The sequence below is a fragment of the Caldimonas taiwanensis NBRC 104434 genome, from assembly GCF_001592165.1.
Taxonomy (GTDB): domain Bacteria; phylum Pseudomonadota; class Gammaproteobacteria; order Burkholderiales; family Burkholderiaceae_C; genus Caldimonas; species Caldimonas manganoxidans.
This window is the reverse complement of record NZ_BCWK01000020.1, coordinates 1-54,840: the sequence shown is the minus strand read 5'-3', so window position 1 is coordinate 54,840 and position 54,840 is coordinate 1. Positions and strand designations below refer to the sequence as shown.

45 protein-coding genes and 1 tRNA gene are annotated in these 54,840 nt (G+C 66.7%); 25 read left to right on the top strand and 21 right to left on the bottom strand.

The annotated features are described in order from the left end of the window. Window positions 1–12 precede the first annotated feature (12 nt). Window positions 13–2,754, bottom strand: coding sequence for a DNA polymerase I (gene polA / locus CTA01S_RS13855; protein WP_062196374.1), 2,742 nt, complete (start codon window positions 2,752–2,754; stop codon window positions 13–15). A 58-nt stretch (window positions 2,755–2,812) separates the two neighbouring features. Between polA and CTA01S_RS13850 the strand changes: the two genes are divergently transcribed. Genes CTA01S_RS13850 through CTA01S_RS13840 form a run of 3 tightly spaced genes read left to right on the top strand, consistent with a single transcriptional unit; the run spans window position 2,813 to window position 4,914 of the window. Then, on the top strand, window positions 2,813–3,112 hold the full coding sequence (locus tag CTA01S_RS13850; RefSeq protein WP_232301072.1) for a DUF2782 domain-containing protein: 300 nt from the start codon (window positions 2,813–2,815) through the stop codon (window positions 3,110–3,112). Between the two features lie 27 nt (window positions 3,113–3,139). Further along, the gene (locus CTA01S_RS13845; RefSeq protein ID WP_019562193.1) at window positions 3,140–4,108 is read left to right on the top strand and encodes a homoserine kinase; all 969 of its coding nucleotides are present in this window, start codon (window positions 3,140–3,142) and stop codon (window positions 4,106–4,108) included. Beyond that, on the top strand, window positions 4,105–4,914 hold the full coding sequence (locus tag CTA01S_RS13840; protein ID WP_157451371.1) for a BPSS1780 family membrane protein: 810 nt from the start codon (window positions 4,105–4,107) through the stop codon (window positions 4,912–4,914). The genes CTA01S_RS13845 and CTA01S_RS13840 overlap by 4 nt, the downstream gene beginning before the upstream one ends. A 54-nt stretch (window positions 4,915–4,968) precedes the next feature. Here CTA01S_RS13840 and CTA01S_RS13835 read toward each other — a convergent pair whose 3' ends face one another. Further along, window positions 4,969–7,179, bottom strand: a complete 2,211-nt coding sequence (locus tag CTA01S_RS13835; protein ID WP_062196369.1) for a PhoX family protein — start codon at window positions 7,177–7,179, stop codon at window positions 4,969–4,971. A 124-nt stretch (window positions 7,180–7,303) separates the two neighbouring features. On the opposite strand from CTA01S_RS13835, the gene CTA01S_RS13830 reads away from it, so the two are divergent. Further along, a complete protein-coding gene (locus CTA01S_RS13830; RefSeq protein WP_062196367.1) occupies window positions 7,304–7,522 on the top strand; it encodes a hypothetical protein in 219 nt (72 codons plus the stop codon). 21 nt (window positions 7,523–7,543) lie between these two features. On the opposite strand, the gene CTA01S_RS13825 is transcribed toward CTA01S_RS13830, so the two are convergent. Continuing rightward, the gene (locus CTA01S_RS13825) at window positions 7,544–8,344 is read right to left on the bottom strand and encodes an IclR family transcriptional regulator (protein WP_019562189.1); all 801 of its coding nucleotides are present in this window, start codon (window positions 8,342–8,344) and stop codon (window positions 7,544–7,546) included. A 176-nt stretch (window positions 8,345–8,520) separates the two neighbouring features. Continuing rightward, the gene (locus CTA01S_RS13820; protein ID WP_062196364.1) at window positions 8,521–10,893 is read right to left on the bottom strand and encodes a UvrD-helicase domain-containing protein; all 2,373 of its coding nucleotides are present in this window, start codon (window positions 10,891–10,893) and stop codon (window positions 8,521–8,523) included. A 235-nt stretch (window positions 10,894–11,128) separates the two neighbouring features. Between CTA01S_RS13820 and CTA01S_RS13815 the strand changes: the two genes are divergently transcribed. From CTA01S_RS13815 to galU, 3 genes are all read left to right on the top strand, one after another. Continuing rightward, entirely contained in the window at window positions 11,129–12,106 is a 978-nt protein-coding gene (locus CTA01S_RS13815) for a GMP reductase (RefSeq protein ID WP_062196362.1), read from the top strand. 102 nt (window positions 12,107–12,208) lie between these two features. Next, window positions 12,209–15,037 carry a valine--tRNA ligase gene (locus CTA01S_RS13810; protein ID WP_062196360.1) on the top strand — a complete coding sequence of 943 codons (2,829 nt, stop codon included), beginning with the start codon at window positions 12,209–12,211 and terminating at the stop codon, window positions 15,035–15,037. A 78-nt stretch (window positions 15,038–15,115) separates the two neighbouring features. Continuing rightward, entirely contained in the window at window positions 15,116–15,985 is an 870-nt protein-coding gene (galU, locus tag CTA01S_RS13805) for a UTP--glucose-1-phosphate uridylyltransferase GalU (protein ID WP_019562185.1), read from the top strand. 72 nt (window positions 15,986–16,057) lie between these two features. Here galU and CTA01S_RS13800 read toward each other — a convergent pair whose 3' ends face one another. After that, entirely contained in the window at window positions 16,058–16,285 is a 228-nt protein-coding gene (locus tag CTA01S_RS13800; protein WP_026330389.1) for a sulfurtransferase TusA family protein, read from the bottom strand. A 92-nt stretch (window positions 16,286–16,377) separates the two neighbouring features. After that, window positions 16,378–16,917: an NUDIX hydrolase gene (locus CTA01S_RS13795; protein WP_019561623.1), complete on the bottom strand. Its 540-nt coding sequence runs from the start codon at window positions 16,915–16,917 to the stop codon at window positions 16,378–16,380. Window positions 16,918–16,933: 16 nt separating this feature from the next. Between CTA01S_RS13795 and trmB the strand changes: the two genes are divergently transcribed. Next, window positions 16,934–17,656 carry a tRNA (guanine(46)-N(7))-methyltransferase TrmB gene (trmB, locus tag CTA01S_RS13790; RefSeq protein ID WP_232301070.1) on the top strand — a complete coding sequence of 241 codons (723 nt, stop codon included), beginning with the start codon at window positions 16,934–16,936 and terminating at the stop codon, window positions 17,654–17,656. Here trmB and cysM read toward each other — a convergent pair. Further along, window positions 17,626–18,531, bottom strand: a complete 906-nt coding sequence (gene cysM / locus CTA01S_RS13785; protein ID WP_019561621.1) for a cysteine synthase CysM — start codon at window positions 18,529–18,531, stop codon at window positions 17,626–17,628. The two genes, trmB and cysM, sit on opposite strands and share 31 nt — an antisense overlap. A gap of 82 nt (window positions 18,532–18,613) precedes the next feature. On the opposite strand from cysM, the gene CTA01S_RS13780 reads away from it, so the two are divergent. Continuing rightward, window positions 18,614–18,700 (top strand) — tRNA-Leu (locus CTA01S_RS13780). Window positions 18,701–18,805: 105 nt separating this feature from the next. Here the strand turns inward: CTA01S_RS13780 and CTA01S_RS13775 are convergent. Continuing rightward, window positions 18,806–21,934 carry a transglycosylase domain-containing protein gene (locus CTA01S_RS13775; protein WP_062196359.1) on the bottom strand — a complete coding sequence of 1,043 codons (3,129 nt, stop codon included), beginning with the start codon at window positions 21,932–21,934 and terminating at the stop codon, window positions 18,806–18,808. A 181-nt stretch (window positions 21,935–22,115) separates the two neighbouring features. On the opposite strand from CTA01S_RS13775, the gene CTA01S_RS13770 reads away from it, so the two are divergent. Next, window positions 22,116–22,718, top strand: coding sequence for a rhomboid family intramembrane serine protease (locus tag CTA01S_RS13770; protein ID WP_019561619.1), 603 nt, complete (start codon window positions 22,116–22,118; stop codon window positions 22,716–22,718). A gap of 33 nt (window positions 22,719–22,751) precedes the next feature. On the opposite strand, the gene CTA01S_RS13765 is transcribed toward CTA01S_RS13770, so the two are convergent. Next, the gene (locus CTA01S_RS13765; protein WP_062196358.1) at window positions 22,752–23,657 is read right to left on the bottom strand and encodes an SDR family oxidoreductase; all 906 of its coding nucleotides are present in this window, start codon (window positions 23,655–23,657) and stop codon (window positions 22,752–22,754) included. 83 nt (window positions 23,658–23,740) lie between these two features. Between CTA01S_RS13765 and CTA01S_RS13760 the strand changes: the two genes are divergently transcribed. From CTA01S_RS13760 to CTA01S_RS13750, 3 genes are read left to right on the top strand one after another with little or no spacing between them, the layout of a single operon-like run. Then, window positions 23,741–24,772 (top strand): CDP-6-deoxy-delta-3,4-glucoseen reductase, encoded by a 1,032-nt coding sequence (locus CTA01S_RS13760; protein WP_019561617.1) that lies wholly within the window; start codon window positions 23,741–23,743, stop codon window positions 24,770–24,772. 38 nt (window positions 24,773–24,810) lie between these two features. Continuing rightward, window positions 24,811–25,788 (top strand): Bug family tripartite tricarboxylate transporter substrate binding protein, encoded by a 978-nt coding sequence (locus tag CTA01S_RS13755; RefSeq protein ID WP_062196357.1) that lies wholly within the window; start codon window positions 24,811–24,813, stop codon window positions 25,786–25,788. 27 nt (window positions 25,789–25,815) lie between these two features. Then, complete coding sequence (locus CTA01S_RS13750; RefSeq protein WP_062196355.1) at window positions 25,816–26,754, top strand: LysR family transcriptional regulator; 939 nt, start codon at window positions 25,816–25,818, stop codon at window positions 26,752–26,754. Between the two features lies 1 nt (window position 26,755). Here CTA01S_RS13750 and CTA01S_RS13745 read toward each other — a convergent pair whose 3' ends face one another. Both CTA01S_RS13745 and CTA01S_RS13740 read right to left on the bottom strand, forming a co-directional pair. Further along, the gene (locus CTA01S_RS13745) at window positions 26,756–28,189 is read right to left on the bottom strand and encodes a protein kinase domain-containing protein (protein ID WP_062196353.1); all 1,434 of its coding nucleotides are present in this window, start codon (window positions 28,187–28,189) and stop codon (window positions 26,756–26,758) included. A gap of 58 nt (window positions 28,190–28,247) precedes the next feature. Next, entirely contained in the window at window positions 28,248–29,741 is a 1,494-nt protein-coding gene (locus tag CTA01S_RS13740; RefSeq protein WP_062196350.1) for a CYTH and CHAD domain-containing protein, read from the bottom strand. A gap of 108 nt (window positions 29,742–29,849) precedes the next feature. On the opposite strand from CTA01S_RS13740, the gene CTA01S_RS13735 reads away from it, so the two are divergent. The 4 genes from CTA01S_RS13735 to panC all read left to right on the top strand — a co-directional run bounded on the left by CTA01S_RS13735 (window position 29,850) and on the right by panC (window position 32,764). Continuing rightward, complete coding sequence (locus CTA01S_RS13735; protein WP_019561612.1) at window positions 29,850–30,059, top strand: DUF3460 family protein; 210 nt, start codon at window positions 29,850–29,852, stop codon at window positions 30,057–30,059. 36 nt (window positions 30,060–30,095) lie between these two features. Further along, complete coding sequence (locus CTA01S_RS13730) at window positions 30,096–30,965, top strand: segregation and condensation protein A (protein ID WP_371326100.1); 870 nt, start codon at window positions 30,096–30,098, stop codon at window positions 30,963–30,965. Window positions 30,966–31,055: 90 nt separating this feature from the next. Then, window positions 31,056–31,901 carry a 3-methyl-2-oxobutanoate hydroxymethyltransferase gene (gene panB, locus CTA01S_RS13725; protein ID WP_019561610.1) on the top strand — a complete coding sequence of 282 codons (846 nt, stop codon included), beginning with the start codon at window positions 31,056–31,058 and terminating at the stop codon, window positions 31,899–31,901. A gap of 23 nt (window positions 31,902–31,924) precedes the next feature. Then, entirely contained in the window at window positions 31,925–32,764 is an 840-nt protein-coding gene (gene panC / locus CTA01S_RS13720) for a pantoate--beta-alanine ligase (protein ID WP_062196347.1), read from the top strand. A gap of 11 nt (window positions 32,765–32,775) precedes the next feature. Here panC and CTA01S_RS13715 read toward each other — a convergent pair whose 3' ends face one another. The 8 genes from CTA01S_RS13715 to CTA01S_RS13680 all read right to left on the bottom strand — a co-directional run bounded on the left by CTA01S_RS13715 (window position 32,776) and on the right by CTA01S_RS13680 (window position 41,560). Then, window positions 32,776–34,617: an esterase/lipase family protein gene (locus tag CTA01S_RS13715; protein WP_062196344.1), complete on the bottom strand. Its 1,842-nt coding sequence runs from the start codon at window positions 34,615–34,617 to the stop codon at window positions 32,776–32,778. A gap of 12 nt (window positions 34,618–34,629) precedes the next feature. Then, window positions 34,630–36,435 carry an ATP-binding protein gene (locus CTA01S_RS13710; protein ID WP_019561607.1) on the bottom strand — a complete coding sequence of 602 codons (1,806 nt, stop codon included), beginning with the start codon at window positions 36,433–36,435 and terminating at the stop codon, window positions 34,630–34,632. Between the two features lie 25 nt (window positions 36,436–36,460). After that, window positions 36,461–37,996 carry a B12-binding domain-containing radical SAM protein gene (locus tag CTA01S_RS13705; protein WP_084362433.1) on the bottom strand — a complete coding sequence of 512 codons (1,536 nt, stop codon included), beginning with the start codon at window positions 37,994–37,996 and terminating at the stop codon, window positions 36,461–36,463. A 30-nt stretch (window positions 37,997–38,026) separates the two neighbouring features. Beyond that, window positions 38,027–38,767 (bottom strand): response regulator, encoded by a 741-nt coding sequence (locus CTA01S_RS13700; RefSeq protein WP_019561605.1) that lies wholly within the window; start codon window positions 38,765–38,767, stop codon window positions 38,027–38,029. 146 nt (window positions 38,768–38,913) lie between these two features. Next, window positions 38,914–39,369 (bottom strand): MaoC family dehydratase, encoded by a 456-nt coding sequence (locus CTA01S_RS13695; RefSeq protein ID WP_019561604.1) that lies wholly within the window; start codon window positions 39,367–39,369, stop codon window positions 38,914–38,916. A gap of 10 nt (window positions 39,370–39,379) precedes the next feature. Further along, the gene (locus CTA01S_RS13690; protein WP_062196341.1) at window positions 39,380–39,997 is read right to left on the bottom strand and encodes a nucleotide-binding protein; all 618 of its coding nucleotides are present in this window, start codon (window positions 39,995–39,997) and stop codon (window positions 39,380–39,382) included. A gap of 97 nt (window positions 39,998–40,094) precedes the next feature. Continuing rightward, window positions 40,095–40,862 carry a sulfite exporter TauE/SafE family protein gene (locus CTA01S_RS13685; RefSeq protein WP_062196339.1) on the bottom strand — a complete coding sequence of 256 codons (768 nt, stop codon included), beginning with the start codon at window positions 40,860–40,862 and terminating at the stop codon, window positions 40,095–40,097. Window positions 40,863–40,981: 119 nt separating this feature from the next. After that, window positions 40,982–41,560 carry a malonic semialdehyde reductase gene (locus tag CTA01S_RS13680; RefSeq protein ID WP_019561601.1) on the bottom strand — a complete coding sequence of 193 codons (579 nt, stop codon included), beginning with the start codon at window positions 41,558–41,560 and terminating at the stop codon, window positions 40,982–40,984. Between the two features lie 42 nt (window positions 41,561–41,602). On the opposite strand from CTA01S_RS13680, the gene CTA01S_RS13675 reads away from it, so the two are divergent. Then, on the top strand, window positions 41,603–42,034 hold the full coding sequence (locus CTA01S_RS13675; RefSeq protein ID WP_062196336.1) for a DUF1841 family protein: 432 nt from the start codon (window positions 41,603–41,605) through the stop codon (window positions 42,032–42,034). Between the two features lie 10 nt (window positions 42,035–42,044). Here CTA01S_RS13675 and CTA01S_RS13670 read toward each other — a convergent pair whose 3' ends face one another. Further along, window positions 42,045–42,236 (bottom strand): heavy-metal-associated domain-containing protein, encoded by a 192-nt coding sequence (locus CTA01S_RS13670; protein ID WP_019561599.1) that lies wholly within the window; start codon window positions 42,234–42,236, stop codon window positions 42,045–42,047. A gap of 130 nt (window positions 42,237–42,366) precedes the next feature. Here CTA01S_RS13670 and CTA01S_RS13665 point away from each other — a divergent pair, with 130 nt between their 5' ends. Beyond that, complete coding sequence (locus tag CTA01S_RS13665; RefSeq protein ID WP_062196333.1) at window positions 42,367–44,763, top strand: heavy metal translocating P-type ATPase; 2,397 nt, start codon at window positions 42,367–42,369, stop codon at window positions 44,761–44,763. Further along, on the top strand, window positions 44,760–45,188 hold the full coding sequence (gene cueR / locus CTA01S_RS13660; RefSeq protein ID WP_019561597.1) for a Cu(I)-responsive transcriptional regulator: 429 nt from the start codon (window positions 44,760–44,762) through the stop codon (window positions 45,186–45,188). The genes CTA01S_RS13665 and cueR overlap by 4 nt, the downstream gene beginning before the upstream one ends. A gap of 76 nt (window positions 45,189–45,264) precedes the next feature. Here the strand turns inward: cueR and CTA01S_RS13655 are convergent, their stop codons facing one another. Continuing rightward, window positions 45,265–45,942 (bottom strand): c-type cytochrome, encoded by a 678-nt coding sequence (locus tag CTA01S_RS13655; protein ID WP_019561596.1) that lies wholly within the window; start codon window positions 45,940–45,942, stop codon window positions 45,265–45,267. A 102-nt stretch (window positions 45,943–46,044) separates the two neighbouring features. Here CTA01S_RS13655 and CTA01S_RS13650 point away from each other — a divergent pair, with 102 nt between their 5' ends. From CTA01S_RS13650 to CTA01S_RS13630, 5 genes are read left to right on the top strand one after another with little or no spacing between them, the layout of a single operon-like run. Then, complete coding sequence (locus CTA01S_RS13650) at window positions 46,045–46,887, top strand: AAA family ATPase (RefSeq protein WP_019561595.1); 843 nt, start codon at window positions 46,045–46,047, stop codon at window positions 46,885–46,887. 4 nt (window positions 46,888–46,891) lie between these two features. Then, window positions 46,892–47,485 carry a GNAT family N-acetyltransferase gene (locus CTA01S_RS13645; RefSeq protein ID WP_019561594.1) on the top strand — a complete coding sequence of 198 codons (594 nt, stop codon included), beginning with the start codon at window positions 46,892–46,894 and terminating at the stop codon, window positions 47,483–47,485. Window positions 47,486–47,506: 21 nt separating this feature from the next. Continuing rightward, window positions 47,507–48,691: a vWA domain-containing protein gene (locus CTA01S_RS13640; RefSeq protein ID WP_019561593.1), complete on the top strand. Its 1,185-nt coding sequence runs from the start codon at window positions 47,507–47,509 to the stop codon at window positions 48,689–48,691. Then, complete coding sequence (locus tag CTA01S_RS13635) at window positions 48,688–50,520, top strand: autotransporter assembly complex protein TamA (protein ID WP_019561592.1); 1,833 nt, start codon at window positions 48,688–48,690, stop codon at window positions 50,518–50,520. The genes CTA01S_RS13640 and CTA01S_RS13635 overlap by 4 nt, the downstream gene beginning before the upstream one ends. A gap of 3 nt (window positions 50,521–50,523) precedes the next feature. Continuing rightward, a complete protein-coding gene (locus tag CTA01S_RS13630; protein WP_084362432.1) occupies window positions 50,524–54,723 on the top strand; it encodes a translocation/assembly module TamB domain-containing protein in 4,200 nt (1,399 codons plus the stop codon). Window positions 54,724–54,840 lie beyond the last annotated feature (117 nt).

Sequence of the window (54,840 nt, the reverse complement as noted above, 5' to 3'; positions counted from 1 at the left end):
GGGGGGGGAGGGTCAGTGGGCTTGATCCCAGTTGGCCCCGACGCCCACCTCGGCCACCAGGGGCACGGAGAATTCGGCCACGGAGGCCATGATGCGCGGCACTTCGGTTTTGACCCAGTCGAGCTCGGCCTCGGGCACTTCAAAGACGAGTTCGTCGTGCACCTGCATCACCATCAGGGTTTGGCTCCTGCGCTGGTCAAGCGCGGCTTGCACCGCAATCATCGCGAGCTTGATGAGATCGGCCGCCGTGCCCTGCATGGGCGCGTTGATGGCCTGCCGCTCGGCAGCACTGCGGCGTGGACCATTGGCACCACGGATGTCCGGCAAGACGATGCGACGGCCGAAAAGGGTTTCGACATAGCCCTGCTGGGCTGCCCGCATCTTGGTCTCGTCCATGTAGCGCTTGACGTCGGGATAGCGCTGGAAGTAGCGGTCGATGTAGTCTTTGGCCGCCTTTTGTTCGATGCCCAGGCTGGTGGCCAAGCCATAAGCTCCCATGCCGTAGATGAGACCGAAGTTGATGGTCTTGGCATAGCGGCGCTGTTCGCTGCTGACGTGCTGCGGGTCGATGCCAAAGATTTCTGCCGCGGTGGCGCGGTGCACGTCCAGCCCATCCTGGAAGGCTCGACGCAGGTTGGCGTCGCCCGACAGATGGGCCATGATGCGCAGCTCGATTTGAGAATAGTCCGCCGAAACGATGACTCGGCCGGGCGGGGCCACGAAGGCCTCGCGAATGCGCCGGCCTTCGGGCGTGCGGATCGGGATGTTCTGTAAGTTGGGGTCGTTGCTCGACAAGCGGCCCGTCACGGCCACGGCCTGTGCGTAATTGGTATGGATGCGGCCGGTCTGTGGGTTGATCATCAGCGGCAGCTTGTCGGTGTAGGTGCTTTTGAGTTTGGACAAGCTGCGATGCTCGAGAATGCAGGCGGGCAGCGGGTAGTCGGCTGCCAGCTTCTCCAGCACCTCCTCGTCGGTGGACGGGGCGCCGCTGGCGGTCTTTTTCACCACGGGGAGGCCCAGCTTGCCGAACAGGATCTCCCCGATCTGCTTGGGGCTGCCGAGGTTGAACGGTTGACCGGCCAGCTCATGCGCGCGCGCTTCGAGCGCCAGAATGCGCTGGGCCAGTTCATGGCTTTGTCGCTCCAGCAGCCGTGCATCGACTTTCACCCCGTTGCGTTCGACACGTTGCAAGATGACCGACATGGGCATTTCGATGGACTCGTAGACGTAGCGCAAGCCCGCTTCGGACTCGATACGAGGCCACAACACCTGGTGCACATGCAGGCACATTTCACTGTCTTCGCCCGAATACTCGGTGGCACGACGCACATCGACTTGGGCAAAGGGAATTTGATGCGCCCCTTTGCCACATAGCTGTTCGTATTCGATGCCGCGGCGGCCCAGATGGCGTTCAGCCAGGCTGCCCAAGTTGTGGGACAGATGGGCTTCGAGCACGTAGCTCTGCAGCATGGTGTCGTGCACGTAGCCGCGGACCTGGATGCCGTGGTTGGCAAAGACGTGCAGGTCGTATTTGATGTGCTGACCGATCTTGCGGCACGTTTGGTCTTCAAGCCAAGGTTTCAGGCGTTCGAGCACACCGGACAGCGGCAGCTGCGCAGGCGCATCGGCATAGGCATGGCCCACGGGCACATAGGCGGCTTCACCGGGCTGCACGGCAAAGGACAAGCCGACGATGCGGGCTCGCATCGCATCGAGTGAGTCGGTTTCGGTGTCCAGCGCGGCCAGCGGGGCCTGCCGCAGCCGTTCGATCCAAGCGTCCAAGCGCTGCCAGTCCAGCACGGTTTCATAATCGCGCGGCAGTGTGCTTGGCACTGCTGCGGCCGCTGGCTCGGGTGCGCTTGCGGCTGCGCGAGACTCGAGTTCTCGCTTCCAGGTTTTGAAGCCATGGCGGGTGTAGAAGGCCAGCAAGCCCGGCGTGTCGGCTTCGCGCATCGCCAAAGCATCCAGCCGGGGCCAGCTCGGGATATGGTCCGACAAATCGCAATCGGTCACCACGGTGACCAGGCGCTTGCCCAAGGGCAGCCAGTCCAGTGCTTTGCGCAGGTTCTCGCCCGCCACGCCCTTGATGCGGTCGGCTGCAGCAATCACCCCATCGAGCGAGCCGTATTCGGCCAACCACTTGGCCGCGGTTTTGGGGCCGACTTTGTCCACACCGGGCACGTTGTCCACCGCATCCCCGATGAGCGCGAGATAGTCGACGATGCGCTGCGGCGGCACGCCGAACTTAGCCTTGACGCCCTCGACATCGAGGGATTCGTTGCTCATGGTGTTGATGAGGGTGACGTCTTCGTTGACGAGCTGGGCCAAGTCCTTGTCGCCGGTGGAGATGATGACCCGATGACCGGCCTGGCGTGCCACACGGGCCAGCGTGCCGATCACGTCGTCGGCTTCGATGCCGGGCACTTCCAGCACCGGCCAGCCCAACAGCTTGACCACTTCGTGGATGGGTTCGATCTGAGCCACCAGATCTTCGGGCATCGGGGCGCGCTGGGCTTTGTATGGCGCATACCACTCGTTGCGGAAGGTCGGTCCTTTGGCATCGAAGACGCAGGCAGCATGAGCAGCCGGATACTGTTCGCGCAGCCGGCGCAGCATGGCGATGATGCCGTGCACGGCGCCCGTGGGCTGGCCTTGCGGCCCGCGCAGGTCAGGCAGGGCGTGAAACGCACGGTAGAGGTAGCTGGAGCCGTCGACCAGCAGCAACAGCGGTGCAGTAGGGGTGTGCTCGTCCATGGGGCGATTGTGGGGCAATCCGACCGGCACCCCGACGGGCTGCGCCTACAATGCTCGTATGCGCAACCGAGCCTGCCTTGCCATCGTCGTGAGTGCCGCGGCCTGCTCCGCCTGGGGGCAGGCGGCCACCCCGGCTGCAGGCCCGCCGGAGCCGGCGGTGCAGGTCATCCGCGTCGAGGACGAGTCCACCCGCATCGATGAGCTGCGGGTCCGCGGGCAGACGCTCCAGATCCGCGTGCAACCCAAAAAGGGCGGGCGCACCTACGAGGTCGTGCCGCCGGACGGCGGACGCGACCCCTCACAGGTGGGCGCTGGCGGAGCTTCGGGTCAGCGCGTTTGGCGCTTCCTGACTTTCTGAGCCGGGGCTTGCCGGCAACCTTCGTCCATGGCCGTTTTCACGACCGTCACGCCTGAACAAGCCGCCGACCTGGTCCAGCGCCTGAACCTGGGCCGCTTGGTGGATCTGCGCGGCATTGCCTCCGGCATCGAAAACACCAATTACTTCCTCACCGCCGAACGTGCAGGCCAGTGCACCGACTATGTGCTCACGCTCTTCGAACGCCTGAGCTTCGAGCAATTGCCTTTCTATTTGCATTTGATGAAGCATCTGGCGGCCCGTGGCATTCCGGTGCCTGACCCGAAGGCCGATGCCAACGGGGAAATCCTGCACACCGTGTGCGGCAAGCCGGCTGCCGTGGTGGACCGCTTGCGCGGTGGGCATCAGCTGGCCCCCAGCCATGAGCATTGCCGCCAGGTCGGACAGATGCTGGCACGCATGCACTTGGCCGGCCGAGATTACCCGCGTTATCAGCCCAATTTGCGTGGGCTGGACTGGTGGGTCGAGACGGCCCCGTCCATCATGCCCCACCTGGATGCCGCGCAACGGCAGTTGCTGGAAAGCGAGCTGGCTTTCCAATGCGCGCATGCCCGTTCTGCGGCCTACCTGGCCTTGCCTCGGGGACCCATCCATGCCGACCTCTTCCGTGACAATGTGATGTTCGAGGGCGACACGCTGACGGGTTTTTTCGACTTCTACTTCGCCGGCGTGGACACCTTCTTGTTCGATATCGCCGTGTGCCTGAACGACTGGTGCACCGATCTGGATTCCGGACGCCTCGACGAGGCTCGGGCGACCACCTTCGTGGACGCTTATCGGGCCGTGCGGCCGCTCAGCCATGACGAGGTGCGGCTGATGCCTGCCTTGCTGCGCGCCGGCGCGCTGCGGTTCTGGATCTCGCGCCTGTGGGATTACCACCTGCCTCGCGATGCCCACATGCTCAAAGCGCACGACCCCGGCCATTTCGAACGCATCCTGCGCGCGCGCGTGGATACGCCTTGGCACCCCGAACCATGAAGCTGCGACACGTTGGGCCCTTGCAAGGCATCCTCTGGGTGCGCCGTGGCTTTGAGGTTTTTCTGCGTCAGCCGCTGGCGTATGCGGCACTGTTCTTCACGTTTTTGTTTGCCGCTTTCGTGCTGATCGTCACGATGCGCCAACTGGGCGCGCTGGCGGTGTTGGCACTCATGCCGCTGGTGTCTCTGGGCTTCATGCTGGCCACGCGCAAGGCAACCCAAGGCGGCTTTCCCTTGCCCTCGCTATTCATCGAGCCCCTGCGCGCACCGCGCCGGCAGGTGATGGCACTGCTGCAAATCGGACTGGCCTATGCCGTGCTGTCGATGCTGACGATGTGGCTGGCCGACGCGATGGACGGTGGCCGCATCGATGCCTTGCAGGGTGCCATGACCAGCCAAGAAGCCTCGGCCGAGATGATGGACGACCCCGCCATGCATCGTGCTTTGCTGGTACGACTGTTGCTGACCGTGCCGGTCAGCCTGTTGTTCTGGCATGCCCCGGCCCTGGTGCACTGGGGCGGCGTCAGTGCGGTGCAATCCGTGTTCTTCAGCGTGGTGGCTTGTTGGCGCAATCTGGGCGCCTTCATCGTGTACTTCCTCACGTGGGCGGCGGCCGTGCTGTTTTTCGGTGTCGTGGCCACGCTGATCTTCACTTTGCTGTCGGCCCCCCAACTGATGGCGCTGGTGGCCTTTCCGGCGACGTTGATGTTTCTGACGGCGTTTTATGCCTCGCTGTACTTCACCTTCGACGACTGTTTCATCGACGCGATGCCCGTCGGCCCCAAGGTTGCCTCGCCAGAGACTTGATTGACGCTCACCAAGCCAGGCCAGGGTTGCGCCCGGCCTGGCGGCACCGTGGCATCAGGTGCCAATGCGTCCGCCGTCGTTCTTGGTGATCATCACCGTGGCCGAGCGCGGGCGGGCACTGGCGCCGCCCGGCCCGTATCCGGCATTGCCAGGCCAATGACTGGTGTATTTGCTCGGCTCACCCACGTCGGCGGCGGCAGTCTCTTCTCCGGGATGCTGCACGTTGACGAAGATCACCCGGCCATCGGGGGTTTCGGCCAGCCCGGTGATTTCCTGATCTTTCGGACCGACCAGAAAACGCTTGAGCGTGGCAGCCGTGGGCTTCCTGCCCATGCGGGTGGTCACCGTGGTCGCGCCATAGTCCAGCGTCACGGCACCGCCATCGCCGACCTGTCCTGGAATGGCCGCCAGCATCATGCAATTGCTCTCATCGACCATGGCCCCATCATCGGTTTGAATCCAGCACAGGCAGGTGCTCGGGGTGAACACCAGACCGTCGGGGCTGGAAAAGTCTTGATCGTCGGTCAATCCGGACAAGTTGACCAGCGTGGGCGAAGCGTCGGATTCGGCGCCGAACAAGTACACATCCCAAGTGAAGGTGGTGGCCGCCGGGTCGCCACCGTCTTCTCGGATGCGCAAAATGTGCCCATTGACATTGCCCTGCTGCACGGTGATGCCAGCGCGCACATCGACGTAAGCGCGAGGGTTGGCCGCGTCGGGAGCAAGCTGCGAGCCTGTCGGATTGAGCCGACGGTTGCTGTTGTTGGTCAGCGTGATGTAGAGCTCACCGTTGGCCGGGTTGAGATTGCCCCATTCGGGCCGGTCCATCTTCGTGGCGCCAGCCGCATCGGCAGCAATACGCGCATGGATCAGTACATCGCCTTCGTCGGCAAAGGTGTAGCCAGCATAGTTGGCGACCGCCGGATTGTCCAAGCTCAGCTCGACCCATTGCCCCGTGCCATCGTCGTTGAAGCGGGCCGCATACAGGGTGCCACTGTCGAGGTACTTGTCGCCCACGGCCATGCGATCGCTACGGTTCGCATCCGACGGGTCCCAGTCCTGACTCGACACGAACTTGTAGATGTACTCGTTGCGTGCATCGTCGCCCATGTACACCGCCAGACGGCGACCAGCCACCGCACGCACCGCCGCGCTTTCGTGCGCCATGCGGCCCAGACTCGTGCGCTTCTTGATCACCGAGGTGGCTGAATACGGGTCGATCTCGGTCACATAGCCCTGGCAGTAGAACTCGTTGCGATAGTCGTCGGCTGCCGTGGCGCCGCTGACGCTGGCATTCCAGCGTGTAAAGCGTTCGTCGCCGCTTTGCGCAGTATCCCAGCGGTAGACATGGTTGACCCCGGCCGTGGCCGTGACGCTTTTGCCGTAGCGCGCAAACGCAACGTTTTCGTTGGCGCTGCGTTGGTTGTTGTCGCCGGCGTTGCGCGCGAAGAAGGCCGCCCAGTTTTCTTCCCCAGTCAGCAGCGTGCCCCAGGGGGTTTTGCCGGTGCCGCAGTTGTTGACCGTTCCGCGCGTGCGCGTACCATCAGGCGAGTACTTCGTGCGCAACAAGGTATTGCCGCGTGCCGGACCGGCAAACTCGATGGGCGTTTCAGTGGTGATGCGGCGGTTGAACGGCGAGTCCTGCACGTAAGCGAAGCGGCCATTGGGCTGTTTGGCGATCTCCACGATCGTCACTCCCATGGCCTGCATTTCTTTGATCACCTCGGCATCCGGGCGCGGTGCGGCGCTTGGCCCATTGGGATGCAGGAAGGTTTGCGTCACCCACTCATGATTGATGCCAAGCAACGCCCGGTTGTTGCTCGCATCATCGCGCGCGCCAGTGGCCGACAGCCCGAAATACTCCATGCCATCGTGCCATTCGCCGCAGCGCTGGTCGAAATCGGCATCGGTGCCATCGTTACGGAACGCACCGACACTGCTGAACAACGGATCGCCCATGGCGATGAGCACGTCGGCCCTGTAGCCCGGCGGAACCGTGAACGCATCGGCCACGCTCTTGGCCACGGCGGTAAAACCCAACAAGGTTTCGGCCGGCGCCTCGTCCACCGGCGCGTCGTCGCCACCGCCGCAGGCACTCAAGCCCGCTGCGCCCAGCAGCGCGGCGGCCGCTCCCCCGACTCCACCACGCAGAAGGCTGCGGCGGCTCAGACGCGCCGACAAGACGGCATCGAAACTGGGATTGGGCGACGTATTCGAGTCCTCCTCGTTGTGCATCGCGCGAGACAGATCGGTCTGCATGTTCATGGGGCGAATCCTCGGGTTGAAATGATTTGCAACACAATGGCGCCCAGGCATGGTAGGAAGCCCATGTGAAACTTCTGCAACGATCGTGTGGCGCAACGATGACGCTTTTGAGAGCCTTTCTTCGATGAATCTTGGTCACTTGGAGCGTCTGGGACGCGCACTCGCATATGCAACCGTGGCCATCGCCCTTGGGGGGTGTGCGGTGGTCAGCGTGGCTGGGGCCGCCGCCGGTGCGGCCATCTCGGTCACGGGAGCCGTCGTGAGCACCGGCATCCGCGTGACCGGGGCCGTGGTGGAAGCCGGCGTCCAAGCCGTTGCAGGGTCGGATGACGAGGACGACTGAAGGGCCGCTGCGCCCGCACCGTCAGTGGCCGCCGTACTCCAGCCGCGCTCCCAGCGTCATCAGCCGGGGGCGCACTTGCGTCATCAGGAATTCGGGGCTCAGTTGGAAGGCCGGCCCGCCGCAGTTGATCGCCATCAGCGAGCGCCCGCCAGCCGGCCAGAAGGCCACGGCGATGGCGTTGACGTCCTTCTGCCAATCGCCAAAGGACGCGCACACGCCGAACTCGCGGTACTGCTGGATCGCCTGTTCGATGCCCTGGCGAATGCGCGGCCAGGCCGCCTCGTCACTGCGCCGGATGCGATCCATCAATTCACGGCGTTCTTCCGGGGGACACATAGCCAGGTAGGCACGCCCCATGGCCGTGGTCGCCAGCGGAATGCGCGAGCCCACGTCCAGGCTGAGCGTGAGCGTGGCTTTGCTGCGGCAGTTCTCCACGTAAATCATGCTCAGTCGGTCGCGCATGCCCAAGGACACCATGGCCTGTGAGGCATCGGCCAACTCCTGCATGAGCGGCCGCGCCATCTGACGGGCATCCATGCGCGCCAGCATGGTGCTGCCCAGCGACAACGTGGCACTGCCCAGGCGATAGCGACCGGTGTCCTCCACGTACTCCAGGTAGCCCAGTTTGGTCAGCGTGTAGGTCAGGCGCGAAATGGTGGACTTGGGCAGCTTGCAACGCCGCGCCAGTTCCTGGTTGCCCAGCATGCGGTCACTCGACCGGAAGCAGGCCAGCACCTCCAGACCACGCGCCAATGCCGTGACGAAATGGCGGTCTTCCTTGATTCGCCGAGGGGCGGCGACGGGCTCGCTTGGGCTCGACATCGGCGGTTCTCGCTCCTTTCGATCCGGCCCGCCCACGCTGCACGGGGTCGCCCACACCCCATCGCTGGGGGGCGGCACCGGCGTGTGCGCCCACGCTCGAACACGCGGCGGCCGCCGAACATGATAGTTGCAAACCGTAGAGCAGACCGAAGTTCCGCAATGCAGAACTTCAGGGTTCAAGATTCGATGGGTGTGAGCTTGGCCACGCTCAGAGCCAACCACTTGATGCCATGGCGGCCGAAATTGATTTGCGCGCGTGCCTCGGTGCCGCTGCCTTCGAGGGTGAGAATCACGCCTTCGCCGAACTTGTTGTGGAATACGCTTTGCCCGGCGCGCAGGGCTTGGCCCTCGCGGGTTGCGGCCTTGGCCGCCGCCCAGGCCGGCGGCGCATCGGGCTGGTGGGCAGCGCCCCCGATGCTGCCCAGGCCCGAGCCCCGCTGCCAGGCGGCGCGATCGTCGCGCTCGAAGCCCGAGCCCAAGCCCCGGTGGCGTGGGGTGATCCACTTCAGCGCCCCCTCGGGCAGCTCGTCGAAGAATCGACTGGGCAAGTTGTAGCGGGTTTGACCGTGCAGCAGCCGGGTTTGGCTATGGCTCAGGTACAAGCGTTTGCGCGCGCGCGTGATGGCCACGTACATCAAGCGACGCTCTTCTTCCAGGCCCTCGGCATCGGACAGCGAGTTCTCGTGTGGGAAGAGGCCCTCTTCCAGCCCGGTGATGAAGACCACGTCGAACTCCAGCCCCTTGGCAGCATGCACCGTCATCAGCTGTAGCGCATCCTGCCCCGCCTGGGCCTGGTTGTCGCCCGCCTCCAAGGCTGCATGGGTCAGGAAGGCCGCCAGCGGCGAGATGATCTCGCCGGTGTCGGCATCGGGGGTGAGATCGACCGCGGCCACCGCCGGAGGGTTGCCAGCGGCGATCGCGCCGGCCTGTTCGTCCAACGGCAGGGCCACGGCATCCTTGCCAAAGCCTTCCTGCGTGACGAAAGCCTCGGCCGCATTGACCAGCTCATCCAAGTTTTCCAGCCGCTCGCGGCCTTCCTTGTCCGTGCGGTAAAAGTCGGCCAGCCCCGAGGCTTCGATCACATGCTCGATGATCTCCCGCAGCGTCAGGCCCTGTGTGGCCTCGCGCATGGCATCGACCAGCGCCACAAAGGCCGCCAGGTTGGCACCGCCCTTGCCCGTCACGGCCCCCACGCTCTGGTACAGGCTGCGTCCGCTGGCGCGGGCGGCATCTTGCAACTGCTCGATCGTTCGTGCCCCGATGCCGCGGGTGGGGAAGTTGACCACGCGCAGGAAGCTGGTGTCGTCATGGGGGTTTTCGATCAAACGCAAATAAGCCAAGGCATGCTTGATCTCGGCCCGCTCGAAGAAACGCAGCCCACCGTACACGCGATAAGGAATGCCAGCATTGAACAGCGCACTCTCCAGCACCCGAGACTGCGCATTGCTGCGGTACAGCACGGCCACCTCGCTGCGCGGCACGCCATCGCGGTGCAGTTGCTGCGCCTCCTCGACCAGCCACTGCGCCTCGGCAAAATCGCTGGTGGCCTCGTAGACACGTACCGGCTCGCCCGGGCCGGCCTCGGTGCGCAAGTTCTTGCCCAAGCGCCGCGTGTTATGGGAGATCAGCGCGTTGGCCGCGTCGAGGATGTTGCCGAAGCTGCGGTAATTGCGCTCGAGCTTGATGACCTGCTGCACTCGGAACTCACGCTCGAAGTCGGCCATGTTGCCCACCTGGGCGCCGCGGAAGGCATAGATGCTCTGGTCGTCGTCTCCCACGGCCATCACGGCGCTGTCTGGTCCGGCGAACAGCTTCAGCCAAGCGTATTGCAGCCGGTTGGTGTCCTGAAACTCATCCACCAAAATGTGCCGGAACCGCCGGTTGTAGTGCTCGCGCAGCGCCGCGTGGTCACGCATCAGTTCATACGTGCGCAGCATCAACTCGCCGAAATCCACGACGCCTTCGCGCTGGCACTGGTCTTCGTAGGCCTGGTAGACCTCGATGAGCTTTCGCGAATGCTCGTCGCGCACTTCGACGTCCTTCGGGCGCAGTCCGTCCTCCTTGCACCCCGCGATGAACCACGCCACCTGCTTGGGCACGAAGCGTTCCTCGTCGAGGTTCATGGCCTTGATGACGCGCTTGACCGCCGACAGCTGATCCTGCGCATCCAGGATCTGGAAGCTCTGCGGCAGGCCAGCGAGTTTCCAGTGCGCGCGCAGAAAGCGGTTGCACAGCCCATGGAAGGTGCCGATCCACATGCCCCGCACGGGAATGGGAAGCATCGTGCTCAGGCGGGTGAGCATCTCCTTGGCGGCCTTGTTGGTAAAGGTCACGGCCATGACGCCGCCGGGGCCGACCTGCCCGGTGTGAATCAGCCAGGCGATGCGGGTGGTCAGCACCCTTGTTTTGCCCGAGCCCGCACCGGCCAGCACCAGCACATGGCGTGGCGGCAGCGTCACGGCCGCGTACTGCTCGGGATTGAGGTGCTGCAGCAGGCCGGCCGCAGCAGGGCCTGCCAAGGACTCGGAATCGGAAGGAAATGGGCTCATGGATCGATTCTAGGAGAGGGGGGTGCGCCATCCGGACGCTTCGGCGTAGAATGCGTCACCGGGCCCAAATGTTGGAACCCGGTTCTGTCGCGTCCACCGCCCTTGCTGACGGTCTCGGACCCGGCCGGCTCCAAATCAAGCGCTCGCAGCCATTGGGCCGCGCACTGCCTCAACGCGCCGCCCGCGTGGCCTGCCGCCGCATCGGCAGGCCCTTCTGCCATCCGGAGCCTTGACCATGGAAATCTTCGACTACGACAACATCCTGCTGCTGCCGCGCAAATGCCGCGTGAACAGCCGCAGCGAATGCGACACCTCGGTGGAATTCGGCGGCCGCCGCTTCGTGCTACCGGTCGTGCCCGCCAACATGAAAACCGTCATCGACGAGCGCATCAGCGAGTATCTGGCGGCCAACGGCTATTTCTACGTGATGCATCGCTTCGATCTGGACAACGTGGCTTTCGCCAAGCGCATGCGCGACAAGGGCTTGTTCGTCTCGATCAGTTCGGGCGTCAAAGCCGCCGATTACGCGGTGATCGACCGCTTGGCCACCGAAGGCGTGGGGGCCGACTACATCACCATCGACATCGCGCACGGCCATGCCGACAGCGTGCGCAAGATGATCGAACACATCAAGAACAAGCTGCCCCACACCTTCGTGATCGCCGGCAATGTGGGCACGCCCGAAGCCGTGATCGATCTGGAAAACTGGGGGGCGGATGCCACCAAGGTCGGCATCGGACCGGGCAAGGTGTGCATCACTCGACTCAAAACCGGCTTTGGCACCGGCGGCTGGCAGCTCTCGGCGCTGAAATGGTGCGCCCGCGTGGCCACCAAACCCATCATCGCCGACGGGGGCATTCGCCACCACGGCGACATCGCCAAGAGCGTGCGCTTCGGCGCGGCCATGGTGATGATCGGCTCGCTCTTTGCCGGCCACGAGGAATCCCCCGGCCAAACCGTCGAAGTCGATGGCAAGCTGTACAAAGAGTATTACGGCTCGGCCAGCGACTTCAACAAAGGCGAGTACAAGCACGTCGAAGGCAAGCGCATCCTGGAGCCCATCCGGGGCAAACTGGCCGACACGCTGCGCGAGATGCAGGAAGACTTGCAAAGCGCCATCAGCTATGCCGGCGGGCGCCAGCTGGCCGACTTGCGCAAGGTCAACTACGTGATCCTCGGCGGCGAGAATGCCGGCGAGCACTTGTTCATGTGAACGATGCCAGCCGCCCGCGCCTAAAATTCCGGCATCCCAGGTCTGGCGGCGTCTCCCGTGGGACGCCGCTTTCGTTTTCCTCTCGCACGCACGTTTGGCCCCATGACCGAACTCGCCAAGTCTTTCGAGCCCGCCGCCATCGAGGCCCACTGGGGCCCGTTGTGGGAGCAGCGTGGTCTGTATGCGCCCACACTCGATGCAAACAAGCCCTCGTTTTGCATCCAGTTGCCGCCACCGAACGTGACTGGCACGCTGCACATGGGCCACGCGTTCAACCAGACGATCATGGATGCGCTGACGCGCTACCACCGCATGCGTGGCCACAACACCCTGTGGGTGCCGGGCACCGACCACGCCGGCATCGCCACGCAAATCGTGGTGGAACGCCAGCTTCAGGCCAAGACCGGCCAGTCGCGCCACGACCTGGGTCGCAAGAACTTCGTGGCCAAGGTGTGGGAATGGAAGGAAGAATCGGGCTCCACCATCACCCGGCAGATGCGCCGCATGGGTGCCTCGGTGAGCTGGAGCCACGAATACTTCACGATGGACGACAAGCTGTCGAAGGTGGTCACCGAAACCTTCGTGCGGCTGTATGAGCAGGGCCTGATCTACCGCGGCAAACGCCTGGTGAACTGGGATCCGGTGCTGAAATCCGCCGTGTCCGACCTGGAAGTCACCAGCGAAGAAGAAGACGGCCATCTTTGGCTCATCCGTTACCCCCTGGCCGATGGCTCGGGGAGCTTGGTGGTGGCCACCACCCGCCCCGAGACCATGCTCGGTGACACCGCCGTGATGGTGCACCCCGAGGACCAGCGTTACACCGCCTTCCATGGCAAACAAGTCAAGCTGCCGCTGACCGGCCGCACGATCCCGGTCATCACCGATGAGTACGTGGATCGTGAATTCGGCACCGGCGTGGTGAAGGTCACCCCCGCGCACGACTTCAATGACTACGCGGTGGGCCAGCGGCATGGGCTGCCGATGATCACGATCTTCACCCTCGAGGCCAAAACCAACGACGAAGTGCCCGCCCCCTACCGGGGTCTGGACCGCTTCGAGGCCCGCAAGAAGGTGGTGGCCGACCTCGAAGCCCAGGGCCTGCTGGTGGAGGTGAAGAAGCACAAGCTCATGGTGCCGCGCTGCGAGCGCACCGGGCAGATCGTCGAGCCCATGCTCACCGACCAGTGGTTCGTCGCGGTGAGCAAGCCTGGCCCCGACGGCAAGAGCATCGCGCAGAAGGCCATCGAGGTGGTCGACGACGGTTCGGTGAAATTCTTTCCCGAGCAGTGGGTGAACACCTATCACCAGTGGATGAAGAACATCCAGGACTGGTGCATCTCGCGCCAGCTCTGGTGGGGTCACCAGATCCCCGCCTGGTACGGCACGAACGGCGAGCTCTTCGTCGCCCGCAACGAGGAGGAGGCCCGCGCCCGCGCCGCGCAGGCCGGCTACAGCGGGCCGCTCACGCGCGACGAGGACGTGCTGGACACCTGGTATTCCTCGGCGCTGGTGCCTTTCTCCTCGCTGGGCTGGCCGGAAAACACGAAGGAGCTCGAGCTCTTCCTGCCTTCGAGCGTGCTGGTCACGGGCTTCGACATCATCTTCTTCTGGGTGGCCCGCATGATCATGATGACGGTGCACTTCACCGGCAAAGTGCCCTTCCACCATGTGTACATCCACGGCCTGGTGCGCGATGCCCACGGCAAGAAGATGAGCAAGTCCGAGGGCAATGTGCTGGACCCGGTGGACCTGATCGACGGTATCGCGCTGGAGCCCCTGCTCGAAAAGCGCACCACCGGCTTGCGCCGCCCGGAGACCGCGCCCAAGGTGCGCGAAGCCACGAAGAAGGAGTTCCCCGATGGCATCCCCGGCTACGGGGCCGATGCGCTGCGCTTCACCTTCGCCGCGCTGGCCAGCTTGGGACGCAACATCAATTTCGACAGCAAGCGCTGTGAGGGCTATCGCAATTTCTGCAACAAGCTGTGGAACGCCACCCGCTTCGTGTTGATGAACTGCGAGGGCCAGGACTGTGGGCTGGCCGAGCATGACGCACAGGCATGTGTGCCTGGTGGCTACCTCGATTTTTCGCCGGCCGACCGCTGGATCGTCAGCGAGTTGCAGCGCGTGGAAGCCGCCGTGGCCCAGGGCTTCGCGGACTACCGGTTGGACAACGTGGCCAACGCGATTTACCAGTTCGTGTGGGATCAGTATTGCGATTGGTACCTCGAAATCGCCAAGGTGCAGATCGCTCACGGCAGCCCCGCCCAGCAGCGGGCCACACGCCGCACCCTGATCCGCGTGCTGGAGACGGTGCTGCGCCTGCTGCACCCGATCACGCCGTTCATCACGGAGGAACTCTGGCAAAAAGTGGCCCCGGTGGCTGGCCGCAAGGCCCCCGGGACGGAATCCTTCATCGTGACGGCCCCCTACCCCGTGGCCCAACCCGAGCGCATCGACGCCCAGGCCGACGCCTGGATGGACAAGCTCAAGGCCCTGGTGGGCGCCTGCCGCAACCTGCGCGGTGAGATGGGCTTGTCGCCAGCCGAGCGCGTGCCGCTGTATGCGCACGGAGACGCCGCCTTCATCGCGGCGGCCGCCCCACTGCTCAAGGCCCTGGCCAAGCTCAGCGACGTGAAGCTGTTCGACCAGGCCGCCGCCTTCACCGAGGCCACGAAGCTGGCGCCGGTGTCGGTCTTGGGTGAAGCCCACCTGGCCCTGCACGTGGAGATCGACCTGGCCGCCGAGCGCGAACGCTTGGGCAAGGAAATCAAGCGTTTGGAGGCCGAAACCGCCAAAGCCAGCGCCAAACTGAGCAACGAGAATTTCGTCGCGCGTGCGCCTGCGGCCGTGGTGGAGCAGGAGCGTCAACGTCTGGCCGACTTCGGGGCGACGCTGAGCAAGCTGCGCGAGCAACTCGCGCGCCTGGGCTGAGCGCCGTCGGCCCCATGTTCGGGGGCCCCCTGTCCGCGGGAGGCCGACAGACGCACAACGGATGAAACAGGTACAAACATGCCCATGATCACCAAAGCCGTTTTCCCCGTGGCCGGTCTCGGCACCCGCTTTCTGCCCGCCACCAAGGCGCAGCCCAAGGAAATGCTGCCCGTGGTGGACAAGCCGCTCATCCAATATGCCGTCGAAGAAGCCTACGACGCCGGCATCCGCGAGATGATCTTCGTCACCGGGCGCACCAAGCGCCCGATCGAAGACCATTTCGACATGGCCTATGAGCTGGAGACCGAGCTCGAAGCCGCTGGCAAGCACGAGTTGCTCAAGGTGGTGCAGTCCATCAAGCCCGAGGACATGGAGTGCGTGTTCGTGCGCCAGCCCAAAATGCTGGGCCTGGGCCATGCGGTGTTGTGCGCCGAGCGTCTAGTGGGCAACGACCCGTTTGCCGTGCTGCTGGCCGATGACCTGATGGTCGGCCATCCAGGCATCACCCGCCAAATGGTCGAGATCTTCAGCGAGTGGCGCGCCTCCATCCTGGCCGTGCAAGAAGTGCCTGCGGAGCAGACGCGCCGTTACGGCATCTGCGCCGGCACACCGGTCAACGATCGCCTGATGGACGTGACCCACATCGTCGAAAAGCCCGCCCCCGAAGACGCCCCCTCGCGCCTGGGCGTGGCCGGCCGCTACATCCTCACGCCAGGCATCTTCGAGGAAATCCGCCGCCAGCCGCGCGGCGTGGGCGGCGAGATCCAGCTCACCGACGGCATCAGCGGCTTGTTGCGCCGGGAAAAGGTGTTTGCCTACCGTTATGACGGCGTCCGCTATGACTGCGGCAGCAAGGAAGGTTTTTTACAGGCCACGGTCGAACTCGCCTTGCGACACCCAGATCTGGGCACGAGCTTCCGCGCCTATCTGCAGGGTCTGGAACTCTGAAGCCCCCGGCCCCAAGACACGAGGGCTGCCCTTGGCAGCCCTTCTTTCATGATCCGCAGACCACCGCGCGGCTCAGCGGCGACGCAGCACGTGGACGAATTCATTGTCCAGCGTCTGCTGTTCCACCAGTTCGTTGCCCGTTTGCTTGGCAAAGGCCTGGAAATCACGGATCGAGCCCGGATCGGTCGCCACCACCTTGAGCAGCTCACCACTGTGCATTTCCGACAGCGCCTTCTTCGCCTTGAGGATGGGCAGGGGGCAATTGAGCCCTCGGGTGTCGATTTCCTTGTGCACGTCCATGGTCGATCCCATAAGAATGACCTTATATTCTAGGCTCGATCGGCCTGCGGCACGATTGTAAGCGTGCAGAACCGCCGCATGGCCTCCCGGCCTCACCGTGGCCGGTCGTCCATCCAGCGCACGGGATACCCGCGTGAGCGCAGCCAATCGGCCAAGGCCTGACCGGTACCTGCCGGCCAGCATCGGACCGACTCGGGGGCCAACAGCTTGTATTCGGCCAACTCCGGCGACAACACGATCTCGCCCTGAGCCACGGCGTGGTAGGCGATGATGACTTGGTTCATGCGCTGGAAGTCGTAGGCGCCGATGATGGACAACTGGGTGACCGTCAGGCCCGTTTCTTCGGCCACTTCTCGAATCACCCCCTCTTGCGGGCTTTCGCCGGCCTCCATGAAGCCGGTGATCAGCCCGAAAAAGCGACCCGGCCAAGCGGCGTTGCGTGCCAGCAGCAGCTGCCCGCCGCGGTCGGCCAGCTCGATCACCGCGGCCAACACCGGGGTGGGATTGTTCCAGTGCGTGAAGCCGCACCGTGCGCAGCGCAGACGCGATTTCTCGCCACCGTCTTCCCGCTGCGTCTGCCAAGCCAAGGGGCCAGCACACTGAGGGCAGAATTTGTAGGCTTGGGTCGTCATCGTGCACCATCGAATCGTGGAACCCCATCGTAGCGCCGTCGCCGGCCGGACGCTGTCGCGTCCGGTGCGCAGCAATCAACACGGGCCCCACCCGCGGCTGGATGAGCTGGTGCGCCGTCATCTGAGCCAGCCGTTTCGCAAGCCGCCAGCCCCGTACAGCGTGGCGGCTTTCGAGACCATCGCCCGCAGCCGGGAGGGCCGCCCCTTGGTGCTGGACAGCGCCTGCGGCACCGGCGAAAGCAGCGCCCGTCTGGCGCGCCGCCATCCGCAAGCGCTGGTGGTGGGCATCGACCAATCGGCCGAGCGCCTGGAGCGCGGACAACGCAAACTGCAGTGCGCATGGCCGCCCAATCTGCTGCTGCTGCGCGCCGACGTGAGCGATGTGTGGGCCTTGATGGCACAGGCCGGCTGGCGCGTGGAGCACCACTATTTGCTCTACCCCAACCCCTGGCCCAAGGCCGAGCATGTGATGCGCCGCTGGGGCACGCATCCGCGCTTGCCGGCTTTACTGGCGCTGGGCGGTCGCATCGAGCTGCGCAGCAACTGGGCCATCTACGCGCAAGAGTTCGCGCACGCGTTGCACCTGGCCGGACGACAGGCCGTGCTGGACATGCCAGGGCCTGCCGAGCTGGCCGACCCGGTCTCGCCTTTCGAGCGCAAGTACCGCGATGCCGGCCACACGCTGTGGCGGGTCGTCTGCGCCGAGACTCAGGCTGGAAAGACGCCCGTGGAGAGGTAGCGATCACCGCGGTCGCACACCACGAACACGATGGTGGCGTTCTCGACGTTTTGCGCGATCTGCAGAGCCGCCCAGCATGCCCCCGCGGCCGAAATGCCGGCGAACAAGCCCTCTTCTCGGGCCAGGCGTCGGGCCATGTCCTCGGCGTCGGCCTGGCTCACGTAGATCAGTTCGTCCACCGCGCGGGGGTCATAGATCTTGGGCAGGTACTCTGGTGGCCACTTGCGAATGCCCGGGATGCGAGAGCCCTCGCTGGGCTGCGCGCCGATGATGCGCACCTGCGGGTTCTTTTCTTTCAGGTAGCGCGACACCCCCGTGATGGTGCCGGTGGTGCCCATGGCACTGACGAAATGCGTGATGGTGCCTTCGGTGTCTTCCCAAATCTCCGGGCCGGTGGTCTCGTAGTGGATGCGCGGATTGTCGGCATTGGCGAATTGGTCGAGCACCACGCCCTTGCCCTCGCGCTGCATTTGCTCGGCCAGATCGCGGGCGTACTCCATGCCGCCGGCCTTGGGCGTGAGGATGAGCTCGGCGCCAAAGGCTTTCATCGTCTGCGCCCGCTCGACGGACAGATCCTCGGGCATGATGAGCAGCATGCGGTAGCCGCGGATGGCCGCAGCCATCGCCAGCGCGATGCCGGTGTTGCCCGAGGTGGCCTCGATCAACGTATCGCCGGGCCGGATCTGGCCCCGCTCCTCGGCTCGCCGGATCATGCTGATGGCCGGGCGGTCCTTCACCGAGCCGGCCGGGTTGTTGCCTTCGAGCTTGCCGAGGATCACATTGCCGCGGCGTTCGTTGTCGGCGCCAGGCAGGCGCTGCAATCTCACCAAGGGCGTGCGGCCGATGGCGTCTTCCAGGGTCTTGTACGTGGGCATGGCTGGGTTCTCTCCTGGCGCCATTGTGGCAGGCCTGCCAAACCTGCGCCGAACATGCCATAATCTTGGCTTGCTTTCACCCGCCCGGGTGGCGAAATTGGTAGACGCAGCAGACTCAAAATCTGCCGGTGGCAACACCGTGCCGGTTCGATTCCGGCTCCGGGCACCATGACAGCGCTTCTTCTGCCGCTTCTCATTCTTCCCAAACGCTTCCGCAGCTCTACTCAAACCTTGCCGCGACCTTGCGCCCGCAGACTTGCGCCCACAGACGGGCTCAACCCGCAGGTGCGGCATCGGCAGGCCGCGGTCGTTGCTCGGGCAGCCCACAAGGGCGACTCTCGATCCCCGGCCACAGACTCGGCAGCAGCGACTTCAGCAACTGGGTCGGCAAGGCACTGGTGAAGCGGAAGCGCTCGGCATCGGGGCCGGCCACGTACACCATCAGCACGCCATGGTGGCGTTCGCCCAACACGAAGGCAAAGCTGGCCGAGCGGTTGAGCACTTGGGAAGCCAGCACCCGGCCATCACGGCCGTGCACGGTGTAGCGGTGGTCGCCGGTGCCGGTCTTGCCGCCCAGTTCCACCATCCGGCCATCGGCGCGACGCACGCTGCCCAACAGCCGTCGCGCGGTCCCCTGGGCCACCACCTCCAACAGGGCCCGACGCAGCACCTGCGCCACCTCTGCGGGCAACACACGCTCGGGCGCAGGCGGCCGAAGCGCCAAATGGGTTTCGTAAGGCGTGCCCACGCCAAACCGCAGTCCTTCGATGCGCACCGTGGGCAGCCGCAGGCCGTCGTTGGCGATCACGCCCATCAATTCGGCCAAGGCGGCCGGCCGGTCGCCTGAAGCGCCCAGCGCACTCGCATACGAGGGCGTCAGCGTCTCGAAGGGATAGCCCAAACGCCGCCAGCGACGGTGCAATTCCGTGAAGGCCGCTTGCTCCAGCACCTGACCAATGCGCTGGTCCTGCGCGTCCTTGTGGCGCGTGCGCAAGAGCCAATCGTAGGCCTCGCGTCGGGCCTGCGCTGCGGCCTCGGCCTCTTGCATCTCGCGCAGGCTGGCTGCAGGATCGCTGCGCAATCGCGCCGCCACCCACAGCTGCAACGGGTGCACGCCAACCCGGTGGGCACGCTCGCTCAGCGACAAGCGGCCAGGGGCGGCTTGTTGGTGCAAGCGTTGCAAGGCCGCCTCGGGCAGCACCTCGCCTCCGCGGTGTCGGGCAATGAAGCGCGCCAGGCCTGCGAGATCGCCTTCGGGCTCCAAGCCGTAGTAAAGCGCAGCCAAGCGCGGCACGCTGGGCTCGCGTCCCTGCAGCAGCAGGCGCTCGACCTCCTCGGCCGGGCGCTCGCGCAAGGCCGCATGGAAGCGCGCGATGAACTGCCGCCCTTCTTGGTCGGCGAATCGTTCGAGGAAGCCTTGCCGGGCCGGATGGGTCGGGTCCTCGAACAGGCGCGGATCGAAGTCGGGTCGTTGATGCACGAGATGCTGCACCACGTCCCGCATGAGCCGGATGAAAACCAAGTTCACCGAGCGGGCGAAGGCCTCGCGCACACTCATCGTTCGATGATCGTCTTCGGGATCGAAATTGCCAAAGCGGTGCAGCCCCCCGCCGGTGAAAAAGGCCTCGGCCGGACTGGCCGAGTAGCGCCGCTCCATGGCCGCTTCGAGCAAGGTGTCCAAGCGGCGGTCGTCGGTGCTTCGCAGATGGTCGTGCACCCAGCGCGCCAAGGTATCGCTTGCCGCTGGCGCCTGCGCGGCCAAAGCAGCCGCATCCAGACCCGCCCAGCGCTCGTGCAACTGAGCCACCACCTCGAGATAGCTCACCAAGGTGCGCAGCTTGGCCGTGGACCCCATGTCGAGTCGGGCCCCGTCGTTCAGGTCGAAAGGCTGGTCGAAGTTGTCGGTCTGCACGCGCACACGGCTGACTCGACCGTCGCTCTCGAACAGCGTGAAGCTGTAGCGCAGCAGCGCCGGGTCCTCACCCTCGCGCAACAGGCGGGGCCCCACCAGGCCGGCGGCGCGCACGCCCTCGGGCGTGCTCAGCCTCGACAGCGCTTCCGTCACCGCTTGCTGCGCCTGCGCGTCGAGCGTGCTGTGCGCCACCAGGTCCAGGCGGTCCAGATCGTAGCTGCGCGACATGCCCAGCAAGCTGGCCAAGCGCATGCGCGCCGCGCTGGCAGCCTTGCGCTCGACGAAGCGGCCTGCCGAGGCGGCAGTCTGCTGCGGCAGCAGCTCCAGCGGCAGCGGCAAAGCCGCATCACGCAAAGTCGGCGGAATGACCCCATCGCGAGCGAGCAGGCGCAGATGGGCGTCGGTCAGCGCTCGCAATCCGGGCGCACGCTCGGCCAGGTAGTGCGAAGGGCGGCGCTGCGCGACGAGGAGCGACAGGGCCTGCTTGTAGGCCAGGGCCTGCTCGCGCAGCAGCACCTCGCGGTAGGCCCGAGCCTGGCCAGCCGTGGGCGGGGCGGGCCGGATCTCGCCGTCCATCAGGGACGTCAATAGGCGGTTGACCTCGTCGAAATCGCGGCCGTACCAAGCCCATAAGCCGTCCCCCAGGCCGTGCACCTCGCCGACGCCGACCTGGGCGGCCAGCGGCACGGTGTTGAGGTAGTCCAGCAAGATCTGCTGCCGACGTGCCAAGGTGAGTTCACCCCCCAAGTAGGCGCGCAGCGAGGCCGAGGCCATCTGCCGCAGCTTCTCGCCGGCCGAATCGGTGCGGCCCTGGGGCGAGTGGCGGTATTTCTCGATTTGTGTGGCCAAGGTGCTGCCGCCGGCGGCAGGCTGGTCCGGATCGACGCTGCGGCGAGCCTGTTCGAGCAGGGCTTTGCCAAGTCGGTCCCATTCGATCGCAGGATTCAGATACGGTCGCGTGGGATCGAGCAGCTCGCGGTTTTCGATGTAGAGCAGGCTGTCGGCCAGCACCCGAGGGATGGATGACACGTCGGGATACACCCGCTGGGGATGGAGACTGGCGGCAAGGGTGTCGCCGCGGCAGTCGAGCACCTGCAGGCCCGCTTGGCTTTTTTCCGGGTAGATCGTGAACAGGCCCCAGTCGTGCAGCTCGATCAGCTTGGGCGACCAGCGGGCCTGGGCCTGTACCTCGAAGCCACGCGCCGACAGCCGCTCGATGAGATGCGGCAAGCCGTGGTAGCCCAGGCGCACATCGTAGGGCCCGTCCGCAGGAAACCGAATGGCTGGGCTGCGCCCGGGCAGCACCTGGACATGCAACTGGGTGGCCAGATCGGACAACCAGCGGGCCTGGACCCGCGAGGACTGCATCTCGCGGGTCACGCCGCGCCAAGCCACCAAGACGACCAGACCGAGCAGCCCAGCGACGGCCAAACGCCAGCCCCAGGGCCCAAGCCCCACGAACCGAAGACGCTGCACGGCGCGCGCAGACATCGAGGCTCCCCGTCACCTTCCGTTGTGTATGCCAAAGATAACGCGACGGAGACCCCGTGTGCGCATCCCGCCGCCCCACCCCCCTTACGCTCAGGGGCATGGCCCAGAGACCTCAGGCGCACCGACCCGCGGCCTTCGCCGCTATGATGCCGGGCACCACTGCCCACAACGACCACGCCTCATGCCCCCATTGCCCCCCGTCACCAAGGCGCTGCTCCTGGCCAACGTGGCCGCTTTCTCGCTCGACATGCTGCTGGGCCTGACGCTGACGCGCGTGTTCGCGCTGTGGCCGCTGCTGAGCGACTTTTTCATGCCCTGGCAGGTCGTGACCTATGCCTTCCTGCATGGCGGCATCGGTCACCTGTTCTTCAACATGCTGGGCCTGTGGATGTTCGGCAGCGAGCTCGAACGCCTATGGGGACAGCGCCGCTATGTGCACTTCCTGCTGGCCAGTGTGCTGGCCGCTGCGGCCTTGCAGCTCGTGGTCACTTACCTCAGCGGCGCACGCTATCCGACCGTGGGCGCCTCCGGCGGGCTGTTCGGCTTGCTGTTGGCCTTCGGCATGATGTTTCCCAACCGCATCATCGTGCCGTTGTTCCCGCCGATCCCGATGAAGGCCAAATACTTCGTGGCTCTGTTTGGCGCCCTGGAACTCATCTTCGGCATGTCTGGCACGGCCTCGGGCATCGCCCATTTCGCCCATCTGGGCGGGATGTTGGGCGGTTTCTTGATGATCCAGTATTGGCGCGGCAAGCCGCCCTTTCCACGAGGCCGCCGGTTTTGAGCACGGCCGAGGGGCGTGTGGGCCCCAGACGGCTCAAGCCAGCAAGCCCTCGCGCACCGTCGGGTAGCGCAATCGCAGGCGCAGCTCACGCAGCAGCCGGCCGTTGTCCAGCCGGCGCGATTCGCTCATGAAGGACAGCAGCGTGGGCGCCAACTGCTCGCAGGCCTGGGTTCGGCTGATCCGTGGGGGCCGGGGCAGCCCGCACAGATCGGCCGCCAGGTCGAAGTAGTCCCCCATCTTCAACTCGGTGTGGTCACACACATGCACCACCCGTTGCGGCTTGCCACGCGCGATCGCCGCCACGCAGGCACGGGCCAAGTCGTCGGCGTGGATGTGGTTGGTGTAGACATCGTCCTCGGGGCGCAGCACCGGCGTGCCGCGCAGCAAGCGGTCGCGCGGATGGCCGCCGGGACGGTCGCCCGCATAGATGCCGGGAATGCGCAAGACGGTCACGCGCACACCGAAGGCCCGCCCGAACCCACGCACTCGGGCCTCGGCATCGACGCGGCGCCGGGCGCGGTCCGAGCAGGGCGCCACAGGGCGCGTCTCGTCGAAACGCAGCCCCTGAGCATCTCCGTAGACCCCGGTGGTGCTGGCATAGACGAGACAGCGCGGCGCGCTGCGGCGAGCCAGCGCGTGCAGCAACGCGCCGGTGCGCGGATCGGTACAGCCTCGGCCCGGTGGTGGCGCCAGGTGCAGCACCACATCGGCCAGGCCGGCCAGACGGCTCAAGCTGGCCGGTTCGTCCAGATTGCCCACCAGAGGCACGGCCCCGGCCGCCCGCAAGGCGGCCACGCGGCTGGGCTGCGAGGTCAGCGCCCACACCTTCCAACGTGGCACCAACAAACGCACCACCCGCAGGCCAACATCGCCGCAACCGACGATGAGCACACGCGGACGACGCAGCAGACGGGGCAGAGCAAGCGAGGGCTGGACCATGACAGACAGACCGGCCGCTGGCCCACCAAGGGGCTTTGCACCAGCGGGCAAAATAAGAGGTTTCCCAGTTTACGAGGCTTGCCATGACCTTCACCGTGACCGTGCAGCCCAGTGGCCACACCTTTACCGTCGAGCGCGACGAAGCCGTGCTGGCCGCCGCGATCCGTCAGGGCGTGGGCCTGCCCTATGGCTGCAAAGATGGCGCCTGCGGCTCGTGCAAAAGCCGCCTGAAAGACGGGCGCGTGATCCACGGCGCTCATCAGCTCAAGGCCTTGAGCCCTGCCGAGGAAGAAGCCGGCTACATCCTCACCTGCTGTGCCACGCCCCAAACCGACCTGGTGATCGAGTCGCGGGAAGTGGTCGGTGCCGGTCAGTTCCCGATCAAGAAGATGCCCTGCCGCGTCAGCCGCATCGACAAGCCCGCCCCCGATGTGGCCGTGCTCAAGCTGCAGTTGCCGGCCAATGACCGCCTGCAGTACCACGCGGGGCAGTACGTGGAATTCATCTTGCGCGATGGCTCCCGCCGCAGCTACTCGATGGCCAACGCACCGCACACGCAGGAGACGCAGCCGGGCATCGAACTGCACATCCGCCACATGCCCGGCGGCAAGTTCACCGACCATGTGTTCGGCGCGATGAAGGAAAAAGACATCCTGCGCATGGAAGGCCCCTTTGGCAGCTTCTTCTTGCGCGAAGACAGCGACAAGCCCATCGTGCTGCTGGCCTCGGGCACCGGCTTTGCGCCGATCAAGGCCATCCTCGAGCACATGGAACACAAGGCATTGGCACGCCCCACCGTGCTGTACTGGGGCTGTCGTCGCCGCGCCGACCTCTATCTGGACGACTGGGCCCAGGCCGCCGCTGCTCGCCTGCCCTGGCTGCGCTACGTGCCGGTACTGTCCGAACCCACGGCCGAGGATGCCTGGAGCGGTCGCACCGGCTTCGTGCACCAGGCCGTGATGGCCGATTGGCCGGATTTGTCGGGCCACCAGGTCTACGCCTGCGGCGCACCGGTGATGGTCGAGTCGGCCCGGCGCGACTTCGTGGCGCACTGCGGATTGCCCGAAGACGAGTTCTACGCCGACGCCTTCACCTCCGAAGCCGACAAACACTGAGTCCCGAACATCGCTCGATCGCCCACGAGGAGACCACCATGAATCGTCGCAATTGGCTGCTGGCCCATGCCGCCTTGGGGGCCACGCTGGCCTGGCCCGCTCTGACCCAGGCGCAGACGCGCCCCGTGCGCCTGGTCGTGCCCTACCCGGCCGGCGGCCCATTGGATACCGTGGCACGGTTGCTGGCCGACAAGGCCAAGGACAGCCTCGGCCCGGTGATCGTGGAAAACCGCCCTGGAGCGGGCGGCAACCTGGGCGCCGATCATGTGGCCAAATCCGCCCCGGACGGCCACACCCTGGTGATGGGGGCGGTGGCCACCCATGCCATCAATCCCTGGCTGTACGCGCGGATGCCTTACGACCCGATCCGCGACTTCGCACCGATCACCCTGGTGGCGCGCGTGCCCAATGTGCTGGTGATGAACACCGAGACCGCACAGCGCTTGAAGATCGGCAGCGTCGCCGACCTCATCGCCTATGCCCGGTCGCACCCGGGACGGCTGAACTACGGCTCGGGCGGCAATGGCAGCGCCGGGCACTTGGCTGGCGAAATGTTCAAGGCCCAGGCCAAGGTGAGCATGGTGCACATTCCCTATGCCGGCGCCGCGCCGGCCCAACTCGGCCTGCTGGCCGGACAAGTGGACCTGAACTTCGACAACCTCGCCGCCGCAGCGGCCAACATCCGTGCCGGCCGCCTCAAGGCCCTGGCCGTGACGACCGCGCAGCGCTCCAGCGCGATGCCCGAGCTGCCCACCATCGCCGAATCCGGCTTGCGGGGCTTTGCGGTGGACACCTGGTTCGGCCTGTTCGCCCCTGGCGGCACGCCGGCCGACGTGGTGCAACGACTCAACGAGGTCTTCGTCAAGGCCCTGCAAGATGCAGAGGTCAAAGCCCGTTTCGCCCAGCTGATGGCCGAGCCCTCGCCCACCACGCCTGCACAGTTCGCTGCCTTCGTCCAGGCCGAGCTGGCGAAGTACGAGAAGGTCGTCAAAGCCAGCGGCGCCACGCTGCACTGAGCGCGCGTCGCGCACCGGGCCCCGCGCATGGATCTGCGCGACATCGACCTCAACCTGCTGCGCATCTTCGATGCGGTGTATCAGCAGCGCAATGTGAGCCGTGCGGCCGACATGCTGGGCCTGTCGCAGCCGGCGGTCAGTCACGGCATCACCCGCTTGCGCCTGCTGCTGGGCGATGCGCTGTTCGTGCGCATTGCCGGTGGCGTGGCCCCCACGGCCAAGGCCGATGCCCTGGCCGGTGGCGTGCGTCAGGCGCTACAGCTCATCGAGGAAGCCTTGCACGCCAGCGGCGGCTTCGATCCGGCCTGCGCGCGCAAGACCTTCCGCATCCACATGAGCGACATCGGCGAAGGCGTTTTCTTGCCGGCGTTGATGCATGCGGTGCGCGCCGTCGCGCCCCAGGTGCGCATCGAGACGCATCAGCTCGAATACGGTCAGATCCAGGACGCCTTGGATACCGGCAAGATCGACCTGGCCTTCGGTTATCTGCCCGGCGTGGATGCCACCGAACGCTGGGATTTGCTGCACGAGAAATACGTGGTGCTCACCCGCGCCGATCACCCGCTGCTGCGTGAGCCGCCCACGCGCGACTGGCTGGCGCGCTTGGACTACATCGTGGTGCGCCAGCACACCGAAACCTCGCGCGTGCTGCACACCTTGGGCTTGCAAGACCGCATCCGCCTGAGCATCCCGCATTTCATGGTGATTCCGTCCATCGTGCGCGAAACCGACCTGGCCGTCATCGTGCCGCGCCGCACCGCCCTGACCTTCGCGCGCGGCGGCACGCTGGGCGTGGTGGAGCCCGAGATCGACCTGCCGGCCTTCACCGTGGCCTTGCACTGGAGCCATCGCTTCCACAACGATCCGGGCAATCGCTGGCTGCGCGAGCTGGCCATCGAACTGTTCGGCGAGCTCGATGGGCGCCCTCCGCGGGCGCCCACCTTCGTGGAGTCCTCTCCCGCCTGAGCTAGCGTGAGGCCGCCTGCGGTGCGCGCACCTCGGGGGCAGAGGCCGAGCTCGGACTTGCCGCAGCCGCGGTCGAGGAGGCCGCATCGTCCACGCGGGCGGGCGCGTCTTCCCACCTCGGGCCAAGCCCTGGGGCGGGAGCCGATGGCGCTGGCGGATCCAGGAACCACACAGCGACGAACATCACGGCCAGGGCTGCCCCGACCAAGGCCTGGCGCCAGCGTTGAAACCAGGACAGCCCCGCCCCCTCGGAGCGGGGCAAGCGCCAGCGGGCCAAGTGCTCAGGCCGAAGCGCAGACGCCGTGGCCTGCGCCTCCTGCGAGGCCGTGGCGGCCGGGGTCGGCTCCAGGGGCATCGGCCGCGACCGCGCGAGCGGCGGCGCAGCGACGGCGGCCTCGGCCGGCGGAGGCGGCCGGTGGCCGGGCATGCCCGTAGCGGCCTGGAAGGCCGCCGGCGCCGCCGAGGGCCAGCCCCCCAGGCGAGCGCCGGCTCGCTCGCCGAGCCGGGCACGGAACTCCGCCACACTGCGCGGCCGCTCGCGCGGGGCCGGCAGCAAGGCCGCATCCAGCGCTTCGAGCAAAGCCGAGGCATAGGGCCGCTGAGGCCAAGCCCCGCACAGCCGGCGCAGCAGCTCATCCATCGATTCCAGCCGTCGCCCGGCGGCCACCTGCGCGGCCGGCGGAGGCACCATGCCGGTCATCCACCAGCGCAGCACCGCCGCCAAGGCATACAGATCGCTCCAGGGACCGGGCTGGTGCTCACCGACCGAGACACTCAGCTCCGGCGGGGCAAAGGACGGCTCCAGCCGCGCCATCAACGTCTCGACCAGATCGCTGGCCGAGGCCCGGCTGGCATGGCCGGGCCCGAGCAACACCGGCTGCCCATCGGGACGCAGCAAGATGTTGGACGGCCGCACGGCCCCATGCACTTGCCCCGTGGCATGAAAGGCCTCCAGCGCCCCCAGCAGCGGCTCGAGCACTTGCAACACCTGCGCTTCGGAAGGCATCCACTGCGGCGACTCGCGGGTTTGCGACAGTGGCTTGCCCGGGATGAAGGGCATCACACAACGGACCATGCCCTCGGTGTGCGCCAAGCGCAGCACGCGCACCAGGGCGGGATGCTCGCAACGGGCCAGCAAACGCGCCTCGCCGATGAAGGCTCGCCGCCCGGCCTCCCAGGCCTGGACATCCCGCCCTGGCTGCGGATGCACCAGGCCGTTGGCATCGCGCCAGGCCAGATGCAACGGGAAGTACTCTTTGATCGCCACCGGCAGCTCCAGGGCATGGTCGGTGGCCAAATAGACCACCCCCACGCCCGACTCGCTCAAAACCCGTTCGATCTCGAACTCGCCCCAGTGGGTGCCCGCCGGCAAGACACGCGGGCCGGCCGGCACCGGCTCGTGGATCGCGGCAGTGGACGGGCCATCGACGGGCATGCGGATACGCAGAATGGGCAGCAGACCCCGTGAGCCTAACAGGCTGCCAGCCAGGCGATCATCCCGGTCGCTTGCCGCGCAGGGTCTTCCAGAAGCGCGGCGCCTCGGCCAAGGACGCCAAACTCACCTGGCACACCGGCCACAGCGCCTCGCGCCGCGCCGTCAGCCAGCCGCGCGCGTACCAGGCCCATGGCGCATCGACATCGGCCAGCCGGGCGCCGGCGATTGCGGCATCATGGAGTTGGCCCAAGCAGTCCTGAGCCGCCGCCAGCGCACGCCGGTAGCCTTTGACCGCACCCGCCTCATACAGATCGGCGGCAAAGTCCACCGCATAGCGCAGGCGCTTGATGCGCTTGCGCAAGGCGTGCCGTTGCGCATCGTCCATGGCCGAGAAGCCGGCGGCCTGCGCCACCACCGCACGGTGCCAAGAGCGCAAACGCTTGGTGGCCAAGGGCGCAAAGGGCAGCTCCCCGCCCGGCCCGGGCCCGGCCAGACGCCAGCGCAGCAACTGCAACCACAAGCGCTGGGCCTCGGCGCTGCGCAACGCCTCGGCCACGCCGTCCGAGCCCGCCGGCATGCGCATGGCCGACTCCGGAGGCGACACCCCCGCTGCGGCCCACACCGGAGCGAGCAGGGCGGCAGCCACATCGCGGTCACGGGTCAGGCCCAGCCGGGCAAAGACGGCGCGCGCGGCCTCCTGGGCCGCTGCGGTGTCGGGCACGCCGGGCCAGCCGTCGAAAAAGCGCAGCGCCGTGCGCAGGCGCCGCAAGGCCACGCGGGCTTGGTGCACCTGCTCGACCCGGTGCTGTGCCGCCTGCGGGTCGTCTTGCGCCAGCTCGCAGACATTGGGGCCCACATGCGCCCATGTGGCCGCCAGCACCGCCTGCCAGGCCTGGGCGAGCGTTGCTCGGCGCGGCAAGGTCACGGCCCGGGCCGGCGTGGCCGGCACGCTGAGCAACCCTTGGGCCAAGCGATCCCCTCGCTCGGCTTTGGAGCGGATGTCCAGCCACAGGCCGAAGCGCGCCATCCAGTGCTCCGCCACCTCCAGCACGGCCTCGGGCGCACCGTCGAGCAGCTCGATCTCGAATTCGCACACGGGCCAGCGGCGCTCACCGCTGCGGATCTCGCCCAGGTCGAAGGCCAGCTCCACGTGCCCCAGGCGATGCTCGATGCGGCAGGCCCGGCGCCACACCTCGGTGCGGTACGTCTCGGCCAGGGGGCCGGCGCGGCGCACCAGGGCCAGCAGACGATCGCCCGGCGGTGTGCCGGCATGGCGGGTCGGATCGACCATGGGCGGCATCGACCTCAGCCTCACGTCATGCTCGAAGCGCCTCCAGGCATCGGTTTCCGCGGCTTTGAGCGTCTGCACCCAGTGCCGGCCCTCCTTGCGCAGCCGCAGGGCCAGGCCGGCTTGCGCCAACTCGCGCCCCGGGGTGTCGAAGTATGCCGCCTGCAAGCGGACCCGCCGCGTCGCGCCGCGCTGCCGCAATGCCGCCTCCAGCGCCGACCGCTGCGGCCACGGCACCTGAAACTTGAGTTCGAACTCCTGCATGACTGCCCCACGCTGCGGGCGACGCCCGAGGCGCCGCAGACCGCTCCATGCCGCCGCCCCGGTAAAATCGTAGGCTTCACTTTAGCGGCCCTGTGCCGACCGTCCACCATGCCGCTCTTCTGGAAGCCCTACAAGTCCGACGTCACGAAGTTCATCGAGGAACTCAAGGCCAGGAAGCCCACGCTCGAAGAGGAGCAGCGCCGCGGCCGCGCGCTGCTGTGGGATCGCCAGATCGACCGCGAAGCCCAAAGCGAGTTCCAGCGCGCCCGCGTGCCGCAGCAGGCCTACGTCTATCAAACCAAGGGGCTGGGGCAGTAAGCCCCTGCACGCCGCCCCCGACACCGCGCCTGCCCCGTGAGCGACGCCATCGTGGCCTCCGAGGTCGCCCCCGCCGCATCGGCGCTGAAAGCGGGCGACGACGGCCTGCCCCAAGTCGTCGACGGCGTGGCCGCCGTGGCCAAGCTCTACGGCAACCCGCTGTTCGAGCTGCCCCAAGACCTCTACATCCCGCCCGATGCGCTGGAGGTCTTTCTAGAGGCCTTCGAAGGCCCGCTGGATCTGCTGCTCTACCTGATCCGTAAACAGAATTTCAACATCCTCGACATTCCGCTGGCCGACGTCACGCGCCAGTACCTGAGCTACGTCGAGCAAATTCGCAGCCGCAACCTCGAGCTGGCCTCGGAATACCTGCTGATGGCAGCCATGCTGATCGAGATCAAATCGCGCATGCTGCTGCCGCCGAAAAAGACCGAGGACGGCGAGGAACCCGAGGACCCGCGCGCCGAATTGGTCCGCCGCCTGCTCGAATACGAGCAGATCAAGCTGGCGGCCGCCAAGCTCGATCAACTGCCCGTGCTGGGCCGCGACTTCCTGCGGGCCCAGGTCTACATCGAGCAGTCGCTGCAGCCGCGCTTTCCCGAGGTCAGCGTGCAGGACCTGCGCGAGGCCTGGGCCGACATCCTCAAGCGCGCCAAACTGGTGCAGCATCACAAAATCACCCGCGAGCAGCTGTCGGTGCGAGAGCACATGAGCCTGGTGCTGCGCACCTTGCAAGGGCGCCGCTTCATGGAATTCCACGAGCTCTTCGACCCCAGCCGCGGCCCCCAGGTGGTCGTGGTCACCTTCATCGCGATGTTGGAACTGGCCCGGGAACGCCTGATCGAAATCACCCAGGCCGAGGCCTATGCTCCCATCTATGTCAGGCTGGCCTATCAGCCTGCGTGATGTCATAGCAATGGCATTTGGTGCATCGCAACGAAGATCGCGTGCGCCTGGCTAGAATCCGCGCACTTTCTCACGGAGCCGGTGCCCGCGATGAGCAGCCATGCGTCCCCCGCCGACGAGTCTTCCGCCAGCGCTCGCAAGCCGCTGAGCCTGTTTCGCCTGCGCGAGATGCACGCCGCAGGCGAAAAGATCGCCATGCTCACCTGCTATGACGCCAGTTTCGCCCGCGTGCTCGATGAGGCCGGCGTGGACTGCCTGCTGGTGGGCGATTCGCTGGGCATGGTGTTGCAGGGCCACACCAGCACCGTGCCGGTCACGTTGGACGAGGTGGTCTATCACACCCGCTGCGTGGCGCGCGGCAATCGCAGCGCCTGGCTGATCGCCGATCTGCCTTTCGGCAGCTACCAAGCCGGCCGCGAACAAGCCCTGGCCTCCAGCGTGAGGCTGATGCAAGCCGGCGCCCAGATGGTCAAGCTCGAAGGCGGCGGTTGGACCGCCGAGACCGTGCACTTCCTCACCGAGCGCGGCATCCCGGTGTGCGCCCATCTCGGTCTGACGCCGCAAAGCGTGTTTGCCTTGGGGGGCTATCGCGTGCAAGGGCGCAGCGATGCGGCCGCCGCCACGCTGCGAGCGCATGCGCGGGAACTGGCCGACGCCGGTGCGGCCATGCTGGTGCTCGAGCTGGTGCCGGCCGAGCTGGCCGCGCAGGTCAGCGCCGAGAACCCGCAGCTGCTGACCATCGGCATCGGTGCCGGCGCGGCCTGTGCCGGTCAGGTGCTGGTGCTGCACGACATGCTGGGCATCACGCGTGGCAAGCTGCCGCGCTTCGTGCGCAACTTCATGGCCGAAGCCCATGATGTCGAGGCTGCCGTGCGCCTGTACGTCTCGGAAGTCAAGGCTGGCCGCTTCCCCCATCCCGAACATCACAGCTACTGAGCCCCACCAAGGGTCGCAACGCCATGCGCATCGTCCACACCATCGCCGAACTGAGGCAAGCCCTGGCCGGCAGCACCCACACCGCGTTCGTGCCCACCATGGGCAATTTGCACGAGGGCCATTTGTCACTCGTGCGGCTGGCCAAGGAACATGGCGGCCCGGTGGTGGCCAGCATCTTCGTCAACCGGCTCCAGTTCGCTCCGCACGAGGATTTCGACACCTACCCGCGCACCCTCGAACGCGACTGCGAGCTGCTGCGCAGCGTGGGCTGCAACCTGGTCTTCGCCCCGAGTGAGGCCGAGCTCTACCCCGAGCCGCAGGTCTACACCGTGCAGCCGCCGGCGGCACTGGCCGGCATCTTGGAAGGCGAGTTCCGCCCGGGTTTCTTCACCGGCGTGTGCACCGTGGTGCTCAAGCTCTTTCACTGCGTGCAGCCGCGCGTGGCCGTCTTCGGCAAAAAGGACTACCAGCAGCTGCTGGTGGTGCGACGCATGGTGCAGCAGCTGGCCCTGCCCATCGAGATCGTCGCAGGCGAGACCGCCCGCGCCGACGACGGCCTGGCGCTGTCTTCGCGCAACGGCTACCTCAGCGAGACCGAACGGGCCGAAGCGGTGCAATTGTCGATGACGCTCAAAGAGGTGCAACTCCGGCTGCGCCGGGGAGAACGCGATCTGGCGGCTGTCGAATCCGCCGCGATGGACCACTTGCGCCAACGCGGCTGGCAGCCCGATTACGTGAGCGTGCGCCGGCGCACCGACCTGCTGCCGCCCACGCCCGAGCAACTGGCCGGCGGCGAACCGCTGGTGGTGCTGGCTGCCGCGCGCCTGGGCCGCACCCGGCTGATCGACAACCTGGAGCTGTGAGGCGCGGCGGCTCAGCCGCCGCCGGCAACGGACAAAGCCCGCTGCAGCGCCGCACGGATCTGCGCCACGGTCGGCGGGTGCGCGAAATAGCCGGTGTGGAACACCGGTGAGGCATCGTAGACCTCGGGCAGCCCTTGCGGTGCGGACGAATGCAGGGGCACGATGCCATCTCCATCGGCCTCCAACCCCCCCAGGTCCTCCACGAGGCGGTGCCAGAAGCGACCGTCCAACGGCAGCCCCCGCTCGGGTGCCCACTGCGAGCCCCAAGCGATCAAGCCTTCCGGCCAGGACTGGTCTTTGGCCATGCGGGCCACCCCGCTGGGCTCCACGTCCTTGAAGCCCGGGGGAATGTCATAGGCCAAGGCCCGCTCCAGGATCAGCAAATCGGTGTTTTGGCGCACATCGAGCACGTCGGAAGCCACGTCGCGAAACACCCCCAGCAGCACGCTCAGTCCGGCCCAACGGCGCCCGATCTGGCGAAACACCATCGTCCCCAGATGCGGACTGCCGGCCGTCAAGGCGCAAATGGTCCATTGCGGCCAGCGTTGGCGCAGGCGCGGCAAGGCGAACCGGGCCACATTGCCGCCGCGCGAATGCGCCAGCAACACCAAGGTGCCGCGTTCGGCGGCGCCGAGCACCTGCCGCTCCAACGCATCGACGAGCTGATCGACATTGCGCGCCACGCGCAAAAAAGTGTCGTGCTCGAAGCGCCAGACACAGTGCCCGTCGAGCATGGGCAGCCCCCGCCACAGACCGGCCGAGGCTGCGGAGGGATCTTCGGGCAACCACGCCGCCCAGCTGCTGCGTGCAGACGTCAATCCCCCATGCAGCAACACCACGTGCGCCATCGTCACACCCGCTTGGGCCGGTGGCCGATGCGCCGTGGCCGGACGCGAGGCCGGCGCCAAGCGAGCGCCCGTCTTCACGGCCTGCGCCAGTTCGGCCTCGGTGGGAAGCGGCATGCCCAAGGCCTGTGCCCAGTACGCCTCGTCGGAGCGCAAGCGCCGCTCGAAGGTCGGGTCGCGGTCCACCCAGGGCCGCTTCCAGCCCAGCCGACGCAAAAGGCGCTGGGCCAGGCGCAGACACCAGCCGATCGATCCTTCTTGCCGTTCGAAGCTGATGATCGGCACGGCCACCAGCAAGCCCACGCCCGGGCGCAGCGTGCGCCGCACCCGCACGGCAGCGGCCTCCTCGACCGGCACCAGCCACCTCACCTTGCCGCGCTTGAACTGCAAGATGTCCTCGGACGCCCCCACGCCATCACCACGGAAACTGCACGGGGACCAGATTTCAGGGCCGTCCCCGTCGGGATCGCGCAGGCCGCAGCCGCCCCAGTAGACATGCGTCTCCACCTCGAACTGCACGGTCACACGCCGACGCCGCCAAGCCGCCGGCAGCTGCTCGGCCAGCTCCTGAACCAAGGCTTGGGCGTTGTCGGCCAGCGGCAGGCGCATGTTCAACGGGGTGTCCTGACGCCGCACCAGCGGCGCCATCCACCAAACGTCCGGATGCCACAGGTGCAGGCGTTGCGTGAGTGCAGCGGCCTGCGGCGCAGGAGAAGGGGCGCCCGGGCTCGCTGGCGCCGGCCCACTGGCGGCCAGACGCTCGCCGTCCTGGCTCATGCGCAGCTCGTGCTCCAATTGGCGTTCGATGCCTTCGACGAAGCGCGCCAGCTGCGGCGAATACCATTGGTCACGCACCGCGCGGAAGCGATCGAGCAGCTCGCGCGCATTCAGCCGCCCTTCGACGCGTTGGACGATCGGACGCCGCCCCGCCTTGGCATGCAGGCCGCTTGGCCCCTGCGGCCAGACATCGCCGTCGAGCTCGAATTCCAGGTCCACTGCGCAGGCCATGGCCAGCCCGACTCAACGCCCGCGCACGCCGAGCTTGAAAGCGATCATCGCGCGCAGCTTGTTCGGCACCACGGGCTTGATCAAGAGATGGAAGGCATGCTGATGCGCCAACTCCTCCAGCCCGGCCGTGGTGCTGCCAGTCACGACGATGGCCGGCAGCTCGGCACCGAAATGCTCCCGCAGAGCCTGGATGGCATCGATGCCGGTGGACTGATGATCGATGCGGTAGTCCACGATGGCCAGGTCGGGCTTTTGACCTTGCGCTTTCGCATGCTCGGCCCATTGCCGGCAGGCGGCCACCGTGTCGAACACTGCCACCGTGGCCCCCCAGCCTTTGAGCAGCACCTCCAGACCGTCGCGCACCGCCGGCTCGTCCTCCACCACGGCAATCAGCTTGCGTTCGAGCGTCAGACCGAGCGGGGCCGAGGCGGCCACAGGCTCGGCCATGCGCTGCTGGGCCTTGCCCAGCGGCAGCTCCAGCGTGAAGACCGTGCCTCGCCCAGGCTGCGAGCGCAGACTCAAGGGGGCGTTCATCAACTGGGCCAGGCGCTTGACGATCGCCAAGCCCAGGCCCAGACCCTTGCGATCGTGGGCGGCCGTCGGTCGCTCGCCCGGCACCTGGTAGAACTCCTCGAAGATGCGGGGCTGTTCCGACTCGGGAATGCCCACCCCGCTGTCCCACACCTGCACCCACAACCGCTCGCCGCGCTGACGGCAAGCCACCAACACACCGCCGTCTTCGGTGTAGCGAATGGCGTTGGACAGCAGGTTGCGGACGATGCGCTCCACCAGCACCGGGTCGGCGTAAGCCACGCGATGCCCGCCACGGAAGCGCAAGGCCAGCCCCTTTTCGAAGGCCGTGGGCTCGTAATGCAAGCGCAGACGGGCAAAGAGATCCTGCAGCCGGAAGTGTTGGGGCACCACCTCCACCGCCCCGGTGTCGATCTTGGTGATGTCCAACAGCTCGGAAAACAGTCCTTCCAGCGCATCGACCGAACTGTTGATGCTGTTGACGAGCTGGATCACCTCCTCGTCGCGGCTCTTGTTGCGCAGCGCCTCGGCAAACAGCCCCAGTGCATGCAGCGGCTGGCGCAGATCATGGCTGGCCGCCGCGAAGAATTGCGTCTTGGCCCGATTGGCCACTTCGGCTTCCTGGCGCGCCGCCTCGGCGGCAGCCTTCTCCTGACGCAGCTGCTCCAGCAGTTGCTCGGTGCGCAGCTTGAGTTCGATCACGCGGTCCATGGCCTGGCGGTAGTTGCGCCCCAGCAAGGCCGTCATGCCCATGGCCAGCAACAACACACCGGCCAGCTCATAGCTGTACAGCGTGTTCTCCGCAGCGATGCGTGCGATGGTGGGCAAGAAGCACAGCCCCAGGAACGTCAGAAAGGCCCTTTGCTGATCGGCCAGCACCGGCACCGAGGCCACGCAATAGCTGTAGACGGTGATGATCAGTCCGATCTGCTGGATGCTGCCGCCTGCGCCATAAAACAGCCATGCCGCCAGGCCCCACAGCGCCCCCGAGGCCAGCACGCCCACCAACCACAAACGCCGCCAATGGGGAAAGTCGGTGTCCGCGCGCAACTGCACCGACCGGAATCGGGCCGCGATCGAGGCCCGATAGATCCACACCGCGGCAAACACCATGCACCACAGGATGAGCAGCTCCGGCGCGGCCAAACCCGTGTACAGCAACACGATCACGATGGCGCCGATCAGGTTGCCCACCAGGCTCGATGAGGTGTAGGTGTAGAGGTTGCGCACGTGATCGGGCAGTTCGGGGTCGTGCACCCCGCGGGGCTGATCAGAGGTACGAGACATGGACAGGTTCGAATTCGGATTCATGTCAGGCCGTCACTGCCATCTTGCGAAGGGGTTGCGGATGAAACACCTTGTCGTGCCGACGCCACCACGGCAGCACATGCCCGTGCTCGTCAGTCACGAGCGTGGGGCTGCAAATGTCCAGTCGTTGGGCTTCGGAGTCGAAATCGTCGGCCGCAAAGGGCACCGTCTCCGGCGGCAAGGTGTCGGTGCCGGCCATGAAGCTGCGGCCTGGCACGGGGTCGAAGCGCGTCACGCACATGTCCGCCACATCGAGGGCCGCCGCGGTCCACGAACCGCGCCGCAACAGGCGGGGCAGATCGTCGGCCAGCTTGGCCACACGCCGCCACGGCGCATAAATGCGCCGCATGGTGTCTTGGTAAGCCGTCAAAAACGCTTCCAAGGGCGCCTTGTGCGGCCGCAGCACCAGCGTGTAGGCACTGAAGTCATACAGGTTGGCATGGGGCAGGAACCGAGGCTCGGCGCTGGCGGCCATCCGATCGAAGAACGGCGTGCCGGGAATCGGCGTCTCGAAGGACACGAAACTCGGCACGTGCAAACCACAGGCATCGAGGTGATCCGGAAGCGAGCGGAGATAGGCCACATCGTCATGCAAGGGACTGACGATGAGTCCGGCAATCACCAGAATGCCTTCGTCCCGGCTTTGGGCGATGGCCTGCGCCATCTTGCCAATGTTGTTCTGCGGCTTGGAGATGTCGGCCAGGGTGTCCGGATTGAAGGTTTCCAATCCCACGAACACCGCGCGGCATCCGCAGTCGTACATCAGCTTGAGCAGCTCGCGGTTGGCGATGACATTGAAGGTCAGGCACGCCCCCCACAACACGTCCAGCGGCCGCAGCGCCACACACAGCTCACGAAACCACCGCAGATGGCCGGCCAGGTTGTTGTCGTAGAACACGATGAGCCGCTGCTTCCAGCCTGCCACGCCGGCCTGGCGCAGCGCCGCCTGGCCGGCCAGGATGTCGCGCACCACGGTGTGCACCGGGCGCAGCGCATGACGGGTGCCCACCGCGGTGAGGGCGCAGAAGTCGCAGGCATAGGGGCAACCGCGGGTCGCCTCCACCGACAGCGGGAACACCTGCTTGTGCGCCACCGGGGCGATGCGCGGCACCGGCACCCGATCCGGGAAATAGCCGGCCGAGCGATACACCGGCTGCAGCCGGTTGGCACGGGCATCTTCGACCACGCGCGGCACGGTGTCTTCCGGGTCGCCGATCACCACGGCATCGAAATAGGGCGCGCACAGGTGCGGGTAGGTGCCTGCCATGCTGCCGCCCAGCACGGTGCGGGCCCCACGGCGCCGAAAGTAATGGCTGATCTGACGCGCCCGGTCCCAGTCGGCATGCACGCAAGACAGGAACACGAGGTCATAGGTCTTGGACCAGTCCGGATCGTCCCAGGTGTCGTTGACGATCTCCACGTCGCACCAGTCGGGCAGCAGACCAGCGATCAATGGGCCGATTTGAGGCTGCAAGCCCCCGCGATGATGACGGCCCTTGCGGTGATAGTCCGTGAAGACGGAGATGATGGCCACCCGCATGGAACGCACCTGCCCGATACAGGGGTGCGTTCAGTGCTGCGACGCGCGCCAGGCCGGAAAGGCCCCATGCTGCTGGCTCATCTGGCTGATGGCCAGCACGGCCTGGGTGCGCGAACTCACGCCCAGCGCACGCAGCACCGCAGCCACATGGTCTTTCACGGTTTCGACGGACAAGCCCAGCTCGCGAGCAATCAGCTTGTTGGGCTGGCCCTTGAGCAACAGCGCCAGCACCTCGGCTTGGCGCGGCGTCAGTCCGAGCGTCGCTGGTGAGGGCACGTTCTGATACCCGCTCTGTTCGGCCACGCTGCTGACCGTGCGCAGATAGCGGTCTGGCTCGGTGTCGCCGCCAACCGGCGCAGAGGCGGCTTCGGAATGGCGCCCCAGGGTCATCGGCGGCACATAGATGCCGCCGGACATCACCACCCGCAGCGCCTCGAACAAGGTGTCATTCGACGCCCGCTTGGGCACGAAGCCCATGGCGCCCAGATCGATGGCACGAATCACGTCGGAGGCCCGATCGGAGGCCGACACCACCACCACGGGCAGGGCCGGATACGCTTGGCGGAACTCGGCCAGCAGATCGAAGCCGCTGGCATCGCCCAAGGCCAAATCGAGCATGACCAAGTCGAAATTGGCATCACGCTTCAAGGCCTCGCGGGCGGCGCGGCCACTGCCCACGCCCTGCACCTCGACATCGTCACCCAGGCTCTGAATGACGGTTTGCAGCGCCGACAAAATCAGCGGATGGTCGTCGACCAGCAGTACTCGCATCCCATACCCCTCACAAAGACCCGTGAGCCGCCCCCTGGCCGCGGCCATGCTCATTATCGATCCGTGACAGGGCGCAATGCTAGTGGACACTCGCCGCGCGACGCTCCCCCCAAAGGGGGGTGTGGAGCCTGCCGATGGCGATCGGCTCAGGGATAGCGCCGGCTGATCGACTCGGCCACGCACACCGGCTTGGCCGAGCCTTCGCGTTCGACCGTGGCTTCCACCGTCAGCTGCGCCCCTCCCTGGTCCAGGGGCTCGAAGGCCAACAGCTTGAAGTGCGCCCGCAACCGGCTGCCCACGGGCACCGGCGCGGGAAAACGCACCTTGTTGAGCCCGTAGTTCACTCCCATGCGCACCTGGCGCACCTCGAAGCCGGTGGCAAAAAACAGCGGCAACAGACTCAGCGTGAGGAAGCCATGGGCGATGGTGGTGCCAAATGGACCCGCAGCGGCGCGCTCGGGGTCCACATGGATCCATTGATGGTCGCCGGTGGCGTCGGCAAAACGGTTGATCCGTTCCTGATCGATGGTGATCCAGTCGCTGGTGCCGATGGACTGGCCCACCAGCGGGCGCAGCTCTTCCAGGGTGTCGAAGACTCTCATGCGGACTCACTCACAATTGCAACCATTGAACGATGGGCGCCCATTGCTGCAGGTCGCGCTCGACCCGACCCGGGGCCACGTCCCACAGCGTCAGACCGCGCGCGGCCAGGTGGATGTAGATCTGGGTGTCGCGCAAGTAGCCCAGCACCGGCACTTCGAGCTGCGCCACGAAGGCTTTGAGCTGGTCTGCTGCGATGGTGTGCTCGCGCACCCGCGTGCCGACCACGCCCACCTTGACCTGGCTGGACTTGCGATGCGCCAGCACCTGGTCGAGAAATGCGCGGGTCGCATAGATGTCGAAGATGCTCGGCTGCAGCGGCACCAGCACCTGGTCGGCCAGCTTCATCACCTCGTCGAAGCGCCGACCATGCAACCCGGCCGGGGTGTCCAGCACCACGTGGGTGGTGCCCTTGGGCGGGCGCACGATGTGATCATGGGCCACGTCCCATCCAGCGATGGGGCGGGCCGTCTCGGGCCTCAAGCCCAGCCACGTGCGGGCGGACTGCTGGCGGTCGACATCGCCGAGCATCACCCGGTGTCCCTGCGATGCAATGTACCCCGCCAGATTGGTTGCGATCGTGGACTTGCCCACGCCGCCCTTCGGATTGGCCACCACGATCACCCGCATCGTGCCCTCCGTGTTCGGATTGGTAGGCGGCAATGTTAGCCCGCCCCTCCGTTGCACACATGCAACAGAGGCCGAGGCCCTTGCCAGCCGGGCCGATTCAGCGCAGGCCGTCCCACAGCAGCTTGCAGCCGGTGAGGAACATGCCGGCATAGACCAGCCGGTAGAACCAGTCCTGCCGCACCCGGTGCACCAGGCGCACGCCCAGCCACACCCCCAAGGGCGCAAACGGCAACAAGGCCAGGGCCGTGACCATGTTGCGGCCATCGATCAGGCCCAGCCAGGCATAAGGGATCCACTTCGAGGCATTGACCGCTGCGAAGAACACCGCCATCGTGGCCGAGAACACCACCGGCGACAGCCGCAGCGGCAGCACGTAGGCGTTGATCGGCGGCCCGCCGGCATGGGCCACGAAACTGGTGAAGCCCGAGGCCATGGCCAGCAGCCGCCCCCACCCTGGCCGCGGTGGCGGGGCATCGGCGCGTGGCGGAAAAAACAAACGCTGGGCCAGGAAGAGCAAGGTGAGCGCGCCCACCACCGCCGCCACCCAGGCCGCCGGCAAAATGCCGAAGGACAGCGTGCCCAAGACCGTGCCGGCCAAGCCCGCCGGCAACAGTTGGCGAATGAGGGCCCAATCGACATGGCGCCGGTAGGCCGTGACACCCAGCAGATCCATCACGGCCAACAGCGGCAGCATGATGGCCGCCGCCTGCGGCACTGGCACGCTCAAGGCCATGATCGGCACGGCCAGCGACCCGAAGCCCGAACCGAAACCGCTCTTGGACAACCCCATCAGCAGCACGGCCGGAATGGCCGCCGCATAGAACCAGGGGTCGTCGATGAGCCAGGCCAGCCACTCAGCATCCATGGGGGCCTTTCAGCACGAGCCCATCAGGCGAGGCGGGCCAGCGCGCCGTCGCCAAGCCGCGCCCAGACCACACGACCTCATGCGCTGGCCGACCAAGCCCACCCCCGCCGCGAGGCCGCTCAGACGATGCGGCACGCCTGCTCGAAACTCAAGCGCGGGCTGCGTGGAAAGAGCTGACGGGCATCTCCGTAGCCCAGATTGCAGATGAAATTGGTCTTGACCTGGGTGCCGGCCCAGAACTCGGCGTCCACCTTGGCCGCATCGAAGCCACTCATCGGCCCGCAGTCCAAGCCCAGGGCACGGGCGGCCAAGATGAAATAGCCCCCTTGCAAGCTGGAGTTGCGAAAGGCCGTGGCCTCGATCTTGGCGGGTTGGCCCTCGAACCAACTGCGCGCGCCTGGATTGTGGGGGAACAGCTCGCCCAAGTGCTCGTAGAACGCCAAATCCATGCCCAGGATGGCCGTCACCGGAGCCTGGGCCGTCTTGGCTTGGTTGCCGGCATCCATCAGCGGCACCAAACGCGCCTTGGCCTGCGGGCTGATGACGAACTGGATGCGCAGCGGGCTGCAATTGGCCGAGGTGGGGCCAAACTTCATCATGTCGTAGAGCTGGCGCAACGTGTCTTCGGGGACGGGCCGATCCAGCCACGCGTTGTGCGTGCGCGCGTGATCGAACAGCTGTTCGGTGGTGATCTGCATGGTGTCCTTTCCCGTTCAGCAGCAAAGGAGCAGAATTGTCATATGTTTGCCCCGACCCAACACGACGTGCGGCGATTCTTTTGCGAAACCTACCGCAAGGAACGCGCCGGTGAGCCGCTATCGCCGATGGAAGCCCTGGCGGCGGACTGGATCAGCCAGCACCCGGAATACCACGGCGACCTGGCCGATGCCGAAGCGGCGGTGGCCGCCAGCTTCCGCGTCGAGGACGGGCGCACCAACCCCTTCTTGCACCTGGCGATGCATTTGTCCATCAGCGAGCAGACCAGCGTGGACCAGCCGCGCGGCATCCGCCAGGCCACGGACTTGCTCGCACGTCGCTTGGGCTCCTTGCATGAAGCCCATCACGAGGTGATGGAATGCCTGGGCCAGATGCTGTGGACCTCTCAGCGCAGCGGCCTGCCCCCCGATGGGGAGGCCTACATCGACTGCGTGAGCCGGCGCGCCACGCGCTGAGCCTTCGCCTTCAACTGGCCGGATAGCCCTCCTCGGCCAGCGCCTGACGCACCACCTCCAGCGGCTGCTGGGTCTCGATCCTGACACGCTGGCTCGGCAAGTCGATGTCCACGCGCGCCTGCGGGTCCAGCTTCTGTAGGGTCTGCGTGACGGTGCGCACGCAGTGACCGCAGGTCATGTCTTTGAGGGTCAGTTCGATCATGGCGGGGCCTCGTTGGTCATTGGACATGGACGTACTCTAGACCTTGCCATGGTGGAAAGGTCAAATCGGTGGCTTGACCTTGACATCAGGGGAAGGTTTATCCTGAGCGCCGATGTCTCCTGCGCAATCCATGAGCACCTACACCCTGCCGATCGAAGGCATGACCTGCGCCTCCTGCGTCGGGCGTGTCGAACGCGCGTTGCGACGCCTGCCCGGAGTGCAAAGCGCCGAAGTCAATCTGGCCACCGAATCGGCCACCGTGCAGGGTCAGTGCCCACTGCCCGAGCTGGTGAGCACGGTGCAAGCCGCCGGCTACGAGGTGCCCCGGCACGAACGTCGGTTGCGCATCGAAGGCATGAGCTGCGCGAGCTGCGTGAACCGGGTCGAAAAAGCGCTCGAGCGCGTGCCCGGAGTGATCCAGGCCCATGTCAATCCGGCCACCGAAACCGCCACCGTCACGGCCTTGCGCGGCGTCAGTGATGCGGCCTTGCTCAGCGCCGTGCGTCAAGCCGGCTACCTCGCTCACCTGCCGCAGGCAGCCCCGGCACCGGCGGATTCCCCAAGGCACGGCCTCGGCGAGGCCCAGGCGGTGGTGCTGGCCGCCATCCTGTCGCTGCCGCTGGCCATACCGATGCTGGGCGACCTGTTTGGACGACATTGGATGTTGCAGGGCTGGCTGCAATGGGCCCTGGCCACGCCGGTGCAGTTCTGGCTGGGGGCACGCTTTTACCGCGCCGGCTGGCAGGCCCTGCGCGCTGGCACCGGCAACATGGATCTGCTGGTCGCCTTGGGCACCAGCGCGGCCTATGGACTCAGTGTGTACCGCCTGATCACCGATGACAGCGGCATGCCCGCGCTGTACTTCGAGTCCTCCGCCGTGGTCATCACCTTGGTGCTGCTGGGCAAATGGCTGGAAGCCCGTGCCAAGCGCCAAACCACCGAAGCCATCCGCGCCCTGCAGGCCCTGGCCCCCGAAACCGCGCGCGTGCGCCGCGGCGCGCAAGAGCTGGAGCTGCCCCTGAGCGAGGTGGTGGTCGGCGACATCGTGCTGGTGCAGCCCGGCGAACGTGTCCCCGTCGATGGCGACGTGCTCGAGGGCCACAGCCATGTGGACGAATCCCTGCTGACCGGCGAAAGCCTGCCCGTGAGCAAGGGGCCAGGCGATCGCGTGACCGGCGGCTCGATCAATGCCGAGGGACACTTGGTGTTGCGCACCCGGGCCGTGGGCACCGAAACCGCTCTGGCACGCATCGTGCGGCTGGTGGAATCGGCCCAGGCCCGCAAGGCGCCGATCCAACGCCTGGTCGACCAGGTCAGTGCGGTCTTCGTGCCCGTGGTCGTCGGCCTGGCCCTCGTCACCGTGCTGGCCTGGGGCCTGACCACGGGCGACTGGTCCACCGCCACGATCCATGCGGTGTCGGTGCTGGTGATCGCCTGTCCCTGTGCGCTGGGCTTGGCCACGCCGGCCGCACTGATGGTGGGCATGGGCATCGCGGCGCGCCATGGCATCCTGATCAAAGACGCACAGGCCCTGGAAGTGGCGCATGCGGTGGACACCGTCGCCTTCGACAAAACCGGCACGCTCACCATGGGGCAACCGACGCTCGTGTCGATGCAACCCGCCGCGGGCATCGCCGACAATGCCTTGCTCGCCTGGGCCGCCGCACTGCAGTCCGGTAGCGAGCACCCGCTGGCCCGTGCGGTGCTGCAGGCCGCGGCCCGCCGCGCCGTGGTCTACACGCCCGCACAAGACGTGCGAGCCCTGCCCGGGCGGGGTGTGACCGGTCGGGTGGACGGGCGCGATCTCGTGTTGGCCAATGCCCGCGGGCTGCAGGAGCTGGGACTGGACCTCGCCCCCATGGCCGGCCCGGCCCAGGCACTCCAAGCCCAGGGCCGCACCGTGTCTTGGTTGGCCGAAACCGCACCAACGCCGCGCTTGTTGGGCCTGCTGGCCTTTGGCGATGCCCTCAAGCCCCAAGCCCGCGACGCCATCGCCCGGCTGCATGCCCAGGGCATCCGAACCGTGCTGGTCAGCGGCGACAACCGGGGCAGCGTGCTGGCCGCCGCAGCGGCGTTGGGCATCTCGGAGGTCCGCGCCGAAGTGCTCCCGCAGGACAAGGCCCGCGTCATCGCCGAACTCAAAGCACCGGACGCACAGGGTCGGCAACGACGGGTGGCCATGGTCGGCGACGGCCTGAACGACGCGCCCGCACTGGCCGCTGCCGACGTCGGTGTGGCCATGGGCACCGGCACCGACGTGGCCATGCATGCGGCCAGCATCACGTTGATGCGTGGCGACCCGCGCCTGGTGGCCGATGCCCTGGAGGTGTCACGCCGCACCACACGCAAAATCCGCCAGAACTTGTTCTGGGCGTTCATCTACAACGTGGTGGGCCTGCCACTGGCGGCCTTCGGCCTGCTCAGCCCGGTGCTCGCCGGTGCGGCGATGGCCTTCTCCAGTGTGAGCGTGATCGGCAATGCCTTGTGGCTGAAGCGTTGGACACCGACGGCCGGGAGGAGCTCATGAACATCGGTCAGGCCGCACGGGCCTCGGGCGTGAGCGCCAAAATGATCCGCCACTACGAAAGCCTGGGGTTGTTGCCCCCGATCGCTCGCACCGCCGCGGGCTACCGGCAATACGACGAGACGGCCATACACACCCTGCGCTTCATCCGCCGCTGCCGCGACCTGGGCTTTGGCATCGAAGAAATCCGCAAATTGCTGCAGCTGTGGCGCAACGAGCAGCGCCCCAGCAGCGAGGTCAAACGCATCGCGCTGGCCCATGCAGCCGCGCTGGAGCGTCGCATCGAATCCATGCAGGCGATGAAGCGGACCCTGGAGCGCCTGGCCGCCCACTGCCATGGCGACGAACGGCCTCAGTGCCCCATCCTGGACGATCTGGCGGCCCACACCGAGACGGGCGCCGGCGGCACGCCCAAGACGCGCTTTTGATGGCTTCTGGACGACAAAAAGGCCGCTGCACGGCAGCGGCCTTCTCTACCTTCTGGGGGAGTCGGAGTCGATGCGATCAGCGAGCAGCGCCGATGCGGAAGCGAGATTGCGGCACCACACGCAGATCCCCAGGCAGCGAGGCGATGTACTGGGCCATGGCCTTGAGCTCGGCATCGGTGAAGGGCTTGACCTGGCCGGCCATGATCGCATTGCCGCGGCCAATGATCGGGTTGCCCTCGGTCTTGTAGGACTTCAGCGCCACATACAGATAGTCCGCATGTTGGCCGGCGATCTTGGGGTAGCCAGCATCGATGGGCTTGTTGAAATTGGCACCATGGCAGGCCACGCAGCCGCCCTTCTCGAGCAAAGCAGCCACTTCGGCACGCGGCGTCCGGGCCGGGGCATCCGGCACGTTGGCCGGCGGCACCTGCTGCTCATAGAAGGCGGCGATGTCGGCCATGTCTTGCTCGGACAGCGATTCGGCGATGCCGCGCATCGTCGGATGCTTGCGCTCGCCCTTTTTGTAGGCGTTCAATGCCGCGACGATGTACTTGGCATTCTGGCCGGAGATCATCGGCACCTTGTGGATCTCCGGGAAGCTCGCCTGGTAGCCCGGAATGCCGTGGCACCCGATGCACATGGCGACCTTGGCTTCACCGGCCTTGACGTCCTGGGCAAGGGCCGCGCCCGCATAGAAGGCACTCAAGCCAGCCGCAGCGGCCAGCGCGGTCATCGTGGATTTGAATTTCTTCATGGGCGCGCGACGCATCGTCGGTGTTTGGAATCAACCGACGATTATAGCCAGCCCGCTTATACTGCCTTTGCACCCATCCATGCTTGATCCGGCACATCTTTCATGAAGTTTCACGGCTCGAACACTTACGTCGCCACCGACGACTTGCGACTGGCGGTCAATGCCGCCATCACCCTGAAGCGCCCGCTGCTGGTCAAGGGCGAGCCGGGTACTGGCAAGACCATGCTGGCCGAGGAAGTGGCCCGCGCGCTGGGCATGCCGCTGTTGCAGTGGCACATCAAATCGACCACCAAGGCCCAACAGGGGCTGTATGAGTACGACGCGGTCAGCCGGCTGCGCGACAGTCAGCTCGGCGACGAGCGGGTCAAAGACATCCACAACTACATCATCAAGGGCGTGCTGTGGCAGGCCTTCGAGGCCGAGCAGCCGGTGGCGCTGCTGATCGACGAGATCGACAAGGCGGACATCGAATTTCCCAACGACCTGCTGCGCGAGCTCGATCGCATGGAGTTCTATGTGTACGAGACGCGACAGATGATCCGCGCCAAGCACCGCCCGCTGGTGTTCATCACGTCCAACAACGAGAAGGAGCTGCCCGACGCCTTCCTGCGCCGCTGTTTCTTCCACTACATCAAGTTTCCCGATGCCGAGACGATGAAACGCATCGTGGAGGTGCACTTCCCCGGACTGAAAAAGGAATTGCTGGCGGCCGCACTGAAGAACTTCTACGACGTGCGCAACCTGCCCGGATTGAAGAAGAAACCCAGCACCTCGGAGCTGTTGGACTGGCTCAAGCTGCTGGTGGCTGAGGACATTCCGGTCCAAGCGCTACAAAGCGAAGACGACAAGGTCGTCATCCCGCCGCTGGTGGGGGCTTTGCTGAAGAACGAGCAGGACTTGAGCCTGTTCGAGAAACTCGTGTTCATGCAGCGCCACCATCGATGAGGCCATGAACAAGCCCGAGCCCGTCGTCCTGCAGCACGGCCAGGTGCGACTCGAGCCCTTGCGGGCCGAGCATGCGCCCGCGCTGGAGGCCGCGGCCAGCGACGGTCAGCTGTGGACCTTGCGCGTGACCTCGGTGCCAGCGCCCGGGGAATTCGATGCCTACATTGCCGCGGCGCTGACGGGGCAGGCCCAGGGCCACATGCTGCCCTTTGCGGTGGTGGATGTGCCCAGCGGCCGCGTGATCGGCAGCACCCGCTACCATGACATCGTGCCCGCGGTGGAACGCTTGGAGATCGGCTACACCTGGTATGCCCGGTCTTGGCAACGCAGCCATGTCAACACCACCGCCAAGCTGCTGCTATTGACCCATGCCTTCGAGGTGCTGGGCGCGCGGCTCGTGGGGTTTCGCACCGACAATTTCAACTTCGTCAGCCAGCGGGCCATCGAACGGCTGGGCGCTCGCAAAGACGGTGTGCTGCGTCATCATGCGCTGCGCCGTGACGGTACCGTGCGTGATACGGTGATGTACAGCCTTGCCGCCGCAGAGTGGCCCGAGGTGAAAGCGCATCTGCAGTATCAATTGACCCGGCCCCGCTGAGTCCTCATCTGCCAGACTCTCATGCTGATCGACTTTTTCTTCACCCTGCGCGCGGCCAAGTTGCCGGTGTCGATCAAAGAATTCCTGGTGCTGCTGGAAGCCATCAAGAGCGGTGTCATCGACGACGAAGGCGGCCCCACGGTGGACAAGTTCTACTACCTGGCCCGCACGACCTTGGTGAAGGACGAGGCCCACTTCGACAAATTCGACCGGGCCTTCGGCAGCTACTTCAAAGGCGTGGAGCTGCTGGCCGATTTTTCCAAGGAGATTCCGCTGGAGTGGCTGCGAAAGCGCCTGGAGCTGGAGCTGTCGCCCGAAGAAAAGGCCTTGATCGAAAAACTCGGCTGGGACGAGCTGATGAAGCGCCTGCGCGAGCTTTTCGAGCAGCAAAAAGAGCGCCACGAAGGCGGCAACCGCTACATCGGCACCGGCGGCACCTCGCCCTACGGCGCCTATGGGTACAACCCGCAAGGCATTCGCATCGGCCAAGACCGCAGTCGCCATCGCAGTGCGGTGAAGGTGTGGGACCAGCGCCAATACAAGGATTACGACGACAGCGTGGAGCTGGGCACGCGCAACATCAAGGTGGCGTTGCGGCGCTTGCGCCGCTTCGCCCGGGAAGGCTCGCAGCTCGAGCTCGATTTGGACGACACCATTCGTTCCACCGCCGCCAATGCCGGCTGGCTGGATTTGAAGATGGTGCCCGAGCGCCACAACCAGGTCAAAGTGTTGCTGCTGATGGACGTGGGCGGCACGATGGACGAGCATGTCCACCGTGTCGAGGAACTTTTCAGCGCCGCGAAGTCTGAGTTCAAGCACCTGGAGTTCTATTACTTCCACAACTGTGTCTACGACTTCCTGTGGAAGAACAATCGCCGCCGTTTCAGTGAGAAGTTCCCGACGTGGGATGTGATCCGCAAGTACAACAAGGACTACAGGCTCATCTTCGTGGGCGATGCCACGATGAGCCCTTACGAGATTCTCCAGCCCGGCGGCAGCGTGGAGTACAACAACGAGGAGCCCGGGGCCCAATGGCTGCAGCGCCTCACGCAGGCGTTTCCCAAGTACGCCTGGATCAATCCGGAGCCCCAGGGGATCTGGGGCTACCGTCAATCGATCGCGATCATCCAGCAGCTCATGAATCAGCGCATGTTTCCGCTGACCCTGTCCGGGTTGGAAGGAGCCATGCGTCTGTTGAGCAAATGATCGAGACTCGGCGCCGCGCTGCCCTGTGGTCGCTGCTGCCCTGTGTGGCCATGGCGGCGGCCCCGGCTCAGGCCGCCGAGGAGGTCCAGCCGCCCCCCCACACCGAAGAAGCCACCGCCGCGGCACCGTACCGTTTGCGCATCGAGGCCCCGGACGATCTGGCCGATTTGCTGGGCACTTTTCTCGACCTGGCGCGCTTTCGCACCGATCCTGCATTGGCCGAGGCCACCGAGGCCGAGGTGCGGCGCCTGATCGCCGCCACGCCGGCGCAGGCGCGCTCACTGCTGGAGACGCGGGGGTACTTCAACCCCACGATCCGCATCGACCGCGAGGAAGGCCAACCGCCCCTGATCCGCATCGAGGTGGACCCAGGCGAGCGCACGCGCGTCAGCCGGACCACCCTCGAAGTGCAAGGGGAAATCGTCGAACGCGCCGAGGCCGGCCATGCGCGTGACCAGGCCTTGCTGCAGGAGATCCAAGACGGTTGGCGGCTGCGCGAGGGACGGCCGTTTTCGCAAGACCAATGGTCGGCCGAGAAAACCGAACTGTTGGGCCGGCTGCGTCGCGACGGCTACCCGGCGGCCAGCTGGGCCGGCACGGCCGCCGAAGTGGATGCGCCGCGCAACACGGTACGCCTGTTCGTCGTGGCCGATAGCGGACCGCTGTTTCGCTTCGGCCCGGTGCGTATCGAGGGCTTGTCCAAGCAGCGGGAGGAGGCGGTGAGTCACCAGCTCACCTTCGGCCCAGGGGATCGCTACACCGAAAAGCAGGTGCTCGATTTGCAAGAGCGTCTGCAGCGCAGCGGGCTGTTCGAATCGGCCTCGGTGCTGGTCGACCCCAATCCGGCCAGCGCGCAGGCCGCGCCCGTGACGATCGCCGTGCGCGAGGCGCCGCTGCAAGATTTGACCCTGGGCATCGGCTACAGCGACGTGGCGCGAGAGCGCGGGACGATCGAGCACCTGCACCGCCGGCCCTTGGGGCTGAACTGGGTGGCCAAGCACAAGCTGGAAGTGGGGCGTGACCAGCGTTCACTAAGTTCCGAATGGACCTCCCACCCCAAGGCCGACCAGTACCGCAACTTGCTGGCCTTCGCCGGCGAGCGCTTCAGCAGCGACCGCAGCGCCCCGACCGACAGCTACCGCTTGCGCGTCGGCCGCACCCAGGACACCGAGCGCATCGACCGCTTGTATTACGGGGAGTACACCACCGCGATCGTCACCACCGACCTCGGGCGCCAACGCGCCAGCGCGCTGACGGCCAACTACGAATGGATTTGGCGCCATGTCGACGACGTGCTGCTGCCCACCCGCGGCATCGCGGCTTCGGCCCAACTTGGCGCCGGCCATGCCCGCAGCGATGCGGGCCAAGGCCCCTTCAGCCGGGTCTATGGACGGCTCAGTGGCTATCTGCCTTTGGGCCGCTGGTACGCCAGCGCGCGCATCGAAGGCGGCGAGGTGTTCACACCCAACAACGTCGAGGTGCCCGACACCCTGCGGTTTCGGGCGGGGGGGGACGACTCGGTGCGCGGCTATCCCTCTCGCTCGATCGGCCCGCAAGAAGGCGGCGAGACGGTGGGCGGTAACGTGCTGGCCACCGCCAGCCTGGAACTAGCCCGCCCGCTGGGGGCAGGCCGTCTGCGCTCCTGGTGGGGGGCCGTCTTCGTCGACGCCGGCGACGCCACCCATCATTGGTCCGCCTTCGACGCCAAGCTGGGCTGGGGCCTGGGACTGCGCTGGCGCAGCCCCGTGGGCCCGCTCAAAGTGGATGCGGCCTACGGCGAAGCCACGAAACGCTGGCGCCTGCATCTGAGTGTGGGCATCGCGTATTGACCCATGGATCCGACTCCGCCCACCGCCTCTGCGGCGCCCACCGCGCCCCCACCCGACGCGCCGGCGTCCAGCCGCCGCCGGCCGGGCTGGATGGCATGGCTGCTGGCCCTGGTGCTGCCCTTGTTGGCCGTGGCGGCCATCGTCGGGATGCTGGTGGCCGCCTTGACCACGGCCACCGGCACGGCCTGGCTGCTGCGCGCCGTGCCGCGACTGACGGTGCTGGACCCACAAGGCCCGCTGCTGGGCGACTTCTCGGCCCGTCGGGTGCACTGGGATCTATCCAGCCCCGGCCGGCCGCACGATGGCGTGACCATCGACGGCCTGGCCTGGCAGGGCCTGCGCTGGAGCGCCGAGCCGTCGGGGCAAGGCTTGAGCCTGGAAGTGACGCAGCTGGCCCTGGAGCGCCTGCACCTGAGGCTGCCCCCGGCGGCCCCCACCGGCGACGCCGCCCCGCCACCCTCGGAGCTCAAATCGCCCCTGCACCTGCGCTTGCGCTCAGTGCGCATCGGCGAGCTGTCCTTCAGTGAGGCGATGCCGCCGATGCGCGAGCTGACGGCCCAGTTGGAGCTGGGCAGCCAGGAGGGCCGCACGCACCGCCTCGACGTGCTGAGCTTGCGCTGGGACCGCCTCCGCCTGCATGGCCAAGCCGAGCTGGGGGCCCTGGCGCCGCTGGAGCTGCATGCCGCGCTGGACCTCGACGGTGAGCTGCCCGAGGGCCCGACGAGCGCCGCCCGCTGGCAGGCCCGGCTCGAGGCCCGAGGTCCTTTGGCCCAGCTGCCCGTCAGCATCGAGCTGTCGGCGGCCGAGCAATCCCTGCGGGCCGAGGCGACGCTCACACCGTTTGCCCCGGCCCCACTGGAGCGCTTGGATGCACGATTCGAAGCCTTGGACCTGGCCGCCCTGTTCAGCGCCGCCCCGCGCACGGCGCTCAGTGGCCAAGTGCACGCACAGCTCGGCCATCCACAACCCGGGACGGTGGACGCAGCGGTGAGGATCCGGCTGCGCAATGCCCGGCCCGACCGCTGGGATGCCAGTCGTCTTCCCCTGCGGGAGCTGGTGCTGGATGCTCGCAGCCCCGACCTGCGGCCGCAGGAGGGCTGGGTGGTGGAGCGCTTCGAAGCCGTGCTGGGGCCAGCGATGCGCGAAGCCGGCCGCCTGCGAGGCGAAGGCCGCGGGTCGCCCTCGTCGGGTTGGAGCGCTCGTCTGGAGCTGAGGCAGCTCGATCTGGCGGCCCTGGATGGCCGACTGCCGGCCTTGCGCCTGAGCGGCCCGCTCGAACTGGGCTCGGGCGGGGCGGGTCAGCCCGTGGCCGTGCGCACCCGGCTCGACGGCAGCCTGCCGGATGCACGTGGCATGCGCCAGTCCGTGGCGCTGTCGCTGGACGGCGAGTTCTCCCGGTTGCGCAGCCTGGTGCGCGAATTGACGGTCCGCGCCGGCTCGTCGCGGGCCGAAGTGCAAGCCGAAGTCGACACCCCGCCCGGGCAAGCGGTGCAAGCCCGTGTGCAGGCCCGCTGGCAAGACCTCGATCCTCGAACCTGGTGGCCAGCCCTCGGCGCCGGGGCGGCCGCCCATGGGGAGCACCGCCTGTCCGGCCAGGCGCAGACCCGCTTGACCCTGCCGCCACGCAACCCGGGCGAGCCCTTGCTGACCTGGATGGCGCGCTGGCGCGGCCAGGCCGAACTGCGGGTGGACGACAGCCGGTGGGCGGATCTGCCGGTGCAAGGCCTGCTGCTGTGGCAGGCCGAGCGTGCAGGCTTGCCGGGACGCACCGAAGGTCAGCTGCGGGTGGACGCCAACCGCCTGACTTGGAACGGCGAGCTGCCTGGCCAGCGGCCTGCACACGCCGACGACACGCTGACCTTCAACCTGGATGCTGCGGCCTTGGACCGCGTGGCCCCACTGCTGCACGCCTGGCAGCCAGAGGTCCGACTGGCAGGCGCCCTGCGCCTGAATGCCCGCATCCACTGGGGCGCCGCAGCCGCACCGCAGCGTCTGGACGGGCAGCTCCAGGGCCGCGCCCTGCGCTGGAACGACTGGCTCCTGCAAAGCGCAGAAGGCCATTGGGACCTCGCTTCGGCCCGCGAGGCGCTCCAGCGACTCGAGCTGCGCATGGACGGCCTGCAACACCGAGACCGGCGTATCGATACCGTCACGCTGCAGCTGGAGGGCCCCTTGCACGACCACCGGCTGCGTGTGGACGGTCGCTCGAACCTGGTCCTGCCCTGGGCCGCCCCGGCCGACGCCGCCCAGCAGACCGTCCATGCAGCGCACGCCCAGCCGGTGCAACTGCAACTGCAGGTCTCCGGCAGCGCCGACCTGCCCCGCGACGGGGCCTTCGATGCCATCCAGGGCTGGCAAGGGCGATTGCAGCGTCTCGTGGTGGGCCCGGTCGATCCGCAGCAGCTCCCATGGCTCGATGTCAGCGGCGTGCCGCTGCAATGGGAACATCGAGCCGGGCAAGCCGCTCGCTTCAGCCTGGGCGCCGGTCAAGCCCGCTTGCGAGCAGGCCGCCAGGCAGCCACCTTGCGCTGGGACGAAGTGTCATACCAAGCCGCGCAGGCCGGTCAGTCCGCCGTGCTGCAGGCCCAGGCCCGGCTCGATCCGCTGCCCATCGCCCCGCTGCTGCGCGACCTCCAACCCGAATTCGGCTGGACGGGCGACCTCGAGCTGGGCGCCTCCTTGCGGCTGCGCAGTGCACCCAGCGTCCAGGCCGATGTAGACATCGTGCGAGTGCGCGGCGACCTGCAAGTGGAAGAACCCGGTGGCCTGGTCGAACGGCTCGACCTCACCGAGCTGCGCCTCAGCCTGCAAGCCCGTGATGGGCTGTGGCGCTTCACCCAGGCCATGGCCGGCGCCCGGCTCGGCCGAGTCTGGGGCGAGCAAACCGTGCAAGCGCGCCCGCAGGATGGTTGGCCCTCGCCCGAGGCCACGCTGCGCGGGTTTGTGCAAGCCGACGTCGACAACCTTGGCGCCTGGGCCGCCTGGGTGCCCGCAGGTTGGCGGCTGGGCGGACAGCTGCGCTTGCGCGCCGATGTCGGCGGTCGTTGGGGGGCCCCGCAGTTCACCGGCGAGGTGCGCGCGCGCGACGTGCAAGTGCGCAACCTGCTGCAAGGCATCCACTTGCGCGACGGCGAACTGCACCTGGTGATGCAGGGAGACACGGCGCGCATCGAAACCTTGCGCGCCCGCGCCGGCGAGGGCGAAGTGCAACTGCATGGCCAAGCTCAGTTGGGCCAGCATCCACGTGCCCAACTGCAAGTGCGAGCCGAACGATTCAGCCTGCTGTCGCGCGTGGACCGCCGCATGGTCCTCAGCGGCAGTGCGCAAGTCGTCCTGGAGGCCGAGCGCTTGCAGGCCGACGGCGACTTCCGTATCGACGAAGGTCTGATCGACATCTCACGCGCAGACGCCCCCAGCCTGTCCGATGATGTCGTGGTGCGGCGCACCGAACCACGCGCCGACGAGGACCCGCGCCGGCAGACGGCGCCACGGCGCGCCGTGGCGCTCAATCTGCGGCTGGATGCCGGCGAGCGCCTGCGGCTGCGCGGTCGCGGTCTGGACACACGGCTCACTGGCGCCTTGCGCCTGACCTCTCCGGGCGGGCGCCCTGCGCTGCATGGCGACATCCGCACGGCCGACGGCACCTATGCCGCCTATGGCCAGAAGCTCACGATCGACAAAGGCGTGATCAGCTTCGTCGGTGCACCGGACAACCCACGCCTGGACATCGAAGCGACACGGCCGAACACCGACATCCGGGTCGGTGTAGCCATCACCGGCACGGCCGAGAGCCCTCGCGTGCGGCTGTTCTCCGAGCCCGAGATGAGCGACACCGACAAGCTGTCCTGGCTGGTGCTGGGCCGCGGCAGCGGCCAGCTGGCCCGCGCCGAGGCCGCCTTGCTGCAACGCGCCGTGTTGGCGCTGGTGGCCGGCGAAGGCGAGTCCCCCACCGGGGACCTCACCCGCATGATCGGCCTGGACGAACTCTCCGTGCGCCAAGAAGACAGTGCCGGCGTGGCCGAAACCATCGTCAGCGTGGGCAAGCAGTTGTCGCGACGCTGGTACGTCGGCTATGAACGCTCGCTCAATGCCACCAGCGGAACATGGCAACTCATCTATCGTGCCGCGCAGCGTTTCACCGTGCGAGCCCAGGCCGGCATCCAAGAAAACGCGCTGGACTTCATCTGGACTTGGCGCTGGTGAGTCCAGCGCCACCCGAGGCGACATGATGCGCTGGAAGACGGCTTCGACGGCGCACTCACTGCCCACCCCCCGATCGATGTCATGCAGCGGCGAATGTGCGCCCACAGCGGGGCCAGC

Coding starts and splice junctions, on each gene's coding strand:
- polA (WP_062196374.1), bottom strand. CDS start 2,754: ATGGACGAGCACACCCCTACTGCACCGCTGTTGCTGCTGGTCGACGGC.
- CTA01S_RS13850 (WP_232301072.1), top strand. CDS start 2,813: ATGCGCAACCGAGCCTGCCTTGCCATCGTCGTGAGTGCCGCGGCCTGC.
- CTA01S_RS13845 (WP_019562193.1), top strand. CDS start 3,140: ATGGCCGTTTTCACGACCGTCACGCCTGAACAAGCCGCCGACCTGGTC.
- CTA01S_RS13840 (WP_157451371.1), top strand. CDS start 4,105: ATGAAGCTGCGACACGTTGGGCCCTTGCAAGGCATCCTCTGGGTGCGC.
- CTA01S_RS13835 (WP_062196369.1), bottom strand. CDS start 7,179: ATGAACATGCAGACCGATCTGTCTCGCGCGATGCACAACGAGGAGGAC.
- CTA01S_RS13830 (WP_062196367.1), top strand. CDS start 7,304: ATGAATCTTGGTCACTTGGAGCGTCTGGGACGCGCACTCGCATATGCA.
- CTA01S_RS13825 (WP_019562189.1), bottom strand. CDS start 8,344: ATGTCGAGCCCAAGCGAGCCCGTCGCCGCCCCTCGGCGAATCAAGGAA.
- CTA01S_RS13820 (WP_062196364.1), bottom strand. CDS start 10,893: ATGAGCCCATTTCCTTCCGATTCCGAGTCCTTGGCAGGCCCTGCTGCG.
- CTA01S_RS13815 (WP_062196362.1), top strand. CDS start 11,129: ATGGAAATCTTCGACTACGACAACATCCTGCTGCTGCCGCGCAAATGC.
- CTA01S_RS13810 (WP_062196360.1), top strand. CDS start 12,209: ATGACCGAACTCGCCAAGTCTTTCGAGCCCGCCGCCATCGAGGCCCAC.
- galU (WP_019562185.1), top strand. CDS start 15,116: ATGCCCATGATCACCAAAGCCGTTTTCCCCGTGGCCGGTCTCGGCACC.
- CTA01S_RS13800 (WP_026330389.1), bottom strand. CDS start 16,285: ATGGACGTGCACAAGGAAATCGACACCCGAGGGCTCAATTGCCCCCTG.
- CTA01S_RS13795 (WP_019561623.1), bottom strand. CDS start 16,917: ATGACGACCCAAGCCTACAAATTCTGCCCTCAGTGTGCTGGCCCCTTG.
- cysM (WP_019561621.1), bottom strand. CDS start 18,531: ATGCCCACGTACAAGACCCTGGAAGACGCCATCGGCCGCACGCCCTTG.
- CTA01S_RS13775 (WP_062196359.1), bottom strand. CDS start 21,934: ATGTCTGCGCGCGCCGTGCAGCGTCTTCGGTTCGTGGGGCTTGGGCCC.
- CTA01S_RS13770 (WP_019561619.1), top strand. CDS start 22,116: ATGCCCCCATTGCCCCCCGTCACCAAGGCGCTGCTCCTGGCCAACGTG.
- CTA01S_RS13765 (WP_062196358.1), bottom strand. CDS start 23,657: ATGGTCCAGCCCTCGCTTGCTCTGCCCCGTCTGCTGCGTCGTCCGCGT.
- CTA01S_RS13760 (WP_019561617.1), top strand. CDS start 23,741: ATGACCTTCACCGTGACCGTGCAGCCCAGTGGCCACACCTTTACCGTC.
- CTA01S_RS13755 (WP_062196357.1), top strand. CDS start 24,811: ATGAATCGTCGCAATTGGCTGCTGGCCCATGCCGCCTTGGGGGCCACG.
- CTA01S_RS13750 (WP_062196355.1), top strand. CDS start 25,816: ATGGATCTGCGCGACATCGACCTCAACCTGCTGCGCATCTTCGATGCG.
- CTA01S_RS13745 (WP_062196353.1), bottom strand. CDS start 28,189: ATGCCCGTCGATGGCCCGTCCACTGCCGCGATCCACGAGCCGGTGCCG.
- CTA01S_RS13740 (WP_062196350.1), bottom strand. CDS start 29,741: ATGCAGGAGTTCGAACTCAAGTTTCAGGTGCCGTGGCCGCAGCGGTCG.
- CTA01S_RS13735 (WP_019561612.1), top strand. CDS start 29,850: ATGCCGCTCTTCTGGAAGCCCTACAAGTCCGACGTCACGAAGTTCATC.
- panB (WP_019561610.1), top strand. CDS start 31,056: ATGAGCAGCCATGCGTCCCCCGCCGACGAGTCTTCCGCCAGCGCTCGC.
- panC (WP_062196347.1), top strand. CDS start 31,925: ATGCGCATCGTCCACACCATCGCCGAACTGAGGCAAGCCCTGGCCGGC.
- CTA01S_RS13715 (WP_062196344.1), bottom strand. CDS start 34,617: ATGGCCTGCGCAGTGGACCTGGAATTCGAGCTCGACGGCGATGTCTGG.
- CTA01S_RS13710 (WP_019561607.1), bottom strand. CDS start 36,435: ATGTCTCGTACCTCTGATCAGCCCCGCGGGGTGCACGACCCCGAACTG.
- CTA01S_RS13705 (WP_084362433.1), bottom strand. CDS start 37,996: ATGCGGGTGGCCATCATCTCCGTCTTCACGGACTATCACCGCAAGGGC.
- CTA01S_RS13700 (WP_019561605.1), bottom strand. CDS start 38,767: ATGCGAGTACTGCTGGTCGACGACCATCCGCTGATTTTGTCGGCGCTG.
- CTA01S_RS13695 (WP_019561604.1), bottom strand. CDS start 39,369: ATGAGAGTCTTCGACACCCTGGAAGAGCTGCGCCCGCTGGTGGGCCAG.
- CTA01S_RS13690 (WP_062196341.1), bottom strand. CDS start 39,997: ATGCGGGTGATCGTGGTGGCCAATCCGAAGGGCGGCGTGGGCAAGTCC.
- CTA01S_RS13685 (WP_062196339.1), bottom strand. CDS start 40,862: ATGGATGCTGAGTGGCTGGCCTGGCTCATCGACGACCCCTGGTTCTAT.
- CTA01S_RS13680 (WP_019561601.1), bottom strand. CDS start 41,560: ATGCAGATCACCACCGAACAGCTGTTCGATCACGCGCGCACGCACAAC.
- CTA01S_RS13675 (WP_062196336.1), top strand. CDS start 41,603: ATGTTTGCCCCGACCCAACACGACGTGCGGCGATTCTTTTGCGAAACC.
- CTA01S_RS13670 (WP_019561599.1), bottom strand. CDS start 42,236: ATGATCGAACTGACCCTCAAAGACATGACCTGCGGTCACTGCGTGCGC.
- CTA01S_RS13665 (WP_062196333.1), top strand. CDS start 42,367: ATGAGCACCTACACCCTGCCGATCGAAGGCATGACCTGCGCCTCCTGC.
- cueR (WP_019561597.1), top strand. CDS start 44,760: ATGAACATCGGTCAGGCCGCACGGGCCTCGGGCGTGAGCGCCAAAATG.
- CTA01S_RS13655 (WP_019561596.1), bottom strand. CDS start 45,942: ATGAAGAAATTCAAATCCACGATGACCGCGCTGGCCGCTGCGGCTGGC.
- CTA01S_RS13650 (WP_019561595.1), top strand. CDS start 46,045: ATGAAGTTTCACGGCTCGAACACTTACGTCGCCACCGACGACTTGCGA.
- CTA01S_RS13645 (WP_019561594.1), top strand. CDS start 46,892: ATGAACAAGCCCGAGCCCGTCGTCCTGCAGCACGGCCAGGTGCGACTC.
- CTA01S_RS13640 (WP_019561593.1), top strand. CDS start 47,507: ATGCTGATCGACTTTTTCTTCACCCTGCGCGCGGCCAAGTTGCCGGTG.
- CTA01S_RS13635 (WP_019561592.1), top strand. CDS start 48,688: ATGATCGAGACTCGGCGCCGCGCTGCCCTGTGGTCGCTGCTGCCCTGT.
- CTA01S_RS13630 (WP_084362432.1), top strand. CDS start 50,524: ATGGATCCGACTCCGCCCACCGCCTCTGCGGCGCCCACCGCGCCCCCA.